Here is a 53,985-nt window from a genome sequence, read left to right on the forward strand (position 1 = left end):
CGATGACTACCCCTGTTCCCAACGACCGCGATAAGCGTGTCGGAGAGCGCGCCTCGCGCATGAATGATCGTGACACACGTATCAACGATCGTGACACACGTATCGACGTGCTGCGCGCGCTCGCGCTGCTCACCATTTTCGTGGACCATGTGCCTGGCACCGTCTTCGAGAACTGGACCTATAAGAATTTCGGCTTTTCCGACGCGGCGGAAGCCTTCGTGCTGATTTCCGGCATCTCGGTGGCGCTGGCCTACGGCACGAAGTTCAAGCCGGGCGGCCGGTTGCTCGCGACCTTGAAGATGTGGCGGCGCGCCGGGGTGCTCTACATCTCTCATATCGTCATCACCATGGCGGTGATCGCGCTGTTTTGCGCCGCCGCGCTGTTCGCGCACCGGCCGGAAATGCTGGCGATGATCAATATCGAACCCTTGATGCGCAACACGCCGCAGGCGCTGCTCGGCATCGTCACGCTCGGCCACCAACTCGGCTACAACAACATCTTGCCGGTCTATGCGGCGCTGCTTCTGGCGGCGCCTGCTTTCGTGCTGTTCGTCAGCTATCGGCCCGTGCCGGCGCTGATCGTGTCCGGCCTGCTGTGGCTCGTCGCCGGCATCTGGCAGATCGCGCCGCCGAACTATCCGGAGCCCGGCCTCTGGTTCCTCAACCCGCTGTCCTGGCAGTTCCTGTTCAACATCGGCCTTGCCGCCATGCTGCATGTGAAGCGCGGCGGGCGCATCCCGGTCAATCCATGGCTGCTGGGTGCCGCCGGCATCTATGTGGTCGGCGCGGCGATCTGGGTGCACACTCCGCTCTGGGGTCAGATCACCTGGTTCAACCTGCCGGTGGTGATCGGCGGCTTCGACAAGACCTTCCTGTCGCTGCCGCGGCTCCTGCACATTCTTGCGGTCAGCTATCTGGTCGTCGGGCTGCCGGCGGTCTCCAACCTCTTCCGCGTCCGGCCAGACAATCCGCTCGCGATCCTGGGCAAGCGCTCGCTGCCGGTGTTCATCGCCGGCACGCTGCTTGCCATGGCGGCGCAGGTGCTGAAGCTGATCAATCCGGGCGGCCCGGCCTACGACACGCTGCTGATCGCGGCAGGCATTGCCATGCAGCTCGCGCTTGCGCTCTATCTCGAATGGCTTGCGAGCCTCGGCCCATCCCGCGCCAAGCCGGTGCGCGAGGAGCCTGCGCATGCGACATTCGGCGTGCAGCCGCTGCCGGCGCGGGCGGGCGGCTACTAACCGCAGGGCAAGGAAATGCCTGCGATCTATCCAAATTGCCTGAGCCCGCTCAGGCTTTCGGTGCCGGCCCGGTCGAACCTCTGACGACGAACTCGACGCCCATCGTCTCGCGCCGGACCGCGCCGTCGTGGTCGAGAATCATGCGCGCGGCGCGGCGGCCGATCTCGGTGATCGGCTGGGCGATGGTGGTCAGTGGCGGCGTGCTCAGCGCGCCGTCCGGCACGCCGTCAAAGCCGACAATGGAGACATCGGCGGGAACGTTGAGGCCGCGTGCCCTCAGCCAGTCGATGGCGATCAGGGCCATGCGGTCCGACATCGCCAGGATGGCGGTCGGCGGTTCGCCGCTGGCGAAGATCGCCTCGAGGCCGGCCCTGGTGCTTTTTTCCTCGTTCTCGGTCTCATAGACCGGGATTTTCGCCGTATCGATGCCGAAGCGGGAAAGCTCCTCGAAATAGCCGACAAGGCGATCGCGCGTACCGGTGTAGACCGCGCTGCGCACCGCTTCCGGCGTCGCGAAGCCGGTGCGATTGTCGGCAAAGCCGAGCGACAGGACGGCAAAGCGGCGATGGCCAAGCTCGGCGAGATGGCGCGCGGCGAGTCTGGCGCCGGCGACATTGTCGACGCCGATGGCCGATACGGTCTCGTCCTGGAAGCCGAGTTCCAGCGCAACGAAGGGTAGCCTGCGCTCTCGCGTCAGATCGACAAGACGCGAGCCGCCTTCGATGCAGAACAGCACAAAGCCGTCGACAAGCGCGCTCTGAATGTTCCAGGCGAGCTTTTCCTGATTGGCGGCCGAGACCAGCGCGATGCCTGCGCCGGTGGCGTCGCAGGCTTCGGAAATGCCGGCCATCATCACGCGGGCGAACGGATCGTCGAAGAAGTAGGAGAGCGGCTCGGTGGTGGCGACACCGATGGCGTTGACCTTGCCGGCGCGCAGCAGGCGGCCTTTCGGGTCCGGACCGGCATAACCCATCTGCTCCGCCACCGCCTTGACCCGCTCGCGCACTTCGGCGCGAACGATCTCGGGGCGGCTGAAAACATTCGAGGCCGTGCCATGCGAGACGCCGGCGGCCTTGGCGATGTCGGCCAGCCTGATCGGTCTTGCCTGGCCTTCGAGGAGTGATGCCATGTCGTTCCTCCGAATCCGGTCACGCGGAGAACATGACCGCTGAATTGCTGCTGGTCATCTAACATTTTTGTTGGATCGATTCAAATTCCGCTTGACGTCGCATGATCGAGGCCTATGATTGAATCGATCCAAGTCATCCGCTTTTTGATGGAGCGGGTTCCAACAGGAGGGTGTCATGCATCCGGTGAGTTATTTGTTCGAAGACATCTACCGCAACGACTGGGGCATCGCCTCGGCCGCCATTAGCCAGAAGCGGCGCGGCAGAGCGGGTCCCTGGCGTCGCGAACTGCGCTTCTTCGTGGAGCGCAAGCGCAGCTGAACCGCAACCATTTTTCGCATCCACGCATTGGATCGATTCAATTTGAGGAGAAGCAGTCATGCATCCGATTGGTCATCTGTTTCAGGACATCTACCGCAACTATTGGGGCATCACGCGCGGAACCGAGCAGCCCGAGCGGCGCCGCGCCAACGACCTGCCTGCGCGCAAGCGTAAGCGGCGCGCCGGTTAAAAACGCTCGCCGGAAATACCTACGGTCGAGGACGCCACAGCGCCGAGACGGCGATCGCTACCCAGCCGGCAATCAAAAGTGTACCGCCGATCGGCGCCGACATCGGGAACAGCCGCGAGCCGAGAAAGTCGCGGGCCAGCAGATCGCCGCAAAAAAGAAGCAGGCCCGCGAGCAGAATGAGGCTGGCGATTCTGAGGCAGCGGTTGCCGCCGGCAAGACCGATGGCAAGGAATGCCGGCGCATGCATCAGCAGGAAATTGGCCGCCGTGCCGGTGAAGGCGCCGCCGCGATGCGCCGCCGTCGCCGACAGCGCCACTCCGGCCGCGCCGACGAGGCCGGCTGCCAGCACGAGGACGCGGCTCCCGCCGTCTGATGCTTGCCCAGTAAGGCTCATCCTGGATGCTCCATGCTGCGGTTGAGGTGGAGGCGCCGGTCAGGATTCGCCGGCTTCGAGCAGCATATGCCGCGCCCGGCGCGACTGGACAGTCCAGTTATAGACCGCGCCGAGCGCCATTAGCACCGCTGTGCCTAGAAACACCGAGCGCATGCCGAAATGCCCGCCGACGAAGCCGCCGGATAGCGGTCCCGCGACCTGGCCGACATATTGCGCCGAGATCGCCAGGCCAAGCACATTGCCGCCGATCCCGTCAGGGATGTTGTGGCGGATCACGCTGGTGATGCAGGGCAACAGTCCGCCCAGCGCCAGGCCCATCAGGAAGCGCAGGCCAATCAATTGCCAGCCATTGGTGACGAAGGCTTGCGGAATGAGCAGCAATGCCGAGACCGCCAGCGCGCCGACCACGACGTTCCAGTGGCCGACGCGGTCGGCGAGTTTTCCCAGCCAGGACGAGGATAGGATGGTCCCGAGCGCCGCCGCGGACATGACGACGCCCGCAACCATGGTCACCTTGCTCCGGTCCTCGACGAGCTGCTGCACATAGACGGTGATGATCGGCTCGATCGACATGGTGGCGAAGGCGAGCAGCATGCCGGTGGCCAGCATGGCGACGATCGGCCGTTTGTCGGGGATCTGCGACCAGCCGCTTTTCGGCGCCGCCCTCGAGGCGGGCTTGGGCGCCGGCGGGTTCTCCTTGATCAGGAAAGTCGTCGCCAGGAAGGCCAGGAAAATGACGGCGCCGGAGAGCAGGAAGGTCGCGCGGATGCCGATCAGCGGCGGCAGCAGACCGCCCAGCAGCGGCCCGACCAGCGAGCCCGCCGTGATGCCCGCCGCCAGCACGCCCAGCGCCCAGCCGGAGCGCTCCTTGGGCGTCTGCATCGCCACCAGGATCGTCGAACCCGATGAATAACCGCCGGCAAAACCGATCAGCAACCGAAGCAGCACCAGCTGCCAGACGCTCTCAACCATGCCGGTCAGCGACATGCAGATCGCCATGCCGAAGGATGCGCGCACCAGCATCAGCTTGCGGCCATAGCGGTCGCCCAGCCGTCCCCACAAAGGCGCGACCAGCGCGGCCGCGAAGAAGGTCGCGCCATAGGCGATGCCCGACCACTGCACGATCGCCGCGTGGCCTTCTGCGCCGAGCTGCTCGACGTAAAGCGGCAGGAACGGAAGAAGCAGCGTCATGGCGACAAGCGTGCTGAACGAGCCGGCGAAGCAGACGGCGAGATTGCGTCGCCAATGGATGTTGAAGCCGCTCTGTTCGGATTCCTCGGGCGTCATGTCATGCGTGCCAATGCTGGGGTTGTTACGGATACCAATTTGGGATACCAAGCTGGTATCCGTCATGGACCTGACACTCGCCGCTGTCAATGCGGGCGCCGTCAACGCGGCTTGGAAAACGGGACGACAAATGTCGCAGATGCAAAATGTCGAGAGGCAGCTTCGCGAGATGATCCTCGGTTTGGAGATCGGCCCGGGCGAGCGGCTGACCGAGCGCTGGATCGAGAGCCGCTTCGGCGCGTCGCGCACGCCGGTGAGGGCCGCATTGCTGCGCCTGGAGACGGAAGGGCTGATCGCCCGCGACGGCCGCGGCTGGACGGTGGCGCCGATCAACCTTGCCGAACTTGGGCAGATCGCCGTCTACCGCGAGGCGGTCGAAGTCGCGGCGGTTCGCCTCACGGCGGCGCTCGACGACCGCGGCGGCATCGACGTGATCGCGGCGATGCTCGATTCCTGCGATGCTGAGACGCCGCGCGAGGAGTGGCATCGCGTCGGCCTGGATTTCCACATCGAACTGGCAAGGCTTTCCGGCAACGAGTTTCTGCTCAGGGCCGTGCGCGACGCGATGACCAGGCTGTCGCGTGCGCGCTGGCTGGAGGTGCGCGATGAGAAGGCGCTCGGCCGTGCCTGGGCCGAACATCATGCCATCCTCGCCGCCGTCAGGAGCGCCGATGCCGAGGCAGCCGCGCGGCTGCTTTCCGCTCACATCGCCGGCAGCCGAGATCGGCTGGTCACCTCATTGCATGACGACCGGCGCGGTTTGCGCGCACGCGGATTTGCCGTGGTCGCGGCTTGAGGGAAAGCGTCGACACAATGCCGGTTGCATTAGCGGGCTTGCAACATGGCCGGGAGAATGCTGTAGGAGACGAGGGGGGACTTGCTGAACTCGCGGACGCATGGCCACACTCTCTCGAACCGCCGCAAAGCTGTTCTACTACGCGCGCAATTTCGCGCGCGACCGCGCACCGCAGTCCCTGTTTCGCGACCGCCTCGCCAGCCGGCTTGAACAGGCCATGCTTTCGGGCAAGACGGTTCGCGAGCGGCTGAACTACTACAACAAGCTGGAACACCCGTTCGTGCCCAGTCCCGATGCCATAGCCGTCGGCAAGCTGCCGTCCTCTTCCAGCATGTATTATTACGACCTCAAGGAATTCGCCCGCTATTTCGATCCCGGCCTGCTGATCGATTTCGAATTCGGCGACGTTGTCGGCGTTCCGGAGTTCCCGAGGATCGTCAAGGACCGGCCCATCGGCGACGACAATGCGAACGGCGTGCTGATGAAGCTGAACAAGTTCCGTCACTTCTACATGCCCCCCGACAACCTGTCTTTCGCCGCCAAGCGTCCGATGGTGGTCTGGCGCGGTCATCTCAACAATCCGATTCGCACCCGCTTCGTCGAAAAAGCCGCCGACCTGCCGATTTGCGATGCGGGTTCCCACAGGGCCGATGCGCCGGACGGATACCGCAAGCCCTTCCTGAACATCGAGCAGCAGCGACAGTATCGCTACATCGTCTCGCTCGAAGGCAATGATGTCGCGACGAACCTGAAATGGATCATGAGCTCCAATTCACTCTGCCTCATGCCGGAACCGACCTACGAAACCTGGTTCGCCGAAGCCCAGGTCGAGCCCAACGTCCATTACGTGCCGCTGCAGCCGGATTTCTCCGACCTGGTCGACAAGGTGGCCTATTTCGAAAAACATCCCGACGAGGCGGGACGCATAACCGCCGCCGCCAACGCTCATTGCCGCAAATTCGGCAATGAGCAGGACGAACAGGCGATTTCGCTGCTCGTCCTCTATAAATATTTCGTGCTGAGCGGACAGATAAAGCCCGACGCGGAAGTCTGGCGCTTTATCGCTGGCTGAATGCTTTAAGCTTGGGAGCGGTCAAGCACCCGATCGGCCGGCCCGAACCGGTCCCTGGCGGTGAACTGCTGATGCCAGTAAGGATAAAGCACCGGCGGCCGGCTGACGAGGTCGAGACGCTGCCGTTCGTCCTCGGTGAGCGACAGGCTTGCCGCGGCGAGGTTGTCCTTGAGCTGCGCCTCGTTGCGCGCGCCAATCACCAGCGAGCTTACGGCCGGTCGGCCGAGCAGCCAGGCAAGCGCCACCTGCGCGCCCGAAACGCCGCGTGCTTTGCCGATGAAGTTGAGCACGTCGACAATGCGCCACAGGCGATCCTCATCGCGGATCGGCGGTTCCGTCCAGCCGCCGATCTGGCGCGCGGTCGGGCTGTCGCGATGGTATTTGCCGGAGAGCAGTCCGCCGGCAAGCGGGCTCCAGACGAGCACGCCGAGGCCCTGGTCGACCGAGATCGGCAGCAATTCGTATTCGGCCTCCCGCGCTTCCAGCGTGTAGTGGATCTGCTGAGTGATGAAACGGGCTTGATGGCGGCTGTCGCTGACGGCAAGGGCCTTCATCACCTGCCAGCCCGACCAGTTGGAGCAGCCGATATAGCGGATCTTGCCCTGATTGACCAAGGTGTCGAGCGCCGCGATCGTCTCCTCGACCGGGGTGAGTCCGTCCCATTGGTGGACGAAATAGACGTCGATGACGTCGGTCCTGAGCCGCTTCAGGCTCTTTTCGCACTCGCGGATCAGATGATGGCGCGACAGGCCTTCGTCATTGGGGCCGGTGCCGATACGCATGCGCGCCTTCGAGGCGATCAGCACATCGTTCTTGCGCTTGCCGCCAAGCGCCTCGCCGATGATCTCTTCAGACAACCCGTTGGAATAGACGTTTGCGGTGTCGATGAGGTTGATGCCGGCATCGATGCAGGTGTCGATGATGCGTTTGGCTTCCGAAAGATCCGAATTGCCGACGGCGGCGAACGGACCGGTGCCGCCGAAGGTCATGGTGCCAAGCGTCAATGTCGAGACTTTCAAGCCGGATCGGCCGAGCGTGCGGTATTCCATGTCGGTCCTCGCAATTTTGTTTTGAAGAAGCGCCGTGGCGAGCGCCGGAAAGAGCGAGGGATTTGTAGGACAATTCCCGCCGCTTGTCGCCCCGCTATCGATACGGGGTCGATCACATATCTTCCATATCGATGCAGCTGCCGGGCGATTGCAATAAAACCGTCATTGCGCCTCTGTATCTCAGTCGGCTTACGGAGTGTCCGGCCGGGGCTTCCGAAGCGGTGATGGCTGACAGGCAGACGGAGCAGCGCGATGAATGAACTGAAACCGAATTCCGGGGCCAAGGACTGGCTGGAGGCCGAACTCGAGGATACGCTCGACGAGGACTATGAGCTGGAGCTGTCGGAGCCGGCGCTCTCGCTCGAGATCGCCAAGATCTACAAGAAGTCGCATCCGCCCTCCATCGAGCGCATGACCTATTTTCGCGAGCTGCTCAGGCTGCAGTCGGAGCTGATCAAGCTGCAGTCCTGGGTCGCCTACCACAAGAAGAAGCTGGTGGTGGTCTTCGAAGGCCGCGATTCCGCCGGCAAGGGCGGCGTCATCAAGCGCATCACGCAGCGGCTCAATCCGCGCATCGCCCGTGTCGTGGCGTTGCCGGCGCCGACCGAGCGCGAGAAGTCGCAATGGTATTTCCAGCGCTACGTGCCGCATCTGCCCGCGGGCGGCGAGATCGTGCTGTTCGACCGCTCCTGGTACAACCGCTCCGGCGTCGAGCGGGTGATGGGCTTTGCCAATGGGGACCAAGTCGAGGAGTTCTTCCGCGACGTGCCGGAATTCGAGCGCATGCTGGTCCGTTCCGGCATCACCCTGGTGAAATACTGGTTCTCGATCACCGACGAGGAGCAGCAGATGCGCTTCCTGATGCGCATCCACGATCCGATGAAGCAGTGGAAGCTCTCGCCCATGGACCTGCAGTCGCGCGTGCGCTGGGAGCAGTACACCAAGGCCAAGGAAGAGACCTTCGCCCGCACCAACATTCCGGAAGCGCCCTGGTTCATCGTCGAGGGCAACGACAAGAAGCGGGCGCGGCTGAACTGCATCGACCATCTGTTGCAGCAGATGCCCTATGAGGAGGTTCCGCACGAGGAAATCACGCTGCCGGAGCGCGTCTTCAACCCGCAATATGAACGCCAGGTGCTGCCGCGCGAACTCTACGTGCCGGAGAAGTATTGAGCGCCTTCCTTCTCCCCCTTGTGGGACCCCTTGTGGGAGAAGGTGGATCGGCGCGAAGCGCCGAGACGGATGAGGGGTGTTGGAAGAAATGAGGCGGTGACGATTTCCAGCTCGTTGCCAAGCTGGAGCACCCCTCATCCGACCTCGCTTCGCGAGGCCACCTTCTCCCACAAGGGGAGAAGGAGAAGCCTGGCCTACGCCCGCCCGATCATCACATGCGCGGCATCCGCCGTGGCAACCTGTTCCGTGCACTGATACCCCAGCTTCAGCATGTCGAGTCCGGCGAACAGATGCTCCCCTGAGCCAAGAAGGATAGGCGAGATGACCAGATGCATCTCGTCGATCAGCCTCTCCTGCAGATACTGCCGAACGGTCGAGACGCCGCCGCCGACCCGCACATCCTTGCCGCCGGCCGCTGCCTTCGCCTGTTCGAGCGCCGAATGGATGCCGTCAGTAACGAAGTAAAAAGTCGTGCCGCCTTCCATCTCGATCGGTGCGCGTTTGTGGTGCGTCAGCACGAAAGTCGGAACATGATAGGGTGGGTTGTCGCCCCACCAGCCTTTCCATTTGTCGTCCGGCCATTCGCCGCGGCTCGGCGCGAACATGTTGCGGCCGAGGATCCACGCGCCGACATTCTCGAAGCTGCGGACCGCAAAATCGTTGTCGGTATCCGTGGTCCCGCCATCCTTGCCGATCATCTGGTGGAAAGAGCGGGTCTTGATCATCCATTTGTGCAGATTTTCGCCGCCGACGCCCAGCGGTGTGTCGAGGCTTTGGTCGGGACCGGCGCCGTAACCGTCGAGCGACAAGGTGAAAGCGTTGACACGCAACTTGGACATGGCTGCCTCCTAAACCAATTGTAATTTGAAATCAGTTTTGGAGTAGCTTGACTGATTGCAAAATGCAAGCGGTATTTTCTGGCACGATCGAGTCGGGCATCGTCGGGATCGTCGCAGGAATGGTAGCTGCCCGGGAATATTGGTGCGAAAGGCGGCAAGGGATGCCGTCGCAATTTTCGTCGAGAAACGCGATTAGCTGGGCAACTCTCGGTCGGCCGCATCAAGGATGCGTTCAATGGCAACGCGTGGCGCCGGCAAGTTGTCTGTCACGACAGCCCAGAAAATGGCTTCGGAAGTCTTGTGATATTCATGACGCAGGATGTTGCCTATGCCACGAACCTGTTTCCAGGAAATTTCTGGGGCAAGAGCGATTAGATCGTCAGGAATGTGCCGGGTGGCTTCGGAAATAATCTCGATACCGCGCTCGATACCGTGGCGGAGCAGCCAATCACTACGGAAATCTTCCAGTGTCTTGCCGGTCGTCGCAGCATCGATACCATCCAGAGCCGCAACGATCTCGGCGAGGATCGGCTTGATCCGACGCGGAGCCATCAAAATATACGCACGGCCGATCGTTCGATGTCAGCTTTCAACATCGGATGAAGGCTATCCCGCGTAGTGATGTCGATTTCGGCCGACATTTTCTCTTCGAGAAATTGTTTGATGCCGACGAGGTCGATCAGGGAAAAGCGCCGCGCCGGATCGTAGTCTATGAAGAGATCAAGATCGCTGTCCGAACGTGCGTCGCCGCGCGCGGCCGACCCGAACAGATAAAGCGAAGTCGCGCCCATGCCTCTGATGGCATCTGCGTTCTTCTGCAACCGTTCGATCACTTCGTTCCGGCTCATGGGTCCATCCTAACGGATCTCGTTAGAATTCCAAAATCGCGAGGCGAGCCCTACCCCCTCAGCATCTCCGCCACCACCGGCGCGAAATAGGTGAGCACGCCGTCACAGCCCGCCCGCTTCAGCGCAAGTAGCGATTCCAGCATCGCCTTTTCGCCGTCGATCCAGCCATTGGCGCTTGCTGCCTTGATCATCGAATATTCGCCCGACACCTGATAGGCGAAGGTCGGCATCCGCAGCTCGTCCTTCAGCCGGCGGATGATGTCGAGATAGGGCAGGCCGGGCTTGACCATCAGCATGTCGGCGCCCTCGGCGAGGTCCTGCTCGGCCTCGCGCACGGCCTCGTCGGAATTGGCGTGGTCGATATAGTAGCTCTTCTTGTCGCCCTTGAGCAGGCCGGCGGTGCCGACCGCCTCGCGGTACGGTCCGTAGAAGGCCGAGGCGAACTTCGTCGCGTAGGACATGATCGCCACGTCCTGGAAACCGTTGGCGTCGAGCGCGTCGCGGATGGCGCCGATGCGGCCGTCCATCATGTCGGACGGCGCGATGATGTCGGCGCCCGCCGCCGCCTGGATGACGGCCGCCGCGGCGACCTGCTCCACCGTCTCGTCATTGACGATGATGCCGTCGCGCAGGATGCCGTCATGGCCGTGGCTGGTGAACGGATCGAGCGCGGCATCGGTGATGATGCCGATCTCCGGCACCGCGTCCTTGATAGCGCGCGTGGCGCGGTTGATGACATTGTCGGGGTCGAGGATGTGCGAGCCGGTCTGGTCGCGCAGCGCAAGCTCGACATTGGGGAAGGTGGCGATGGCCGGGATGCCCAGCTTGGCCGCGCGCTCGGCTTCCTTCACCGCGAGGTCGATGGAAAGGCGATAGACGTCGGGCATCGCGGCGATAGGCTCGCGCGTGTTCTTGCCGTCGATGACGAAGATCGGCCAGATCAGGTCGTTCACCGAAAGCTGGTTCTCCTGCACCAGCCGTCGCGACCAGTCGGCCTTGCGCATGCGCCGCAGCCGCCGGCTGCCGGTGATCTCGTCGACGCTGCGCGCGCCGGCGGGCTTTGCGGGAGTGAATTTGTTCATCGCCGAAACTCTCTATTTGCGCCGGCTTTTACCACGCGCCTCCGCCGCTGACCAATGCGACACGATTGTGCCAGGCACGCGCCTCACGGCGGCCCGTGTCCCGACAGGATCTGCGCCGCGCCCCTGACCGCGACCCGGAAGGCCTCGTCGAAGCTGACGCCGCGCGCCTGCCAGCGATAGGTCTTGCCGCGATCGGCCATCCGCCAGTCGGCGATCCAGCCGAGTTCCTTGTCGCTCCACACGATGCTGCCGGCGAGCGCTCGGGCCGCTTCCGCTTTTTTTGCGAGCTTGTCGAGTCTTGCCATATCGGCCCCGGAAAGCGCCTTTTCATCCAGGCCGCCAAGCTGTCCGGCCTTTGGAAAGGTGACGCGCATCAGCAGCGGACCGGCAGCATTGGCGAAGGATTCGCGCATCGCGTCGCCGCGCTGCTCGTCTTGCGTCAGCATAAAATGCCGCGAGCCCTGCTCGGCGGTCATGAAGACGGCGATAGGCGGCCGCTCGCCGAGCCAGGGCCTGCTGCCGAGTTGCGCCAGGAGCTTGTCGATGACAGCCGGCTTGTAGATGCAGGTGAGATCATGCGGCCTGTCATGCGTGCCTTGCTCGTCATGGATCGGGATACCTTCGAGCCGGTCGTGATAGCGGAAGGACTGCACGAAGTCGGCCGCCTTGTCGCGCAGAGCCAGCATCTCCGTCTTCTGCGTCAGGCGCTGGTCGCCCGAGACCTTGACCAGCACCTTGTCGAGGCAATCCTTGAAGCCGATCGCGCGATTTGCCTCGCCGGTGCCGGTGACGATCGCCTGCGCCTGGTAGAGCTCGGCGATTGGCGCGGCGCGGACCGGCAGTCCCAGACATACGAGACTGACCAATCCAACCGCGAAGCGGAAAATTCCAGGCATGTCGATCTGCTCGAAACCTGTCGGGCGCGGGCACAGTGCTTTGCCGGTTACCTAACATCTGGCACTGCCGCCCGCCAGCGCAAGGAGCGCTCCCCAGTAACCGCCGCCATTGACGCGTCTCCGTGCCGCCTTTAGCACTTCTCTCCCCCGGCGGGCGGAGAGAGGGATTCTCTGGTGATGGATTTTGGCGGAGGCGACGAGATCCGCTTCGAGCGGCTGGGCAAGGCGGGTGTGGTCACTTTGACCCGACCCAAGGCGCTCAACGCCATCACGCACGATATGGTCAAGGCGCTCGGCAGGGCGCTCGACGCCTGGGAGGAGGACACGGGCGTCGGTGTCGTCGTCGTCAAGGCCGAGGGCAGGGCGTTTTCCGCCGGCGGCGATATCCTGCACATCTACGAGGCCGGCCGCGCCGGCGAACCTCCGGTCGATTTCTTCGCCGATGAGTACCGGCTCAATGCCCGCATCGCCCGCTTCCAGAAACCTTATATCGCTTTGATCGACGGCATCGTCATGGGCGGCGGCGTCGGCATTTCCTTCCATGGCTCGCATCGGGTGCTGACCGAGAACGCGCAGTTCGCCATGCCGGAGGTCGGCATCGGCTTCTTCCCCGATGTCGGCGCCAGCCATTTGCTGCCGGATCTCGGCGGCTCCTTCGGCATGTATCTCGGATTGACGGGAAATCGCATCCGCTACGGCGATGCGCTGTGGTCGGGGCTTGCCACGCACGCCATCAAGGCGCAGGCCCAGGCGGGCTTGCTCGATGAGTTGGCGACCAGCAGCGATCCGAGTGCCGAGCTGCGCAATTTCTCCGTGCCGGCAAAACGCGAGACGGAGCAGCAGGACCTGGATTCGATCGCACGCCATTTTTCGCAAAGCTCGCTTGCCGATATCATCGCCAGCCTCGACGAGGCCGCCGCCGGCGACGCTTTCGCCGCCAGGACGCTTGCCACGATCAAGACCCGTTCGCCGACCAGCCTCCACGTCGCCTGGCGCGAGATCAGCGCCGGCTCGACACTCTCGATGGACGAATGCATGAAGATGGAGTTCCGCATCCTCAACCGCATGCTTGCCGGCCACGATTTCTACGAAGGCATCCGCGCCGCCATCATCGAAAAGGGGTCGAAGCCCGAGTGGCGGCCGGCAGGGCTGCATGAGGTCAGGACGGCCGACATCGACGCCTATTTCGCGCCGCTCGGGGACAAGGAGCTTGTCCTGTGAGCGAGGTCACCTCCAGGCGCGTGGTGCTGCAGCCCTCGACTACCGAGGTCATCTTCGCCTGGTTCCAGCGCGTCATCGCCGGCTACTGCCTGTTGTTCGGCATCCTCTATTGGATCCGTCTCATCGGCATCTATCCGGGCGAGCTGTGGCGCTTCGACCTGATGCCGGTGCACTGGCAGGTGGCGGCAGCGATGCTCGCGGTGTTCTTTCCCTTCGCCGCCGCCGGCCTCTGGATGCTGGCGTCGTGGGGTCCGGTGATCTGGTTCATCTGCGCCGCGACCGAGACGGTGATGTATGCCGGTTTCCCCGATCTCTTCGGCAATCGGCTGCTAATCGTCGTATCGCACGCCTGCGTGGCCTTGCTCTACATCGTCTTTCGGGTCACCATCTGGCTGCAGAAGCGCCGGCTCCGCCAGTGAGCGTGATGCCGAAAAGTGTGAAGCGGTTTTCGGACGACATCATGCTCCACCCATAAAGCCGGCCGAGGGCCGGCCTTCGGGGCCGATCTCGCGGCCCCGTTTCACTGCAAGATCCATTGGCTAAATCTTTAGGTTAATTGTTCTTGCTCGGGTGACCGATCGTTAAGCGTCTTCCGAAACCTCTTACCGGTAAGCTCTTGTTAGCCCTGGCGTTTAAGTCGAATTTTATGAGTATTCGATAGTGTCGCGATCAAGGTGAAAAACAAAAAATCACCAAGGCGACAAACGAGAGGCAAAGACAATGATCAATTCGCGTCCGGCGGCGAAGACCGCAAACGTATCCGACGATCGCCGCGAGGCTATCCGCTCGCTTTACATGGAATCGCTGCAGCTGGTGGAGCGTCTGCACCGCCGCCTGCTTGACGTGATCAAGGACGAGTTCGACCGCAACGGCCGTTCCGACATCAACGCCATCCAGGCGCTGCTGCTCTTCAACATCGGCAACTCCGAGCTGACCGCCGGCGAGCTGCGCTCGCGCGGCTACTATCTCGGCTCGAACGTCTCCTACAATCTGAAGAAGCTGGTCGACCTCGGCTTCATCAACCACCAGCGCTCGCGCATCGACCGCCGCTCGGTCCGCGTCTCGCTGACGCCGAAGGGCAACGAGGTGGCCGACGTCGTCGCCGGCCTCTACGAGCGCCATGTCGGCTCGATCGAGGCGGTCGGCGGCATCAACACCGACGAGTTCAAGCAGATGAACCGCGCGCTACAGCGCCTCGATCGCTTCTGGAACGATACGATCGCTTACCGGATGTAAGCGCTTCGAAATTGGGGACGGGAAAGCCGCGCCGAAGAAGCGCGACCGGGAGAAGAGTACGGGACCGGTGCTGAAGCGCACCGGTCCTATTCTTTTTGCGAAGGCAGGCATCTGCGGGAGTTCGCTCTGCACATTGAAGCTCCGCGCCTGAAGGGCAGGGTGCTTACTTCGCAAGGACGCGCCGGCGTTGCCGCCGATGCAAAAAAGCATCGCCGCCCTTCCTTTCACCGTGCCGCCGCATGCAAATCGCGGGCCAAGGCCACGTTGCCGCCATAATCGCGGTCAATGCGATTTGTGAGTGACGCTGCGGGCCTGCGCCTTGCGCTCCTTGGAACCTGCGTGGCGGCAGCGCGTTTCTGGCGGCCGACGATGTGGGTCATGGTTGGCGAATTGTTAAGTTCGCCACCCCTAGAGTGCGGACAAGCCGCCCGGCAAGCGAATTGAGCGAGAGCGAATAGCCAAGAATGTCTGCCATGAGAACCAGCCGCCGTTTCTTCCTCACTGGAGCCTCCGCGCTCGCCGCCGCTGTTGTCGCCGGCCATGCCAGCGCGCAGGATGTGGTCGGGGATATCCTCAAGTCCTCGACGCGCGGCAATTGGGACGACCAGTTCGACGCCCGCGCCAACAACACAAGCAAGGTCGCCTCAACGCTGCCGATCTTCAGCCAGCAGACGGTCGCCTTCACCGAGCAGGCGGTGGCGCAGTATCAGAACATCGTCTCCCAGGGCGGCTGGGAACAGGTTCCGGCGACCAAGAAATTGCAGCTCGGCGTCGACGATCCGGATGTCGTCCCGCTGCGCAAGCGCCTGATGGTCTCGGGCGACCTGCCGCAGAGCGCCGGCATTTCGACGGCCTTCGATTCCTATGTCGACTCGGCGGTAAAGCGCTTCCAGCTCCGGCACGGCCTGCCGGCCGACGGTGCCATGGGCAAATACACTTATACGGCAATGAACGTCTCGGCGCAGATCCGGCTCGGCCAGTTGCAGACCAATCTGGAGCGCCTGAAGGAAAAGGCCGGCACGCTGGGCGACCGCTACGTGCTGGTCGACATTCCGGGCGCCCAGATCGAAGCCGTCGAGAACGACCGTGTCGTGCTTCGCCATACCGCGATCGTCGGCAAGATCGACCGCCAGACGCCGATCGTGAACTCGAAGATCAACGAGATCATCGTCAATCCATACTGGAACGCGCCGGTCTCGATCGTGCGCAAGGACATCATTCCGCTGATGCGGAAGGACCCGAACTACCTCAAGGACAGCCACATCCGCCTGTTCGCGCCGGACGGCAGCGAGGTCGATCCGATGACCATCGACTGGTCGACGGACGACGCCGCGAAATACCGTTTCCGCCAGGACCCGGGCAACAACAACGCGATGGCCTCGGTCAAGATCAACTTCCCGAGCCCGGACGGCGTCTACATGCACGACACGCCGCAGCAGAGCCTGTTCGGCAAGCTGATGCGCTTCGATTCCTCGGGCTGCGTGCGCGTCCAGAACGTGCGCGACCTCGTCACCTGGATCCTGCGCGACACGCCCGGCTGGGACCGCCAGCATTTCGAGGCGGCGATCAAGACCGGCGAGAACACGCCGATCCAGGTCGTCAACCCGGTGCCGGTTCACTTCCTCTATCTGTCGGCATGGTCGACGGCTCCGGGCGTCGTGCAGTTCCGCGACGACATTTACGGCCTCGACGGCGCCGCCGAGCTGCAGATCAGCTCTGCGCTTTAAGTGCCTGATCTAAAAAGAAAAAGGCCGCTCTTGTAGCGGTCTTTTTGGTCGGATCAGCCGCAACTGCCAGCAAGCAGAACGACAGCCTCGGCGCTGGACGGCGCGCGTTCGATTGCGCATCGGATTGAATCAGCGATCGAACTGGGCTTAAGCCATGCCGGCATCGAGGCCGAGCGCGCCGAACCGCGGGGCGATGCTTCGCCGTGGCGACATCAACGACCATACGGCGCGCAAGCTGTTCACCGAAATCACCTTCTCAGAGGCGCTGCTGAAGCCGCGAACCGCGCGATTAGCACCCGCCAGGCTTGGCTTGACGCAAACCGGCCAGCAAATTTCGCGCCGCAAACGTGGCGGGCCGAAAACAACTGTGTTAATGCGCGGCGACCTCGCAGACCTCCGGCCCCAAGGGAAAGCAAGCCATGTCTAATGCCGCGGCAGCCTCCACCAAATTCGAATCCTTCTTCGAGACCACGCTTGCCGATGCCGATCCGGAAATCTTCGGCTCCATCCGCAACGAGCTCGGCCGCCAGCGCCATGAGATCGAGCTGATCGCTTCCGAAAACATCGTGTCGCGCGCCGTGCTCGAGGCGCAAGGCTCGATCATGACCAACAAATATGCCGAGGGCTACCCGGGCAAGCGCTACTATGGCGGCTGCCAGTTCGTCGACGTGGCCGAGGAACTGGCCATCGAGCGCGCCAAAAAGCTGTTCGGCTGCAACTTCGCCAACGTCCAGCCGAACTCGGGCAGCCAGATGAATCAGGCAGTGTTTCTGGCGCTGCTGCAGCCCGGCGACACCTTCATGGGCCTCGACCTGAATTCGGGCGGCCATCTCACTCACGGCTCGCCGGTCAACATGAGCGGCAAGTGGTTCAAGGTCGTCTCCTACGGCGTGCGCAAGGATGATCACCTGCTCGATATGGACGCGATCGAGAAGACCGCGCATGAGACGAAGCCGAAGCTGATCCTGGCCGGCGGCACCGCCTATTCGCGTATCTGGGATTGGAAGCGTTTCCGCGAGATCGCCGATTCGATCGGCGCCTATCTCATGGTCGACATGGCGCATATCGCCGGCCTCGTCGCCGGCGGCATGCATCCGTCGCCGCTGCCCCACGCGCATGTCGTGACCACGACGACCCACAAGTCGCTGCGCGGCCCGCGCGGCGGCATGATCCTGTGCAATGACGAGGAAATCGCCAAGAAGATGAACTCGGCGGTGTTCCCGGGCCTGCAGGGCGGGCCGCTGATGCATGTCATCGCCGCCAAGGCGGTGGCGCTCGGCGAAGCGCTGAAGCCGAGCTTCAAGGCCTATGCCGAAAGCATCGTCGCCAATGCCAAGGCGCTGGCCTCCAGCCTGCAGGAGACTGGCCTCGACATCGTCTCGGGCGGCACCGACAATCACCTGATGCTGGTCGACCTTCGTCCGAAGAACGCCACCGGCAAGCGCGCGGAAGCAGCCCTTGGCCGCGCCAACATCACCTGCAACAAGAACGGCATTCCGTTCGATCCGGAAAAGCCCTTCGTCACCTCTGGCGTGCGCCTCGGCACGCCGGCGGGTACCACGCGCGGCTTCGGCCAGGCCGAGTTCCGCGAGATCGGCAAGCTGATCGCGGAGGTGCTGGACGGGCTGAAAGCGGCGAATTCCGATGAGGGCAACGCAGCGGTCGAGGCCGCTGTGAAGGCCAAGGTCACGGCGCTGACCGATCGCTTCCCGCTCTATCCCTATCTCGGTTGACCGGGCGCCACGCGTCATCTTTTATCCTGCGCTTGCGCCGCTCCTCTGGGCGGCGCGGCTTACTGGAGATCCGATGATGCGTACTTCCCGTCTCGCCGCGGCCTTGCTTGGCCCGCTTGCCGCCTTCGCCACCTCCGCCGCGATGGCTCAGGACGAAACCAAGCCGGATGCTGATCTGCCCGCCACCAGCACCTTCGGCCGGTGGACCACCATCATCGACACGCTCGATACCGGCCAGGATGCGCACAAGACCTGCGCCGCCTCGACGGCCTTCCTCGACGGCGCCGGCAATGCCGGGTCCCTGACGCTGTCGATCTCGACCGGCGACGCGCTGCCGCCGGATGCCTACCCGGCCATCATGTTCATCGTCGACAACAAGACCTTGCCGACCGGCGACAAGATCGCCGCGACCTTCGGCGACCCCGGCGTGAAGGTCGCCGCAACGGTCACCTCCAACACCGCCGCCGGCGGCCGCCCGAGCTGGATGGTCGACAACCAGGCCAAGACCAGCCTGGCCTTGCTGCGCGCCATGCGCAAGGTCACCTCGCTCGATGTGGTCTTCGGCAAACAGGCCGTCGCCAGCATCCCGATGGATGGCTTCACCAAGGCCTATCGCAACCTCGGCACGTCCTGCGGGTTTTTGACCAAGGACGTCGCGCCCTGACGCTGCCGACCCCTGGGGCAGGGCGCTGGCAATTGTGCTTGCGCCTCGCTATCTCTGATAGGAAGGCTCCGCGCTTTGCCATAACGGCAAAACAAACTAAGCCTTCCCGCATCCTGAGAATCGCCAAACCGAAAGCTTCCCATGCGCTGTCCCTATTGCCAGTCCGAAGATACGCAGGTGAAGGATTCGCGTCCCGCGGAGGATGGCGCGGCCATCCGCAGGCGCCGCGTCTGCCCTGATTGCGGTGGTCGTTTCACCACCTTCGAGCGCGTGCAATTGCGTGACCTTGTGGTTGTCAAGAAGTCCGGCCGCAAGGTGCCGTTCGACCGCGACAAGCTGCTGCGCTCGGTCGAGATCGCGGTGCGCAAGCGCAATGTCGATCCCGAGCGTATCGACCGCGCCGTCACCGGCATCGTGCGCCAGCTCGAAAGCTCCGGCGAAACCGAGGTGGCCTCGGGTGAGGTCGGCCGGCTGGTGATGGAGGCGCTGAAGTCGCTCGATGACGTCGCCTATGTCCGCTTCGCCTCGGTCTATCGCAATTTCCGCGAGGCCAAGGATTTTCACGAGCTGCTGGGCGAATTGAAGGGCGACGAGGAGAAGACCGAAGAGGACGCCGGCTGATCATGGTGGGACAGCGACTGGATGAGGCCGCACAGTCGGTCCTTGATCGCCGTTTCATGGCCGCGGCCATCAGGCTGTCGCGCCGCAATGCCGGCCGCACCTCCACCAACCCTTCCGTCGGCACCATCATCGTGCGCGACGACGGCGCCGGCCCGATGATTGTCGGCACTGGCGTGACGGCCGTGGGCGGCCGCCCCCATGCCGAGACCGAAGCGCTTGCCGAGGCCGGCGAGCTTGCGCGGGGTGCCACGGCTTACGTCACCTTGGAGCCCTGCGCCCATCACGGCCGCACGCCGCCCTGCGCCAACGCGCTGGTCAATGCCGGCATCGCGCGCGTCGTCGGTGCGGCGAGCGATCCCGATCCGCGCGTCTCCGGCAAGGGCTACGCCATCCTGCGCGCCGCCGGCGTCCAGGTGGCGGAGAAGGTGCTGGCCACCGAGGCCGCCGAGCAGATGGCCGGCTATCTGACTCGTTCTCTGAAAAAACGCCCGGAAGTGACTCTGAAGCTTGCGCTTTCGAGCGACGGCAAGATCGGCCGCATAGGCGCCGGACAGGTCGCCATCACCGGCGAGATCGCCCGGCGCGATGTCTATCTGATGCGCGCCGAGGCGGACGCCATCCTGATCGGCATCGGCACCGCGCTCGAGGACGACCCGGCGCTGACCGTGCGCCTGCCCGGGCTGGAGAACCGTTCGCCGGCGCGTATCATCCTCGATCGGCAGATCCGGTTGCCGGAGACGTCCAGGCTGGTGTCCGGCGTCGACCGCGTGCCGCTCTATGTCGCCGCTTGCCTGGAGGCCGATCCGCATCGGCGGGCAGCGCTCGAACGCGCCGGCGTGCGCTTCATCGGCACCGAAACCTATGATGGCTTCGTCGCTCTGCCGGAATTGCTGGAAGACCTTGCCGCGCTCGGGATGGCAAGCGTTTTGGTCGAAGGCGGTGCCAGGGTGGCCAAGGCCTTCCTGGAGGAAGACCTAGTCGACCGCATCGTCCTGTTCCAGGGGCCGGAGGCAATCGGCGAGGATGGGATTGCATCGCCCATCGACGCCGACCATATCCCGGCAGGCTTTCGCAAATTGCGCGACATGCGGTTTGGCGAGGACAGCTATGCCGAATGGGTAAGACCATGATCGCGAAAAGTGGGAACCGGTTTTTGTGCGAGATCATGGTCAAAACGAAAGACGCTCTCTGATGTTTACAGGAATTGTCACGGATGTGGGCGCTATCGCTTCGGTGAAGCCGCTGGCGGAAGGCGTCGGCCTGCGCATCGACACCGCCTATGATCCCGAGACCATCGCGATCGGCGCCTCCATCTCCTGCGGCGGCGTTTGCCTGACGGTCACGGCGCTGCCCGAGCACGGCTCGAATGCGCGCTGGTTCGAGGTCGAGGCCTGGGAGGAAGCGCTGAGGCTGACCACTGCGTCGAGTTGGAAGCCCGGCACCAGGATAAATCTCGAACGCGCGCTGAAGATCGGCGACGAACTCGGCGGCCACATCGTCTCCGGACATGTCGACGGCACCGCCGAAATCGTCGAGCGCAAGGAGGAGGGCGATGCCGTGCGCTTCACGCTGGAAGCGCCGCGCAATCTGGCGAAGTTCATCGCGCCGAAAGGGTCGGTGGCCCTCGACGGCACCTCGCTTACCGTCAACAAGGTCGAAGCGACCCGCTTCGACGTGCTCCTCATCCATCACTCGCTGAGCGTCACCACCTGGGGCGAGCGCCGGGCCGGCGACCGCGTCAACATCGAGATCGACACCATGGCCCGCTATGCCGCGCGCCTGGCCGAGGCAGCGAAAGAGGGGCTTTGATGACAGGCCTTGAAGTTGCCGGCCATTGGCCGTACATTGTCTTCAGGAGAAACGATGATGACGGTACATGCACATCCACCTCGCAATCGCGCCCGTGGTGAACGCCTAGAAGCTCGCATCACTGCGGATCAGAAGAGCCTGATTGAGCGTGCTGCAGCGCTGCAAGGCCGCACCGTGACTGACTTCGTGCTGAGCAGCGTCCAGGAGGCTGCCCGCCGGGCCATCGAAGAGCACCAGCGCCTTGAACTATCTGTCAGCGACAGCAGGGCATTCGTGGATGCTCTAGTCAATCCGAAACCAGTGAACGATCGCCTGCGCGATACGGTGCGTCGGTATCGCCAAGCCACTGGCATCTGAGGGTGACGGGCTCGACCGAGGCCTCTTTGCGAGTTGAGGTGCTCGGTTCGCAGCACGACAGAAACTCGTTCGAATGCGGCGTAGAGCCACTTGATCGATATCTTCGAATGCAGGCCGGACAAGACGCTCGCAAGAACATTGCAGCACCGTTTGTGCTGGTCATGCCGGACGGAGCTATTGCAGGCTACTATACCCTCTCATCGACTGCGGTGAGTGTCGGTGAATGGCCTGTTGAGACGGTTCGCAAGCTGCCGCGTTATCCGCTGATTCCGGCGACGCTGCTCGGGCGCCTAGCGGTAGATCGACGGCAACAGGGCCGGGGTTATGGCCGATACCTCCTGGCCGATGCCCTGCTTCGATCTCTCCGCAGCGAGATTGCTGCGTTTGCGGTAATCGTCAATGCAAAGGACGAGAACGCGCGCCGGTTCTATCAGCGAGAAAGTTTTTTGCCATTTCCGGATCAGCCGATGAAACTATTTAGGCCGATGGCCGATATCGCGGAACTGTTCAGATGAGAAAGGGAACTCCAACGGAGGGTGAGAATTCCAAGCTCAAAGAACGGCTGACCCGCGAAGCAATGGCCGATGTGGATGCCAGCCGTGTGGTGGATCACGGAACCGTTCTTGTCTGGGCTGAAAGCCTGGGTACCGGCTGTCCGCTTCCACCGCCTCGGATAAAGATGCGATAGACCAAGCGGCACCCCGCCAATCTTCCGCTTGCGGTCAACACGGCTTCGGCCTAAGTCACCGGCAACCCCCCCGGAGACTTTTATGGCTGGCACATCCCAACATGGCAAAGCGTTCATTCGCCCGAAGGCGAAGGCGCATCTGCTCATTGTCGAAGCGCGCTTTCACGACGATCTCGCCGACGCCCTGCTCGAAGGCGCGACCGGCGCGCTCGAGGAGGCCGGCGCCACCTATGACGTGGTGACGGTTCCCGGCTCGCTCGAAATACCTGCTGTCATCACCTTCGCGCTCGATGGCGCGGCCGAAGGCGGCACGCATTACGACGGTTTTGTTGCGCTCGGCACCGTCGTGCGTGGCGACACCTATCATTTCGACATCGTCGCCAATGAATCGAGCCGCGCGCTGATGGACCTTTCGGTGCAGGAGGCGATCGCGATCGGCAACGGCATTCTGACCACCGAGAACGACGCGCAGGCATGGACGCGCGCGCGCAAGACGGAAGGCGACAAGGGCGGCTTCGCCGCACGCGCGGCGCTGACCATGATCGCCCTCAAAGAAAAATTCGGAGCCCAATCGTGAGCGATCCCGCCTCGACCGGAGCGGCGCGCCACGCCAACAAGCGTGGGGCTGCCCGTCTTGCCGCCGTCCAGGCGCTTTACCAAATGGACGTGGCCGGCAGCGGCGTCTTCGAGATCACGGCCGAATACGAGACCTTCCGCCTCGGCAAGGAAGTCGACGGCGCGCTCTACCGCGAGGCCGACGCGCAATGGTTCCGCGCCATCCTGACTGGCGTCGTCGAGAACCAGAAGACCATCGATCCCGTCATCCGCCAGGCGCTGACCGAGGACTGGCCGCTGTCGCGGCTGGATTCGACGCTACGCGCCATCCTGCGCGCCGGCGTCTACGAATTGATGAAGCGCGAGGATGTGCCGGTGGCCGTCATCGTTTCCGAATATGTCGACATCGCAAAAGCCTTTTACGAGGAAGACGAGCCGAAGCTGGTCAACGCCGTCCTCGATCGCGTCTCGCGCCGGGTTCGCGGCGAGGGGCGAGGCAAGGACGCTTCGTGACGACCGCAATGGCCGCGATCGCCGAGACCGGCAGGGAAGGGCGCCGCACGGCGGTGCTGCTTGCCGCTGCGCAGGCGATTGTCGGTTCGGCAGCTCCGATCGCCATTTCGCTCGGCGCGCTTGCCGGCCAATATCTGCTCGGCCCGGACAAGTCGCTGGCGACGGCGCCGGTCACCGGCTTCAATCTTGGCGTGGCGCTCGGGTCCTTGCCGGCCGCCGCCATCATCCGCAGCCTTGGCCATCGCGGCGGCTTCATGACCGGCACCATCGTTACCGCGCTCGGCGGCCTGATCGCGACGCTTGCGCTCTATCAGGCAAGCTTCTGGCTGTTCGCCTTCGGCCTCTGCGTCATCGGCGCCGGCGGCGCTTTCGTCCAGCAATTCCGCTTCGCCGCCGCCGACAACGCGCCGCCCGAGTTCAAGGCGCGCGCCATCTCCTTCGTGCTGGCGGGCGGCATCATCACCGCCGTCCTCGGGCCGCAGATCGTCATTTACACGCGTGAATTGCTGGCTCCGGTGATGTTTGCCGGGTCCTTCGTCTCGATCCTGCCCCTGGCGGCGGTTGGCGCGCTCATCCTGTCGTTCCTGCGGGTTTCCTCCCGGACCGGCGCCGTCGCTGAAGCTGCTGCAAGCGATGCCCGCCCGCTGATTGAAATCGTCGCCCAGCCGCGTTTCATCGCCGCATTGTTCTGCACCGTCGGCAGCTACGCGCTGATGAGCTTCGTCATGACCGGCGCGCCGCTCGCCATGGTCGGCTGCGGCCTGTCGGAAGACAATGCCACGCTTGGCATTTCGTGGCACGTCATGGCCATGTTCGGGCCGAGCTTCTTCACCGGCTCGCTGATCCATCGCTTCGGCGCCGAGCGCATCGTCGCCACAGGACTTGTCCTGCTGATCGGCTGTGCTGCCGTGGCGCTTTCCGGCTTGGCGCTCTGGCAGTTCTGGACGGCGCTGATCCTGCTCGGGCTCGGCTGGAATTTCGGTTTCATCGGCGCCACCGCAATGGTCGCGGCCAGCTACCGACCCTCCGAGAAGAGCAAGGTCCAGGGTTTCCATGACTTCGTCCTGTTCGGCTCCGTCGCATTCGCTTCGCTGATGTCCGGCGCGATCTACAATGCGTGGGGTTGGACCATGCTGAACTGGATCGTCTTCCCGGTCGTCGCGCTCTGCTTCCTGGCGCTCGGGACCCTGAAGCTGACGGGCTTGCGCGCCGCCAGCTGACATCACGCTGTCGGGACTGCCTGCCGCGCTTCCCTGGCGCCGGGAACAAAGATATTGCGCTGATCCCCTCAATTATGAAACCGTGTACCCCGACTGGCCGTTATAGCCGTGCTCACATGCGGCCACCGATTAATCGGTCCACAGCAAGGGATTTTCACAATGTTTTCAATCCGAAAGCTCGCCGTAGCAGCCGTCGCTCTCGGCATTGCGACGGCCTCGGCCAGCGCCCAGGTGGTCGTCTCCTCGAAGATCGATACCGAAGGCGGGGTGCTGGGCAACATCATCCAGCTCGTGCTCAACGCCAACAACATCAAGACGACCGACCGCATCCAGCTCGGCGCGACGCCCGTGGTGCGCAAGGCGATCACCGCCGGCGAGATCGACATCTATCCCGAATATACCGGCAATGCCGCCTTCTTCTTTCAGAAGGCCGACGATCCGGTCTGGAAGGACGCCGCCAAGGCCTACGAAACCGCCAAGAAGCTCGACTATGACGCCAACAAGATTGTCTGGCTGTCGCCGTCGCCGGCCAACAACACCTGGGCGATCGCGCTGCGCAAGGAAGTGGCCGACGAGAACAAGCTCGTCACCTTGACCGACTTCGGCAAATACGTCGCGGGGGGCGGCAAGGTTGTGCTGGCGGCCTCCGCCGAGTTCGTCAATTCGGCGGCGGCGCTCCCGGCCTTCCAGACGACATACGGCTTCACGCTGAAGCCGGACCAGCTGATCACGCTCTCCGGTGGCGATACCGCCGCGACCATCGCAGCCGCCGCCAACCAGACCAACGGCGCCAATGCCGCCATGGTCTACGGTACCGATGGCGGCATCCAGCCTTCCGGCCTCGTCGTGCTCGAGGACGACAAGGCTGTGCAGCCCGTCTATCAGCCCGCACCGATCATCCGCGAACAGGTCCTGAAGCAGCATCCCGAAATCGAGGCGCTGCTGAAGCCGGTCTTCGCCAAGCTCGATCTCGTCACGTTGCAGGAGCTCAACGGCCGCGTTCAGCTGGGCGGCGAGCCGGCGAAGGGCGTGGCGGAAGACTTTTTGAAGAAAAACGGGTTTTTGAAGTAGATAAGCCTTGTCTTGAAAAGCGAGAGGCCGGTGCAAGGCGCCCCCCTCTGTCCTGCCGGACATCTCCCCCTCAAGGGGGGAGATTGGCAGTTGCTGCGCCTCGCTCCCTTCTCCGGCCTTGGTGATTGGCGAAGGCCCACGCGACATCTGATCTCCCCCCTAGAGGGGGAGATGGCCGGTAGGCCAGAGGGGGGCGCCTCGCGCAAACGCGCGTCATGACCATCCGCCTCGACAAGCTCGGCGTCGTCATTGCCGCGATCGTGGCCTATGCCGCGTTCCTTGCCCCGTTCGCCACGTTCCGTGCCAACCGTATCGTGCCCGGGCAGGCGCGCTCGATCCTCGAAGCGCTGCCGTCCACGCTTGGCATGCTATTGCTGGCGATAGTGATAGCGGCCGCGATCGTCGCCCTGCTCAGGACGCCGCTTGTGCTCAGGCTGATCGCCGGCGTCGTGGCGCTGGTCGCGCTATCGGTCCTTATCGGCGTTGCCGGCGGTTTTCTGACGCCCGCCGGCAACACCTTCGCTCGCGTCTCGCCAGCCTCCGGTTTCTGGCTGCTGATCTTTGCCTTCACCTTGCTTCTCGCCGATGTGCTGACCAGGCTGAACCTGTCGCCCGGGGCGCGCGTCGGCGTGCTCGTGCTGGCCGCTTTAGCCATTGCCGCGTTGCTCGTTTCGGGACGTTGGGACAGTCTTTCCATCCTCAAGGAATACGCCAGCCGCGCCGACAGTTTCTGGGCCGAAGCTTCCAAGCACGTCACGCTGGCGCTTGGCTCGCTGGCCGGCGCGGTGATCGTCGGCATTCCGCTCGGCATCTTGTGCCATCGCGTCGAGAAGTTGCGGGCAGGGGTGCTCAATGTGCTCAACATCATCCAGACCATTCCGTCGATCGCGCTCTTCGGTTTGCTGATCGCGCCGCTCGGCTGGGTCGCCGTGCATGTGCCGGGTGCCGCCGCGGTCGGCATCAGGGGTATCGGCACCGCGCCGGCTTTTGTTGCCCTCTTCCTATATTCCCTCCTGCCGGTGGTGGCCAACACCGTGGTCGGACTCGCCGGCGTGCCACGCGCCGCCAACGACGCCGCGCGCGGTATGGGCATGACCGATCGCCAGCGCCTCTTCGACGTCGAGTTCCCGCTCGCCTTTCCGGTGATCCTGACCGGCATCCGCATCGTGCTTGTGCAGAATATCGGGCTTGCCACTATCGCCGCGCTGATCGGCGGCGGCGGCTTCGGGGTGTTCGTTTTCCAGGGTGTCGGCCAGACGGCGATGGATCTGGTGCTGCTCGGCGCGCTGCCGACCGTGGCGCTGGCCTTTGCTGCGGCGATCATCCTCGACGCCGTCATCGAGATGACCGCCACCAAGCGCAGGGTTGAAACGGCATGATCGAGATCGAAGGCATCACCAAGCGCTATGACGAGACGACAGTAGTCGATAATGTTTCGATGGTTATCGAGCCTCGAACCATCGCGACCATTGTCGGCACGTCGGGATCCGGCAAGACGACGCTGCTCAGGATGATCAACCGGCTGGTCGAGCCGAGCGCCGGCGTCGTCAAGCTCGACGGCGCCGACAACCGCTCGGTGCCCGGCTATCAGCTGCGCCGCAGCATCGGCTACGCCATCCAGGGCCACGGCCTGTTTCCGCATCGCACGGTGGCGCAGAATATCGCCACCGTGCCGTTGCTGCTCGGCTGGGACAGGGATCGCATCAAGGCCCGTGTCGACGAGTTGATGACGCTCTACCAGCTAGACCCCCAAGCCTATGGCCCGCGTTACCCGCACGAGCTTTCCGGCGGCCAGCAGCAGCGCGTCGGCGTCGCCCGCGCTTTAGCCGCCGAGCCCAACGTGCTTTTGATGGATGAACCCTTCGGCGCGCTGGACCCGATCATCCGCACCAAGGCGCAGGAGGATCTGCTGGCGATCCAGAAGCGCTTCGGCACCACCATCATCCTCGTCACCCACGACATGGAAGAAGCCGTGCATCTGGGCGACAAGATCGCCGTGATGGATGCGGGCAAGCTGGTGCAATACGCAAGACCGGCGGAGATTCTGGCCAGACCGGCAAACGGCTTTGTCGAGACACTGGTCGGCGCCAGCGAAAGGCCGTTCCGGCTGCTGTCGCTCGGGCCTGTGCGCGATGCGGTGGAGCCGGGCGGTGCCGAAGGCGAGGCGATCCCCGGCGAAGCCACGCAGCGCGACGCCCTGGCCGAGCTCTTGTGGTCGGGCCGCCCGGCGCTGCCGGTGAAAGGAGCCGACGGCAAGTTGCTCGGCCGCGTCACCGTCGAAGGCCTGGTCAAACGCGCGGCGAGGCCGCAATGAAAGCCTGGCTGCCCGCGCTGCTGAGGATGGCTGTTCTCTTGCTGCTGGCGGTCTTCATCATCAGCCCGAACTGGTTCGAGCCGCTGCTGAAACCGCTGACCGAGAATGGCGCGCCGGCGATCTACAACCAGGGCAGCCTGCTGACGCTGACGTTGCAGCATCTGCGGATCGTGCTGATGGCGACGGTGGCGGCGACGATCGTGGCCGTGGCTTTAGCCATCCTGGTCACCAGGCCGGCAGGCGCCGAGTTCCTGCCCTTGTCGCGCAGCCTGGTCAATATCGGCCAGACTTTCCCGCCGGTTGCGGTGCTGGCGCTTGCCGTGCCGGCCGTCGGCTTCGGCGAGAAGCCGACGCTGATCGCGCTCTTCCTCTACGGCTTGCTGCCGATCTTCGAGAATGCGCTGACGGCGCTCACCACGCTGCCCGGCAACGTGATGGAAGCGGCGCGCGGCGCAGGCATGACCGGCTGGCAAAGGCTGATGAAGGTCGAGCTGCCGCTGAGCGCCCCGGTGATCCTCGGCGGCATCCGGCTCTCGGTGGTCATCAGCCTCGCCACGGCAACCATCGGCTCGACGGTTGCCGCCAAGACGCTCGGCGAGGTGATAATCGCCGGCCTAATCTCGAACAACCTTGCCTTCGTGCTGCAGGGCGGCCTGATTGTCGCGGCGCTTGCAGTGCTGATCTATGACGGCCTGTCGGCGATCGAACGCTACGCCGCGCGGCGTATGGGGCAGGGGGCGGAGTAGCGCCCTCAAACGTCGTTTTCGTCGATTTGCGCCATCTTCACAAGATGGCGCAGGAGGCCGGTTTTGAGAGGCTTGTTGCCATGGATCGGAATGGAGAGACGTACGATACTTTCCTCCTTCCATAGATGTGATGGATCCCGGCAATGCGCAGAAGCAGCCGGCCTTGCCGCTCGACAATACGGGCAAGGTCCTTGCCGGAAATGGACTTCAAACGGCGATTTCCACTATCCTGCCTGGCTCAGAAGTGAATGACGATGGCAGGTCGACAGAAAGGCAGCCCTCGATGGCCTCACGCAGGTTTGCCAGAAGCTCGTCCAAGGTTTCTCCCTGAGTCGCGCATCCGGGGATGGCCGGGACCTCAGCCCAGAATCCACCCTCCTCGGCTTCGTGGACGATAGCCTTGAATTTCATCGATTAACTCCTGTCTTGCCTGGAAGATATGCTCACAATGAGTATTTGCAAAGCGAACGCTCCAGCCCCCTCGAGGCATATGAGCGTTAGATCGCGGCGCCCGGCATCACCGGTGAGCTGGTCCGGTTTGCCGCGCTCGTTCTATTTCAATCGATCTAATTCCATGGCTGCGACAGGGCGAACGCCGGCATCATCGTCTTTTGGGCGAAAGCCGGGCAAAAACCGAACAATATCTTGACGTTCCAAGCCCTGTTTCGCATACACCCCAGCCAAGGGGTGGAATCCGCGCGCGGCATCCGTTCCCGTTCCAACGGCCCAGGGAGGGGTTCTTTTGGGCCAACAATCGAGGAAAATCCGGCAATGACCATCATTACCGCCGTCATCGCCTGCGGCCTGCTGTCAGTTCTGTACGCCATCTGGGCGACACGTTCGGTCCTTGCGTCCGATCAGGGCAATCAGCGCATGCAGGAAATCTCAGCCGCCATCCGCGAAGGCGCCCAGGCTTACCTGGCGCGCCAGTACACGACCATCGCGATCGTCGGCATCGTCGTTCTCCTGCTTGCCTGGTGGCTGCTTTCGATCACCGCCGCCATCGGCTTCCTGATCGGCGCGGTGCTCTCGGGCGCCGCCGGTTTCATCGGCATGCATGTCTCGGTGCGCGCCAATGTGCGAACCGCGCAAGCCGCTTCGAACAGCCTTGCCGCCGGCCTCGACATCGCCTTCAAGTCGGGCGCCATCACCGGCATGCTGGTCGCGGGCCTGGCGCTGCTTGGCGTCTCGATCTACTACTTCATCCTGACCGGTCCGATGGGCCTGCAGCCGAACGACCGCGTCGTCATCGACTCGCTCGTCGCGCTCGGCTTCGGCGCCTCGCTGATCTCGATCTTCGCCCGTCTCGGCGGCGGCATCTTCACCAAGGGTGCGGATGTCGGCGGCGATCTCGTCGGCAAGGTCGAGGCCGGTATCCCCGAAGACGATCCGCGCAACCCGGCCACCATCGCCGACAACGTCGGCGACAATGTCGGCGACTGCGCCGGCATGGCCGCCGATCTGTTCGAGACCTATGCGGTGACCGTCGTCGCCACCATGGTGCTCGCCGCCATCTTCTTCGGCGGTACCGCGGTGCTGGGGGCCGCGATGCTCTATCCGCTGGCCATCTGCGGCGCCTGCATCCTGACCTCGATCGTCGGCACATTCTTCGTCAAACTGGGTTCCAACGGCTCGATCATGGGCGCGCTCTACAAGGGCCTGATCGTCACCGGTCTGCTGTCGATCGTCGGCCTCGCCGTCGCTACCTCGGCCACGCTCGGCTGGGGCGAGGTCGGCACCGTCGCCGGCATCGTCATCACCGGCAAGAACCTGTTCACCTGCGGCCTGATCGGCTTGGCTGTGACCGGCTTGATCGTCGTGATCACGGAATACTACACCGGCACCAACAAGCGTCCGGTGAACTCGATCGCTCAGGCGTCGGTGACCGGCCACGGCACCAACGTCATCCAGGGCCTCGCGGTCTCGCTGGAATCGACGGCGCTGCCGGCCATCGTCATCGTCGGCGGCATCATCGCCACCTACCAGCTCGCCGGACTTTTCGGCACAGCGATCGCCGTCACCACCATGCTCGGGCTAGCCGGCATGATCGTGGCGCTCGACGCCTTCGGCCCGGTCACCGACAATGCCGGCGGCATTGCCGAAATGGCCGGCCTGCCCAAGGAAGTCCGCCACTCGACCGACGCGCTCGACGCGGTCGGCAACACCACCAAGGCGGTGACCAAGGGTTATGCCATCGGCTCGGCCGGCCTCGGCGCGCTGGTGCTGTTCGCCGCCTACTCGAACGACCTCAGGTTCTTCGCCGCCAATGGCGACAAGTACCCCTACTTCCAGGGCATGGGCGAGATCTCGTTCGATCTCTCCAACCCATATGTCGTCGCCGGCCTCATCTTCGGCGGCCTGATTCCCTATCTGTTCGGCGGTATCGCGATGACCGCCGTCGGTCGCGCCGCCGGCTCGATCGTCGAGGAAGTGCGCAAGCAGTTCCGCGAGGACAAGGGCATCATGGCCGGCACCTCGAAGCCGAACTATGCGCGCGCCGTCGACATCCTGACCAGGGCGGCGATCCGGGAAATGATCATTCCGTCGCTGCTCCCGGTGCTCGCGCCGCTCGTCGTCTATTTCGGCGTGCTTCTGATCTCGGGCTCGAAGGCCTCGGCCTTCGCGGCGCTCGGCGCCTCGCTGCTCGGCGTCATCGTCAACGGCCTCTTCGTCGCCATCTCGATGACCTCCGGCGGCGGCGCCTGGGACAACGCCAAGAAGTCGTTCGAGGACGGCTTTACCGACAAGGACGGCGTCAAGCACCTGAAGGGTTCGGAAGCGCACAAGGCCTCGGTCACCGGCGACACCGTCGGCGATCCCTACAAGGACACCGCCGGCCCGGCCGTCAATCCGGCGATCAAGATCACCAACATCGTCGCGCTGCTTCTGCTCGCCGTGCTCGCGCACGGCTGATTGCGGCGACTATTCCAGGACAAAGCCCGCGGGAGCGATCCCGTGGGCTTTGTGTTCTCGGCATGACATCATGCATTCCGGGTACTCAACTGGCTTCCGGCCTTTCGGCGCCACGGCGATAGCGGGCCAGCAACGCGTTGGCGTCTGGTTCTCGTTCGGGCATCGGCGGCAAGCCGCGCGTCCGGCGCAACATGGCAATGAACGCGCCGCGGCGATATTGGCGACGGAAGAACCGCGCCCGCGGATGTATGCCAAGCACAGCCAGAAGCCTGCGTTTGAGATACCGGGAGCGCTTGAGGGGTGCAGGTTCCTCGGCGTTGCCGAGAATCCTGACCCGCAACGCGTCTGGCGCATCCATCGCGTCCATCAGTTCTTCCTGCTCCCGCGCCGTATCTCGCGCATAGCTGCCTTCGCGCTTGCCCGAATGCAGCATGAGCACGGTTAGATGAGGCATTGTCGCAATCACAGCACCCTTGCGCCAGGCACGGAACAGCCAGTCCTGGGAACTCTCGCAAACGCACTGGCTGGCCGGGCGCCATGGCCCAAGCCTCGGCAGCGACGTCCGCCGGATCATTTGCGCGGAACCGAATCCGACAGTGGTGACTGGGTCATAGAAGCCGTCCCGGCCCATCCCGAGGATCATATGCCTGGAGCCTTTGCTCGCGGACGACTCGATAACTGCACCTCGGGCGATCACCACATCGGCACCGGTGGCGTCAATCCAGCCGCACATGGACGCCAGATGGTCGGGAAACCACAGATCGTCATGGTTCAAGATGGCGATGAAGCGGCCGCGGGCCCGGGCAAAGCCGATATTGTTGGGACCCGACTGCTCGCCGAAGTTCACCGGAAGATCGATATAGCAGATGCGGGCGTCTTCGAATGCAGCGACCGTGGCCGCGGTGTCAGGGCGGCACGCGTCGCCGATGACTATGGCTTCCCAGTCCTGCAGGGTCTGACCAATGAGGCTCTTCAGCGCCTGATGCAGCACCGCCGGACGATTGTGCGTCGCTATCACGATCGAGACCAGCGGTTCGATCGGTCCGATTGGCGCGCCTTGACCGGCCTGTTCCACACTACACCAGCTTGTAGGGGATTTGTTCCGTATCGGGCGGCAGGCGCCAATGGTCGGGCGCGTCATAGGCGTAAGCCTTGTCGACGAGGTTGAGCAGCAACACTGTCTCCGGTCCGAGGGCGACGACACCGTGCCAGACGCCCGGCGGAATGGTGACGATTGCCGGTCGCGAGGCGCCGACGATCTTGTGCCAGACCGTGCCGAAACTGGGCGAGGCCTTGCGCCCGTCGAAAAGCGATATCCGCACGCTGCCGGCGCAGCAGAACAGGCGGTCGAGAGTCGCCGCATGTGCGTGCCAGCCCGTCACCGCGCCCGGATACATGGTGCGCTGAAACACTTGCCCGACCGGCGATTGATCGAGAGCCCATTCCTCGCGAAAGATCTCGGTCAGGTAGCCGTTGGAAGTCGCGACGGGTCTGATTTCCTTGAATGCGACGCCCTCGATCGGCGGCGCATCGACGGCAAGCCAGTCCGGCGTCACCGTCTGTTGGTCAGGCGTGCCGGTCGCCATCCAGCCCTGCGGTACCGCACGATCGTCGTTGCTCATATCCAGCCCCCCGGAAATCGCCAAAGCGTCATACGTGGCTATGCGAGCATAGGCAAGCGCAGTCGGACGGTCGCCGGCAGGCGACGAAAGACCGTCAATCGAAGTCTTTCGTTCAGTCAGGTAGCCGGGCGAGCGAACTCAGGGCGTACCGCCGCTACCGCCGCCGGGAATGCCGGGCGCCAGCTTGCTGGCGCCGCTGATGACCTGGCTCAGGAAGTTCTGGTCCTTGCCGCCGGTCGGCGTCGTCCGCGATATGAAGTCGAAGACCTTGCCGTCCTTGAGACCGTAATTGGCGATCTGGGTAACGCGACCGTCAGCGCCGAAATAGACCGCCAGCACGTGCTGGTCGACGATGCGCGGGTTATCGAAGGCGACGTAGCGCTTGCGCGTTTGCGAGATGTAGTAGAAAGCCTCGTTGTCGAAGGTCGCCGTCGTCGACGGCGTGCCCAGCGCCAGAAGCACCTGCTCGCGGCTCGATCCGACCGGCACCGAATCGATCGCCTGCTGGTCGATGACGTAGCCTTTCGTCAGCGTCTCGCTCGGATGGAGATCTCCGAACATCTTGGACGAATTGCAGGCGGAAAGCGCTGACACCATTACCAGCAGCGAAGCCGCGCCCACTGGGGCGGGCGCAAAGAACGACTTGAATTTCAGCGCACCCAACAACAATTCTCCATCACATCCCCGCAACTTGCGCTGGGCCGCAAAACCGGTAAACCAGCTTGCATGCCGATGCAACAAGGCCAAATCAAACAACAGGTCCCCGGGAGACCGCCCTCAATGTTCCAGCGCCTTTTTGGCCGCGAACGCAATGCCAACCGCGCTATCACCGACGCGCTCTACGCACAAATCGTGGCGGCGGCGCGGCAAACGGTGTTTTATTCCGACTGGAATGTGCCGGATACGCCGCTCGGCCGCTTCGAGATGCTGTCGCTGCATATGTATCTCGTCCAGCACCGGCTGCATGGCGGGCAAGGCGTGGCCGCCGAGGTCGCGCAAGTGCTGATCGACGAGTTCTTCCTCGATGTCGAGCATTCGCTGCGCGAACTTGGCATCGGCGATGTCGGCGTGCCCAAACGCATGAAGAAGCTGGCAAAGATGTTTTATGGCCGTACGGCTGCCTATGACGAAGCGCTCAAGGAAGACGATCGGGTGGCGCTTGCGGCGGCGCTCGCCCGCAACGTCAGGCCGGACTCCGGCCCCTGGCCGCAGGCGCCGCTGCTGGCGGACTATGTCTGCGAGGCCTCGCACAAACTTGCCGCCCAGCCGACCGAATCGATCGCCGCCGGCATCGCCGCGTTTCCGGCGGCCGGGGCAGCGTGAAGGAGGCCGGCATGAAAGACGCCGAATTGCGCAGCCCGGTATCCTTCGTCGCCAATGTCGCGCGCCTGCCGCAAAAGGGCCTGCCTGTCCTTGTCGAGGCCGATGAGCGCCAGCGCGAGGCGCTTGCCGCCGCATATGACCTGCTTTCGGTCGAGAGCTATCGCGCCGAACTGCTTGTGGCCCCCTGGAAGCGCAATGGCGTCAAGGTCACCGGTCGCGTCGCGGCCGACATCACGCAAGCCTGCATCGTCACCCTGGATCCGGTCGCCGCGCATATCGACGAGCCCGTCGAGGCGCTGTTTCTGCCCGAGCAGTCGAAGCTTGGGCGCGAAGGTTTCGAAGGCGGCGGCGAGATCGTCCTCGACGCCGACGGACCGGACAGTCCGGAGACATTTTCCGGCGACACCATCGACGTCGGCGGGCTGGCCGAACAGTTTTTCGGTCTGGCTATCGACCCTTATCCGCGCAAGTCGGGAGCCTCGCTCGACGTCGCCGGCGACGATCAGACCGAGGAAAGCGAATTCCAGAAAAAGCTGCGTTCGCTGCTTGGAAAATCCTGAGGTGGTCCGGATTTTGGAAAAGTTGGTTGTGCGCAGGCGCAAAACCGTTATTTTCGCCGAACCTTCGCGAGGCCCCTTACCTCGGCAGGCGTCCGCCGCAAGCCAGGCAAACCGTGAGAAAAGCATTACGTGATAAGGATTTCCATCGATGCCATGGGCGGCGATCACGGACCGAGCGTGGTCATCCCGGCGCTGATGACCGTCGCCATCCGCCGCCCTGACATCCGCTTCGTCGTCTATGGCCGCGAGGACGTGGTGCGTCCTGAACTCGCCAAGTTCCCGAAACTCGCCGAGATAAGCGAGTTCGTCCATTGCGAGATCGCCGTGCGCATGGATGACAAGCCGAGCCAGGCGCTTCGCCACGGCCGCTGGAAGTCGTCGATGTGGAAGGCCGTCGAAGCGGTCAAGAACGGCGGCGCGCAGGCCTGCGTTTCGGCCGGCAACACCGGCGCGCTGATGGCGATGTCGAAATTCTGCCTGCGCACGATGGCCACCATCGACCGCCCGGCGATCGCGGCGCTCTGGCCGACGACGCGCGGCGAAAGCGTGGTGCTCGATGTCGGCGCCACCATCGGTGCGGATGCGCATCAGCTTATCGATTTCGCCATTCTGGGTACTGGCATGGCTCGCTCGGTGTTTGGCGTCGAGCGGCCGAGCGTCGGCCTGCTCAATGTCGGCGTCGAGGAGATCAAGGGCCAGGAAGAGGTCAAGGAAGCCGGCCGCATGTTGCGCGAGGCCAACATGGCCTCGATGAATTATCGCGGCTTCGTCGAGGGCGACGATATCGGCAAGGGCACGGTCGACGTGGTGGTCACCGAGGGCTTCGCCGGCAACATCGCGCTCAAGACCGCCGAGGGCACCGCAAGGCAGATCGCCGGCTATCTGCGCGCCGCTATGAGCCGCACGCTCATGGCCAAGATCGGCTACGTCTTCGCCAAGGGCGCCTTCGACAGGCTGCGCGAGAAGATGGATGTCGGTCGCTCCAATGGTGGCGTCTTCCTGGGATTGAACGGCATCGTCGTGAAGAGCCATGGCGGCGCCGATTCGGACGGATTCGCGGCCGCCATCGAGCTCGGCTACGATATGGTACGCAACAATCTGCTTGACCGGATCGAGGCCGACCTCGATCTGTTCCATGCGCGCAACCCGACCGCGCAGGCAAACAGGAAGTCCGGCGTCGCCGACGCCGAGGAATAGGAAAGAGCCTTGATCAGATCAGTCGTGCGCGGCAACGGTGCCGCGCTGCCCCGCCGCATCATGAAGAATGCCGATTTCGAAGGCATGGTCGAGACCTCCGACGAGTGGATCGTCCAACGCACCGGCATTCGCCAGCGCCACGTCGCCGCCGACGACGAGACGACTGCCTCGCTTGGCGAGGATGCGGCGCGCGCTGCGCTCGACAGCGCCGGCATGACGCCCGCCGATATCGATCTCATCATCCTGGCGACCTCGACGCCCAACAACACGTTCCCGGCGACGGCTGTCGAAATCCAGAACCGGCTCGGCATGCATCACGGCTTTGCCTTCGACATGCAGGCCGTGTGCTCGGGCTTCGTTTACGCTGTCGCCACTGCCGATCTCTATATCCGCGGCGGCCTGGCCAAACGCGTCCTGGTGATCGGCTCGGAAACATTCTCGCGCATCCTCGACTGGAGCGATCGCTCGACCTGTGTGCTGTTCGGCGACGGCGCCGGCGCGCTGGTCCTCGAAGCGGAAGACGGAGCCGGCGCGATCACCGATCGCGGCGTGCTGGCCGCAAGCCTGCGCTCCGACGGCGTGCATAAGGACAAGCTCTTCGTCGACGGAGGTCCTTCGACCACGGGAACCGTCGGCCATCTGAGGATGGAAGGCCGTGAAGTGTTCAAGCATGCCGTCGGCATGATCACCGACGTCATCGAGGCGACCTTCAGCGAGGCCGGCATAACAGCCGAGGACCTCGACTGGTTCGTGCCGCATCAGGCCAATAAACGGATTATTGACGCTTCCGCCAAGAAGCTCGGGATTGCCGAAGAGAAAGTGGTGGTCACCGTCGATTTACACGGTAACACCTCGGCTGCTTCGGTGCCGCTCGCTTTGTCGGTGGCCGTCGCCGATGGTCGCATCAAGAAGGGCGACCTGGTTCTTCTCGAGGCGATGGGTGGAGGCTTCACCTGGGGCGCGGTGTTGCTCCGCTGGTAAGTGCCGAACTCGCCGGTTCGGTCCTTGACCTTGCCGGATCAATTACTTAGGCTCAGCCTTTGCCTGTATCGATTTACGTTTTTGCGAGCAGATGGGACGGTCGCATGGGGGGAAAGACACTTACGCGTGCCGACCTTGCTGAAGCCGTTTACCGGAAGGTTGGTTTGTCGCGAACGGAATCGGCGGAACTCGTCGAGGCTGTGCTGGACGAAATCTGCGAAGCCATCGTTCGCGGTGAGACGGTCAAGCTGTCGTCCTTCGCCACCTTCCATGTCCGCTCCAAGAACGAGCGCATCGGCCGCAATCCCAAGACGGGCGAGGAAGTGCCGATCTTGCCGCGCCGGGTGATGACGTTCAAGTCCTCGAACGTGCTCAAGAGCCGGATCCTGCGTTCGCATCAGAACAGCAAGGGCAAGGGCGGCAAGTAGTTTGCTGGCGAATGCGGTTGAAAACCGCCGGCGGTTTTGAAGCTGGGCTTGAATATCGTTTCATAAATCGCTGAAATAAGGGGCGATTCGGCACCATGCCCGGATCGTAGTCCAGTGTGGAGGATTGGCCCATGGACAAGAGCCCCGATGCTTTCCGCACCATCAGCGAAGTCGCGGAAGATCTTGACCTGCCGCAGCACGTGCTGCGTTTCTGGGAGACGCGCTTCACCCAGATCAAGCCGATGAAGCGTGGCGGCGGCCGGCGCTACTACCGGCCGCAAGACGTCGAGCTCATCAAGGGCATCCGGCATATGCTCTACGATCAGGGCTATACGATCAAAGGCGTGCAGAAGCTGTTGCGCGAGAACGGCAACCATTTCCTGGTCGCCATCGGCAATGGCGACATGGCCGCGGTGGAGGCCATCGCCCAGCGCCGCCAGGCCGAGCAGGTGCCGCTGACGGCGGCCGCGCAGCCGCGCGGGGACGAGGACGCGCTGGTCGGCCAACCGAAGGTGAAGCCCAGCCGCCGTTTCTTCGGCCTCGGCAAGAGCGACGACGAAGGTCCGGTTCAACCTGACTCGTCGAAATTGTCGCGTGACAATCGCGCCTTGCTGCAGGAGGCGCTGTTCGACTTGCTGGAATGCAAGCGCCTGCTCGACCAGGTTCGTTGAACGGTCATATTTCGACTTGACCGCGCTCGGTCGGTCGGCCGGAACGGGCTCTTCGTCCGTGCGTTAGGCCTTCTCGAAGAGAAGGACAACAAGCATGGCATCGTTCTCGACCCTCTCCGACGTTGATATCGACAAGCAGGTCGCGGCGCTTTCGCGACAACTGCACGACCTGAAGAAGGTTTTGGCCAGGCGCGGCGACGCCTATTACGAGGATGGCCGCGAGGCGGCGTCCGACTATTATTCGCAACTTGCCGATCTCCTCCACGAGGCGCTGCCGACAATAAAGCGCAGGGGCAGGGCGATCGAGCGCACGGCGCGCGATCATCCGGCGACGGCCGCCGCCATCGGGCTGGTCGTGGTCGGACTGCTTGCCGGCCTCCTTATCAGCCGGCGCTGATCCTTTCGGCACCGCTATGGAAACGGCGGCGGCGTTGCGGCCGGCGATATCGGCGGATTGGGAAAGCCGGCGCGGCTCTCCTCGGCGCGCCATGCATCCGGCGCACGGACCTCGGCATGGAAGCGGCTCACTTCGCGATGCCGCCGCCTCAGATAGGCCGAGTCTTCAAGTCGCCAAAGCTGTTCGAGCCGCTCGCTGCCCTCCTCACATCGGCGGCGCGATGCCGTGATTCCTGACAACGACGCGGTTCGCGATCAGCTTGCCGTCGCCGCCGCGCTCGGCATTGACGAACACTGCGATGCCCGGCGTGAGATCTGCCGACGTGGCGGTGGCGAATGTCACGATTGGTGTCGTCTGCGGGATAGCGATCTGCTTCTTCTGGCCGTTGTCATAGGTAAGCGTGACGGTGCGGCCTTCGATCTCGGCGACGTCGGCGACGGTGCCGTTGGTCATGCGGCTGTTGGGCTGCAGATCCCAGTCGCGATCGCCTTCTCCGGTACCCTTCAGCGCGGCTGGAAAGATCACGACTTCCAGCGCGCCGCTGCCGCCGTCGGCCTTGGATGTCGAGGCGATGCCAAGAAAATCGCCCCGTTTGATATCGGCTGCCGACGCCTTGGCGACGCCAGAAATCTTCCATCCGTTGGCGAGCGTGATCGCATCGGTTTTGCCATCGCGATCCTTCACCGTCAGCGTCGATCCGGCAACGCTGACGACAGTGCCTCGAACACGTATGGCATCCGCGGCCCACGCTTGCGTCGCGCCGATGGCGCTTGAGACTGTGCCAAGCACAATTGCGAACGATTTCAAATTCATGGCATCTGATCCTTCCGAGAAACGCCCGGCGCCGGTCTGTCGGCCACCACCGGTGACGGCAAGCTAACGAACCGAGACGCCGAAAATGCCGGAGGATCCGGCCGCGGACCTTCAAAAGAACTTGATTGAGCGCCGCGCGGTCTTACATATACGCAGCCCGAGACATCAGCCGAAACGCAGCTTCACGATGGCGTGACGCCGTATGGGGTGCTCTTGGCAAATCATTTGTTAACAAGCATTCTCCCGTCCGTCTCAGGCAACACCACATTTCATCCGACCCTGTTTCATCTCAAGGAGTTGCCATGCCCAACACCGTACGAAACGCTGTTTCCAACGACATTATTGCCGCGTCCGGCCTCAACCCGTTCAAAGCCGCGCGCGAAACCAGGGGATACACGATCGAGGAGCTCTCTTTGACCTGCGGCCTGGCCGTGGGCGAGATCGTCGACATTGAGGACGGCAAAGACGCCGACCCCGCCAAGCTTCGGCGCATCGCTTCCGCCCTGCAGGTGCCGGAAGAGGAATTGATCAGAGTGCCGGCCGCCGAGAACCGGCCCACGCAGCAATAGGGACGCAAGCAAGCGTCCATGTAAAAGCCCGCCAAGGCATGCCTGGCGGGCTTTTTGATGCATGTCGCCCAACAGTGCGCTGCGGTTTTGGGGAACGACATACATCAAGACAAGGTGCGCAACGCGCGGCCGTGGCTCTTGTCAATGACCGCGCCGCCATGCGATTCGCGAGCCGGTGTTCGACAGGTCTGACGAGGGGTCCTATGAGTTTGGAATCGGTTCGCGCCTTTTTTGCCGAGCATGCACCCGACATCGAAGTCATCGTCACCGAGGCAAGTTCCGCAACAGTGGCGCTGGCGGCGGAGGCGCACGGCGTCATGCCGGCGCAGATCGCCAAGACGATCTGCCTGCGCGTGGGCGACGAGGCCATGCTGGTCGTGACCAGCGGCATCGCCAGGCTCGACAACCGCAAATTCAAGGACAGCATGGGCGGCAAGCCGCGCATGCTGGGCGGCGAGGAGGTGCTGGCAATCACCAGCCATCCGCCTGGCGGCGTCTGCCCGTTCGGCCTGCCGTCGCCGCTGCCCGTCTATTGCGATCTGTCGCTCAAGGCCTTCGACGAGGTCGTTCCCGCAGCCGGCGCCACCAATGCCGCGGTGCGCATCACGCCGGCGCGCATGGCCGATCTGGTCGGCGCCGTATGGGTCGACGTTTGCCAGTAGCAATTGCCGCCTAGATATCTCGTCATGGTTCGTCGCAGGCCGTGGTCCGGCTTTGACCGACATTCGGCGCCGCCCGCTCGCTTCCATTTGGTTTGATATAGGCATCCGCGCCTTTCGCCGTTGCGCGTCAACCAACTCGAAAAGCGTCGAGGATGGCCAAAGATTTGGACATTAGTCTTGACAGAAATACAGATGTTCAATACGCGTCAAGCAGTCAAACAGCATGCGATGTGGGAGGAATAAGCGGCATGGCTTCCAATATTTCGTTGACGGGCCTTGCCCGTGACCTCGAGGAGCGCGCCAAGTCCGGCAAGCCCATCCGCATCGGCCTGATCGGCTCGGGCGAAATGGGAACCGACATCGTTACCCGCGTCGCCCACATGTCCGGCATCGAGATCGGCGCCGTTTCCGAACTCAACCTGCCGGCGGCCAGCAAGGCCGTCGATATCGCCTTCCAGGAAACCGGTCATGCGCGCGAGGTTTCGAGCGCCTCGGCGATGACGTCGGCCATGGAGGCCGGCAGGATCGCCGTCACCAATGATTCCAGCCTTGTCATCGGCAACGACCTCATCGACGTCGTCATCGACGCGACCGGCGTTCCGGCCGTCGGCGCCGAGATCGGCCTGCGCGCCATGGAGCATGGCAAGCATCTGGTGATGATGAATGTCGAGGCCGACGTCACCATTGGCGCCTATCTCAAGAGCGAAGCCGACCGCCTCGGCGTGACCTACTCGCTGGGCGCCGGCGACGAGCCGTCTTCCTGTATGGAGCTGATCGAGTTCGTCTCCGCCATGGGCCACCCGATCGTTGCCGCCGGCAAGGGCAAGAACAACCCGCTCAACATCGACGCCACGCCTCCTGACTATGAGGAGGAGGCCAAGCGCCGGCATATGAATGTGCGCATGCTGGTCGAATTCGTCGATGGCTCGAAGACCATGGTCGAGATGGCGGCGATCGCCAATGCGACCGGGCTGGTTCCCGACAAGCCCGGCATGCACGGCCCGTCCGCGACGCTCGGCGAATTATCGAAGGTGCTGGTGCCGCAGAAGGACGGCGGCGTGCTGTCGAAGGTCGGCGTCGTCGACTATTCGATCGGCAAAGGTGTGGCGCCCGGCGTCTTCGTCGTCGCCGACATGTCGCATCCGCGCATCTCGGAGCGCATGGAAGACCTGAAGATGGGCAAAGGCCCTTATTTCACCTTCCATCGTCCCTATCACCTCACCTCGCTGGAAGTGCCGCTCACCTGCGCCCGTGTCGTGCTCTACGGCAAGGCGGACATGGTGCCGCTGGCCAAGCCCATGGCCGAAGTCTGCGCCGTTGCCAAGAAGGATCTGAAGCCCGGCGACAAGCTCGACGCCATCGGCGAATATTGCTACCGCGCCTGGATCATGACGGCGCCGGAAGCCCATGCGGCGCGCGCCGTTCCCTGCGGCCTGCTGCAGGGCGGCTCCGTGACTACGCCCATCAAGAAGGGCGAGCTTATCACCTATGCCAACGCGGCGCCCGCGCCGGGCTCGAAGATCGCCGAGCTGCGTGCCCGCCAGGACAAGCTCGTTTACGGCGCCGTGGAGGCGTGATCATGGCTGGAGCCAGCAAAGCCGCAGTCGTGGATAGCCGGGCCAACCTGCCTTTCGTCTATCGCCAGTACAGCCCGGAGCAGCTGAGGGAGGTGCTTCACAAGATGTACCTCATCCGCCGCTTCGAAGAGGGCGCGGAAGAGTGCTACACGCGCGGCCTCATCCACGGCACCATGCACCTGTCGATCGGCCAGGAAGCCAGCGCCATGGGCATCTGCATGCCGCTCGCCGAGGACGACCAGATCACCTCGACGCATCGCGGCCACGGCCATTGCATCGCCAAGGGCGCCGAAGTCAGCCGGATGTTCGCGGAGTTCTTCGGCAAGACCACGGGCTACTGCAAGGGTCGCGGCGGCTCCATGCATATTGCCGATGTCGCCAAGGGCAATCTCGGCGCCAACGGCATCGTTGCCGGCGGCATCCCGATTGCGGTGGGTGCCGCGCTCTCGTCCAAGATGATGAAGACCGGCAAGGTCGTGGTTTCCTTCTTCGGCGACGGCGCCAACAACGAAGGCGCCTTCCACGAGGCGCTGAACATGGCGGCGGTCTGGAAGCTGCCGGTGATCTTCGTGTGCGAGAACAACGGCTACGGCATGTCGACCTCGACGGCGCGCTCGACCGCGGTGAAGAACATCGCCGAACGGGCGGCCGCCTATTCGATGCCCGGCGTCATCGTCAACGGCAACATCTTCTCCGAGGTGGCCGAGGCGTCCTTCAAGGCGGTCGAGCGGGCGCGCGCGGGCGAGGGGCCGACGCTGATCGAATCCAAGACCTACCGTCATCGCGGCCATTCCAAGAGCGACCGCAACCGTTACCGCACCAAGGAGGAGATCGAGGATTGGATGGCGAACCGCGATCCGATCACGTTGTTCGAGACCGAGCTGCGCGATTTCGGCTTCATCGACGACCAGGGTATCCAGGCAATCCGCGACGCGGTCGCCAAGGAGATCGCCGACGGCATCGAGTTCGCCAAGGCGAGCCCGGCGCCCGAGATCGCCACCCTGCAGAACTACGTTTACACGGAGCCTGCGTGATGGACGCCGCGCTGCGTGAACTGAGCTACGCCCAGGCGATCCAGGAAGCCATGGCGATCGCCATGGACATGGACGAACGCGTCTTCCTGATGGGCGAGGATATCGGCGTCTATGGCGGCGCCTTCCAGGTGACCGGCGACCTCGTCGAGCGCTACGGCGCCGAGCGGGTCATCGACACGCCGATCTCCGAGCTGGGTGGCGCCGGCGTCGCGGTGGGCGCGGCCGTCACCGGCATGCGGCCGATCTTCGAATTCCAGTTCTCGGATTTCGCCACGCTCGGCATGGAACAGATCGTCAACCAGGCGGCCAAGATGCGCTTCATGCTCGGCGGCGAGGTCTCGGTACCCGTGGTGATGCGTTTCCCGGCGGGCTCGGGCACGGGTGCTGCCGCGCAGCACAGCCAGAGCTTAGAGGCTTGGCTCGGCCATGTGCCTGGCCTCAAGGTCATCCAGCCTGCGACGCCGCACGATGCCAAGGGCATGCTGCTTGCCGCGGTCGCCGATCCGGACCCGGTCATGATCTTCGAGCACAAGCTTCTCTATAAGATGAAGGGCCATGTGCCGGAAGGCCATTACACCGTGCCGATCGGCAAGGCCGAGATCCGCCGCGAAGGCCGCGACCTCACCATCGTCGCCACATCGATCATGGTGCAGAAGGCGCTCGACGCCGCGGCTGTGCTTGAAGGCGAGGGCATCGACATCGAGGTGGTCGATTTGCGCACGATCCGCCCGATCGACAGGCAGACCGTCATCGACAGCGTGAAGAAGACATCGAGATTGCTCTGCGTCTACGAAGCGGTGAAAACGCTCGGCATCGGTGCGGAAGTGAGCGCGCTCGTCGCCGAAAGCGAGGCGTTCGACTATCTCGATGCGCCGATCGTGCGCCTTGGCGGCGCCGAGACGCCGATCCCCTACAATCCGGATCTGGAAAAGGCGACGGTGCCGCAGGTTCCCGACATCATCGCCGCTGCGCGCGACCTCGTGAAAGGGGTCCGCTGAGCGATGCCGACCGAGGTCATTCTTCCCAAGGTCGACATGGATATGGCGACCGGACAGATCTCGCGCTGGTTCGCCGAGGAGGGCGCGCACGTCAAGAAAGGCGACGTGCTTTTCGAGATCGAGACCGACAAGGCGGCGATGGAGATCGATGCGCCGGCCAGCGGCACGCTGCGCGACGTCACCGGCAAGGAGCGCGTCGACATTCCGGTCGGTGAGCCCGTCGCCTGGATCTATGCCGACGACGAAGTGTATTCCGCTGAGACGACGCAGAACAAGGCTCCAATCTCCCCCCAAGTGGGGGAGATGTCGGCGAAGCCGACAGAGGGGGGCGCTGTCCTACCAACGTCTCATTCTGTCGCGCCCCCCTCTGCCCTGCCGGGCATCTCCCCCACAGGGGGGGAGATCAGCCAATCGCCGACCATTGGGCGCGCGACGCCGCTTGCGCGCCGCTTGGCCCGTGAGGCGGGTCTTGCGATTGCGGACGTGAAAGGCAGCGGTCCGCGTGGTCGCGTCGTGCGTGCCGACGTTGAGGCCGCAGTCGCCGCAAAAGGCGCTGCCGTCCCTGCTCGACCGGCCGCCGAGGTCTCGGCCGCCGCCCCGTCCGCTCCGGCGGCCGCGCCGAAACCGATGTCGGACGACCAGGTGCTGAAGCTGTTCGCCGAAGGCTCCTACGAGCTGGTGCCGCACGACAACATGCGCAAGACCATCGCGCGTCGCCTCGTCGAGGCGAAGTCCACCATCCCGCATTTCTATTTGACGCTGGATTGCGAGCTCGACGCGCTGCTTGCGCTGCGCACGCAGCTCAATGCCGCAGCCCCGATGCGGAAGACCGACAAGGGCGAGGCGCCGGCCTACAAGCTCTCGGTCAACGACATGGTGATCAAGACCATGGCGATGGCGCTGATGGCGGTGCCGGATGCCAATGCCTCGTGGACCGAGAACGCCATGGTCAAGCACAAGCACGCCGATGTCGGCGTCGCCGTGTCGATCCCCGGCGGCCTGATCACGCCGATCATCCGGCATGCCGACGAAAAGACGCTGTCGGTCATCTCCAACGAGATGAAGGACCTGGCCGGCCGCGCCAGGAGCCGCAAGCTGAAGCCGGAAGAATATCAGGGCGGCACGACGGCGGTATCCAATCTCGGCATGTTCGGTGTCAAGGACTTTGCCGCCGTCATCAACCCGCCGCATGCGACGATCCTGGCGGTCGGCGCCGGCGAGGAACGGGCGGTGGTCAAGAAGGGCGAGATCGGAATAGCCACCGTGATGTCGGTGACCTTGTCGACCGATCACCGCGCCGTCGACGGCGCGCTTGGCGCCGAACTCCTCGGCGCCTTCAAGCGCTTGATCGAAAACCCGATGGGCATGCTGGTGTAAGCCAGTCCCTGCAGGGCCTTGATCCGGCTTGCTTACGCCACAGGCCCTCCGATCACCGACTTGTCAGGCCGGCAGCTAGCGCAAATCCCGGCCCGGTGCTTGAAGCCGCCGTCATTTCGTTCCACATCGGGGCGCGATGAACGGCAAGATGCGGGAATGGTTTCGGAATTGGCGGTGGGCCTTGGCCGCATCGCTATTCCTGCATACCCTGATCGCAGCGTTCTTGTTCTTTGGCCTGCCGAGACCCGAGCAACAGCCGGACCAGCAGGAACAGCCGGTCAACGTCGCGATCGTGCCGCCGCCCGAGCAGCCCAAGCCGAAGCCCGCTCCAAAGCCGCCGGAGCCGAAGCCTGAAAAGAAGGCTGAAAAGCCGCCCGAGCAGGCCGTGCAAAAGCCACCGCCTCCGCAACCGCCGAAACCCCAGGACGTTCCGGTTCTGAAGCGCGTTTTTCAGTATGGCGAGAAGGATACCGGCCCGGAGAAATCTCTCAACGGCAGCAGCGCGCCGGCCAACGCTCCGTCGCCGGCCAAGGATGAACCCGCGAAGCCGCCCGTTTCATCGCAGCCCGCGCCCAACCAGCCGGCCCCGCCTGCAACGCCCGAGCAGCAGGCGGACACCAACAAGGCTCAAGAGAAGCCGGTAACCACTGCGCCGGACGAAAAACCCGCGCAAAGCGAGGAGAAGCAGGCAACTGAGGACACTGACAAACAGCAGCAGGACAAGCAGGAGCCGCAAACCGCCGAAAAGCAAGCTGCCGAAACGCCAAAGCCGTTGACGGCCGAGGCCGGCGACAAGCCTGCGCCGGCCGAAAAAGCAAAGCCCAAGCCTTCCAAGGCGATGAAGTTCAAATCCGCAAGAGCTCTGAGAGCGCCGAGCGGGAACCCGGGAAGGTCAAGCCCCGCCGACAGCGAGGTTGCGGGATCGCCGATCTATTCCGGCCTGCCGGGCGTCAGAAAGCTTTACTCGCCGGGTGCGACCGGCAACGCGTTGGCCACAAGCTCGATGGAGAACGTGCCGCGCGATCAGCGCGTAGCCAACCTGTGCGCCAACGTTCTGAACCAGGAATTGCAGAGTGCCGATTACTCGCCCAAATGGCTGCCGACCATTCCCTTGAAACAAGGCAATGTTCTTAACCCTCCGCAGGCTGCCTTCAGCACGACAACCCAGTGGTATGATCTCAGCTTCCGCTGCGAGGTCGACGCCGATGCAACGAGGGTCCTGTCCTTCAACTTCCGCGTGGGGGGATTGGTCCCGCCTGGGGAGTGGACCCGGCGTCGCTTCCCAAGTCTCCGCTAGTTCCCCGACGCAGGGATTTTGAAAGGTTGCCGTTTGTCTGGTGCAAGATTTTCCGTTCATGTCCGTGCAATCAGCGCAAACGCCGGGGATTGGTTGAAGCCGCCCCAACGTCGTCATTCTATGGCGGAGCAAGGAGCGAAGCGACGCGGCGCAGACCATAGAATCCATGCCGTGACTTGGAAGCGCCGCCACGGTGCAAGATTTTGCTCCGTTGCACGCCTTGGCGAAGGTAGCGGCATGGATTCCAGGGTCTTCGCGACGGAGCTTCGCTCCTTGCTCCGCCCTGGAATGACGATCGCGATGGGTGTTTCGGCCAATCTCCACCTGCCAACGCAAACAGAGCGGACCGGTCAAAATCCCTGTGCAGTGCCACTAGTTCAGGCCGGCACACCAAGCCCGGCCAATTGCCGGCTGACGTCGTGCCAGTCGGCGCAGACGAAATCCGCGCCTGCGGCCTTCAGCCTGGCGCCGTGCTCGGGATAGGTATGCCCGCCGCCGGTATAGCCGATCGCGATCATGCCGGCCGCAACCGCGCCCTGGACGCCAAAAGGCGAATCCTCGACCACGATGCAGTCGGCGGGGTTCGCGCCCATTTTCTCGGCGGCGTACAGGAAGATGTCCGGCGCCGGCTTGCCGTTCTTCACCATCGAGGAGGAAAAGATCGCCTCGCCGAAGAAGCGCGACAGTCCGGTTACCGACAGGCTGTGGTTGATGCGTTCGACTGAAGATGACGAGGCGACACAGCGGTCACCGGCAAGCGCGCTCAGGAACGGCAGGACCCCCGGTGTCGGCTTCAGCTCCTCCGAAAAGAGCAGCTTGGTCTCGGCCCAGATGTCGCCGTCGGCGGTGGGCGGGAACTGATGTCCCGTCAGTTCCTTGATTTTGACGATAATGTCGGCCTGCTTCATGCCGATGCATTGCGCGATGATGCCGCCATGGACGCCAGGCATGCCATGCTTCTCATAGACGCGCTCATAGGCCTTGGCGGCCAGCGGTTCGCTGTCGACGAGAACGCCGTCGCAGTCGAAAATCAGTCTAGGTTGCGCCACGCGCTTCTCCCGGCTCTGTGCCAATACGCACATCGCTATCGATAAAAAGTCAGATGTTCAATAGTTATGCGGATGCATCTCCTGCGCATCAAAGCTGGCGCAGCGCCTCGCTGACCGGCGTGGATCCAAGCGCGCGCTGCATGGCCTGGCGCGACTGCGCGCGGTCGGGTGTGATCCAGTTGGGCTCGGCCCCGAGGAAGCGGTCGAGGAAGGCCACGGCATAGGCGGGCATTTCCGTAGCGTTCTCGCGGTAGGACCACCAGGTGCGCAGGTCGTCGGCGCATTTGTCGATGCTGGGCGCCGTGCCGAACTCCTGCTCGTGCACTGCCAGGATCGCCGACACGCAGTAGTTGGTATAGAGAAAACCCTCCGGCCAGAAGCGCACGATTTCCGCCGTGCCGGCATTGGCTTCGGTCTCGATCATTTCGGTAAGACCGGAGACCTCTCGCGCCGGCGCCTGCCGGATCAACTCGCGCAGCACCAGCCCGGCGGCGAACACGATAAAGTCCGCGCGGTCGACAGCTGCGAATCGCTTCTGCGCTTCCATGACGTCGATCCAGTCGAGAAAGGCGCGCGTCAGCTTGGCCTCGTCGATCTCGAAACGAACGCCAAAGGTTTCCGACACCACCTTCGCGCTGCTGCGGAAAGTGGCGCGAAACCAGCGCAGCTGCCGCAGCCGGTGACGAAGGTCCGGCATAAGCGCCAGTTCGTGCCTGAAAGGCAGATCCATGTCTCATATCCCGTTTGACGACAGGCTAGCACAGCGCTGCCGTTGCCGAAATCGGTCAGCCGCCTGTGGAGCGTTACGGCGGCTAATATAATACATGTTGACATTCTAGGAAACAAATGTTCTCACTTTCGGGTCATCTCGCCTCCGTTCAATATGTGCCGGAGGAAGAGAATCGGGAGGAAACCGAAATGGCGATCTGGCAGTGGGCGCTGCTTCTGCTGTTTGTCGTCTGGGCGCTGCAATCGCTCGGCGTCTGGCTGCAGATGCGGCATTATGCGGACGTCTTCAAAGGCGTCACCGGAGAGTTCAAGGACGGCTTCGTCGGCGCCGGCAATTTCCGCGGCCGGCTCGCCAAGGGTACCATCGCGCTCGTCGTCGTGACGCCCGATCTCATCGTGCGCCGCATGATGGTCATGAGCGGCCGTTCGGTGCTCACCAAGTTCAAGCGACATGAAGAATTCGAGGGTATCCCCCTCGATCGACTCCGGTCCAACCCTGCGATCATGGGGGAGGGGGAACCCGGTGTGGCCGAGGCCGTGAAACGGGCGATCGAGCAGATCGACCGCGCGCGGTCGGAGCCGGGGAAGAAGCCGGGCCTGTCCGGTTTGAACGTAGCAAGGGCTTAAGCGACGCCGGCAGCCGGCTGGGAATGACCGGCGGGGGTCATAAGGAGGAGAAATGTCTGTAATTTCGTTATTGGCGCAGCATGCCGACCTAGCGGTGCACAACCTGCATGTCGCAGGCACCATGGTCTCGGATGCTGCCTGGCACGGCAAGCTCGGCGTCGAGCATGCCACCGATCACCTCGTGGTCCTGGCGCAGGCGACGACCGACAATGCGCCGGTCACAGCCGATCAGCTCAAGGAACAGCTGAAGAATGTGCAGCAGGAAGAGCAGCTCGGCTGGCTGACGGCGATCGGCAAGTATTTCATCGGCATCTTCCAGAAGGGCGGCGAAGTATTCGCCGGCTTCGTCACCGGCATCATCCCGACCCTGGTCGTGCTGATGACCGCCTTCTACGCCGTCACCGAGCTGGTCGGCGAGGAGCGCGTCCACGGCCTCGCGCGCGGCGCCGGCCGCATCGCCCTGACCCGCTACACGGTGCTGCCGGTCCTGTCGGTGTTCTTCCTCACCAACCCGATGGCCTACACCTTCGGCTCCTTCCTGGAAGAAAAGCACAAGCCTGCCTTCTACGACGCGGCGGTGTCCTATGTGCATCCGCCGCTCGGCCTCTTCCCGCATATCAACCCCGGTGAATATTTCGTCTGGGGCGGCATGCTGGTCGCGCTGCTCGATCTCGAGAAGCGGGGCGTCATCGCCAACGGCTATCACGTCAAGGTAGCCATCTGGTACGCCCTCGTCGGCCTCGTCGTCATCCTGCTGAAGGGCATGCTGACCGAGCGCATCACGGCCATCATGGCACGCCGCCAAGGCGTCGAGCTCTAAGGGCGGGAGGACATCATGGCCAAGACATACAAGGCAGTAAAGATATCGAGGGGCTCCACCGGTTGGGGCGGCCCGCTCGTCATCGAACCGACCGAGCAGCGCAGCAAGGTCGTGTCGGTAACCGGTGGCGGCATTCATCCGGTGGCGCAGCTTATCGCCGACATGACCGGCGCCGAGGCGGTCGACGGCTTCAAGGCGCCGCCGATCGAAAGCGAGATGGCGGTCGTCGTCGTCGACTGCGGCGGCACCGCGCGCTGCGGCGTCTATCCGCGCAAGCGTATCCCGACCGTCAATCTGACACCGGTCGGCCAGGCGGGTCCGCTCGCCCAGTTCATCACGGAAGACATCTACGTCTCGGGCGTGAAGCCGGCCAACGTCACGATGGCGGACGGATCCGAAGCGGTCACCACTGCGGGGGGAGCAGCATCAATGAGTACAAGCAACAACACCACTGCCAGGGCGGCCGAGCCGCTGCCGAACGAGGGCGGGCTTATCGGCCTGATCAGCTCGATCGGCCGTGTCATGGGCCGTGTCGTCGGCATCTTCTTCAACTCCGGCCGCCGCACCATCGATCAGGTTATCCGCAACGTGCTGCCCTTCATGGCCTTCGTGACCATGCTGATTGGCCTGATCCTCTACACCGGCATCGGCGACGTGCTGGCACAGCCGATGGGACCCTTGGCCAACAACATCGTCGGCCTGCTGGTCATCTCGGCCATCTGCGGCCTGCCGTTCCTGTCGCCCATCCTTGGCCCAGGCGCGGTCATCGCCCAGGTCATCGGCGTCGCCATCATCGGCCCGCAGATCGCCAACGGCACCATCTCGCCCGCAATGGCGCTGCCGGCGTTGTTTGCCTACAACACCCAAGTGGGCTGCGACTTCGTTCCCGTCGGTCTGGCGCTCGGTGAGGCCAAGCCGAAGACGATCGAGATCGGCGTGCCGGCGGTGCTCATCAGCCGCCAGATCATGGGCCCGGTCTCCGTGCTGATCGCATGGGTCGTCTCCCTGATCGTGTTCTAAAAACGCGTAACAACGAGGTTCGCCATATGTCGGTTCTTCTCAAGACACGGGTCACAGCTATCGGGCCTGAAGTGGCGGACCTCGCCGAGGGCGGCGTGGTCATCCTGTTCGCGGATGGCTCGCCTCCTGAACTCGCCGAAGTCTCGGTGCTGCACTTGGCAGAGCAGGGGCCCAGTGACGACGCGCCGCAAAAGGGCGCGTCGATCACGCTCGGACCGGTTTCGGCGACGATAACGGCGGTCGGCTCCACGGCCTGGAACAAGGTGCGCGAGATGGGCCATGTCGTGATCTCCTTCAACGGAGCATCCGAGGCCGAAAGGCCCGGCGAAGTCTGCGCATCCGAGGTCGACACCGGAGCGCTCGTGGCCGCCCTGACACCGGGCGCTGTCATCACCATCGCCGCCTGATAATATCCGCGCTGTCTGTCGACGGCGCCCAAGCCTAGAGTAATTGCCATGGAACGCTCGACTATCGTCAGAGTGCACGAAGGTTTGCACGCCCGTCCCGCCACGCGGTTCGTGAAGCTTGCGAAGGGTTTCGAATCCGACGTAGAGCTGGTCAAGGACGGCAAGGCGGTGAGCGCCAAGAGCTCGGTCAAGCTGATGCTCCTGGCGGTCAAGGAAAACCAGGAAGTCACCGTGCGCGCCAACGGCGCCGACGCGATCGAGGCGATCGAGGCGCTGATCGGCTATCTGGAGAACCCGCGCGCCGGCCTCGACGACGAGGGCGAGGCGGGTGATGAGGGCTCGCAAACCGCAGCCGCAGCGCCCGCTCGTGAGGCCGCGCAGCCTGCTGCCGCGGCGGTGGATGGAACCCCGAAACTTCAAGGCGTCGCCGCAAGCGAGGGCGTGGCGATCGGGCCGGCCTTCGCCCATTTCCCGCCGGAGATCGCGGGACCGGGCAGGCGCCTGCAGGCCGACGAGATCGAAGGCGAGCTCGAGCGCTTTCGCGGCGCCGTCGCCAGCGTCCAGTCCCGCATGGACCGCACGCTTGCCGAGAACAATCTCTCCGCCGGCGACCGCGGCATCGTCGCCGCGTTGCGCGACATCGCCGCCGACGACAGCCTGACCGGCGGGGCCGAAAAGCTCATCAGGGAAGGCGATGACGCCGTGTCCGCCGTCATCGGCGCGGCCGCCACCATCGCCGCCGATTTCAGCGCGGTCGACGACCACTATCTCAACGCCCGGGCCGACGACGTCCATGCCGTCGGCCGGCAGATCTGCCTGGCGCTGCTCGGCCAGGACGAAGTCAGCCTGGAAACCATCCCGCAGGGCGCGATCCTGATTGCCGACGACATCGGCGCCTGGGATCTGGCGCGCGCGCCGCTGAAGCGCATCGGCGGCGTGGTCTGCGGCCATGGCGGCGCCACCTCGCACATCGCCATCATCGCCCGCTCGCACGGCATTCCGGCGGTGCTCGGTCTCGGCGACAAGATCAACGAGTTGCGCACCGCCAAAGAGGTGGCGATCGACGGCAATGCCGGGCACGTGGTCGTCGATCCGGACGAGGCCGCGCGGGCTGACTTCACCCGGCGCGTCGAGGCTGCCGCGCAGGAGCGCGCTGGGCTGAAAGTGTTCAAAGGCCTAACGCCGACGCGCGCGGACGGCACGGTGATCGAGGTCGCGGCCAATATCGGCTCGCTGGAGGAGATCGAGGCGGCGCAGGACGCCGGCGCCATGGGCGTCGGGCTGTTTCGCACCGAGCTGCTCTTCATGCGCCACATGCATCTGCCGTCGGAGGACATGCAGGCCGAAACCTACAGCGCCCTGGCCAAGGCGTTTGCGCCGCATCCGGTCATCGTGCGCACGCTCGACATCGGCGGCGACAAGCCGATCGCCGGCATCGAGTTTCCGGACGAGGAAAATCCCTTTCTCGGCTGGCGCGGCATCCGCATGTGCCTGGACCGCCCCGACATTTTCAAGAAGCAGCTGCGGGCGCTGTTGCGCGCCGCCGTCCACGGTAACATCAAGGTGATGCTGCCGATGGTCTCGGAGATCGCCGAAGTGACGCGCACGCGCGCGCTGGTCGAGGAATGTGCGGCCGAATTGAAGGCCGAAGGCGTGCCGCATGCCGATTTCGACCTCGGCGTGATGATCGAGACGCCAGCCGCCGTGCTGATCGCGCCGGCACTGGCAAAGGAAGTGGCGTTCTTTTCGATCGGCACCAACGACCTCACCCAGTACATCATGGCCGCCGACCGTCTCAATCCGACGGTCGCCAAGCTCAACGACGTCACCAATCCGGCGGTGATGTCGGCGATCGAGCTGACGGCCAAGGCCGGTGTCGCCGCCGGCATCATGGTGGGAATGTGCGGCGAGGCCGCCGGCCGTCCGGACCTGATCCCCACCTTCATCGGGATGGGCTTGACCGAGCTCAGCATGAGCCCGGCCTCGATCCAGCGCGCCAAGAAGACGATCGCGGCCATGGCGGCCGAACGGTAGCGGATAATTCGCGGCGGTTACGCTAGATGCGCGAGCAGGGTGGCGAGAACCGGTGTCAGTTCCTGGACGGCATTGGGCTGGGCACAGGCC

62 protein-coding genes (1 of these 62 only partly in view) are annotated in these 53,985 nt (G+C 63.7%); 45 read left to right on the top strand and 17 right to left on the bottom strand.

Annotated features, from left to right (window positions below; translation table 11 throughout):
- Window positions 1-59 precede the first annotated feature (59 nt).
- The gene (gene opgC, locus FJ425_RS13550; protein WP_246677931.1) at window positions 60-1,241 is read left to right on the top strand and encodes an OpgC domain-containing protein; all 1,182 of its coding nucleotides are present in this window, start codon (window positions 60-62) and stop codon (window positions 1,239-1,241) included.
- Window positions 1,242-1,290: 49 nt separating this feature from the next.
- Here opgC and FJ425_RS13555 read toward each other — a convergent pair whose 3' ends face one another.
- Window positions 1,291-2,370, bottom strand: coding sequence for a LacI family DNA-binding transcriptional regulator (locus FJ425_RS13555; protein ID WP_140724104.1), 1,080 nt, complete (start codon window positions 2,368-2,370; stop codon window positions 1,291-1,293).
- Between the two features lie 175 nt (window positions 2,371-2,545).
- Here FJ425_RS13555 and FJ425_RS31540 point away from each other — a divergent pair, with 175 nt between their 5' ends.
- Both FJ425_RS31540 and FJ425_RS32320 read left to right on the top strand, forming a co-directional pair.
- The gene (locus FJ425_RS31540; protein WP_181175908.1) at window positions 2,546-2,689 is read left to right on the top strand and encodes a hypothetical protein; all 144 of its coding nucleotides are present in this window, start codon (window positions 2,546-2,548) and stop codon (window positions 2,687-2,689) included.
- Window positions 2,690-2,747: 58 nt separating this feature from the next.
- Entirely contained in the window at window positions 2,748-2,879 is a 132-nt protein-coding gene (locus tag FJ425_RS32320; RefSeq protein ID WP_281407504.1) for a hypothetical protein, read from the top strand.
- A gap of 19 nt (window positions 2,880-2,898) precedes the next feature.
- Here FJ425_RS32320 and FJ425_RS13560 read toward each other — a convergent pair whose 3' ends face one another.
- Together FJ425_RS13560 and FJ425_RS13565 are read right to left on the bottom strand one after the other, a co-directional pair.
- Entirely contained in the window at window positions 2,899-3,273 is a 375-nt protein-coding gene (locus FJ425_RS13560) for a DUF423 domain-containing protein (protein WP_140724107.1), read from the bottom strand.
- Between the two features lie 39 nt (window positions 3,274-3,312).
- On the bottom strand, window positions 3,313-4,560 hold the full coding sequence (locus FJ425_RS13565) for an MFS transporter (protein ID WP_140724267.1): 1,248 nt from the start codon (window positions 4,558-4,560) through the stop codon (window positions 3,313-3,315).
- A gap of 130 nt (window positions 4,561-4,690) precedes the next feature.
- Between FJ425_RS13565 and FJ425_RS13570 the strand changes: the two genes are divergently transcribed.
- Both FJ425_RS13570 and FJ425_RS13575 read left to right on the top strand, forming a co-directional pair.
- Window positions 4,691-5,356: a GntR family transcriptional regulator gene (locus FJ425_RS13570; RefSeq protein ID WP_140724110.1), complete on the top strand. Its 666-nt coding sequence runs from the start codon at window positions 4,691-4,693 to the stop codon at window positions 5,354-5,356.
- A 100-nt stretch (window positions 5,357-5,456) separates the two neighbouring features.
- Entirely contained in the window at window positions 5,457-6,428 is a 972-nt protein-coding gene (locus FJ425_RS13575) for a glycosyl transferase family 90 (RefSeq protein WP_140724113.1), read from the top strand.
- Between the two features lie 5 nt (window positions 6,429-6,433).
- On the opposite strand, the gene FJ425_RS13580 is transcribed toward FJ425_RS13575, so the two are convergent.
- On the bottom strand, window positions 6,434-7,477 hold the full coding sequence (locus FJ425_RS13580; protein WP_140724115.1) for an aldo/keto reductase: 1,044 nt from the start codon (window positions 7,475-7,477) through the stop codon (window positions 6,434-6,436).
- A gap of 252 nt (window positions 7,478-7,729) precedes the next feature.
- Between FJ425_RS13580 and ppk2 the strand changes: the two genes are divergently transcribed.
- Window positions 7,730-8,650, top strand: a complete 921-nt coding sequence (gene ppk2 / locus FJ425_RS13585; RefSeq protein ID WP_140541271.1) for a polyphosphate kinase 2 — start codon at window positions 7,730-7,732, stop codon at window positions 8,648-8,650.
- Window positions 8,651-8,844: 194 nt separating this feature from the next.
- Here ppk2 and FJ425_RS13590 read toward each other — a convergent pair whose 3' ends face one another.
- The 5 genes from FJ425_RS13590 to FJ425_RS13610 all read right to left on the bottom strand — a co-directional run bounded on the left by FJ425_RS13590 (window position 8,845) and on the right by FJ425_RS13610 (window position 12,315).
- Complete coding sequence (locus FJ425_RS13590; RefSeq protein WP_140724118.1) at window positions 8,845-9,489, bottom strand: dihydrofolate reductase family protein; 645 nt, start codon at window positions 9,487-9,489, stop codon at window positions 8,845-8,847.
- 192 nt (window positions 9,490-9,681) lie between these two features.
- Window positions 9,682-10,041 (bottom strand): HepT-like ribonuclease domain-containing protein, encoded by a 360-nt coding sequence (locus tag FJ425_RS13595; RefSeq protein WP_140724121.1) that lies wholly within the window; start codon window positions 10,039-10,041, stop codon window positions 9,682-9,684.
- On the bottom strand, window positions 10,041-10,337 hold the full coding sequence (locus tag FJ425_RS13600; protein WP_140633949.1) for a nucleotidyltransferase domain-containing protein: 297 nt from the start codon (window positions 10,335-10,337) through the stop codon (window positions 10,041-10,043). The genes FJ425_RS13595 and FJ425_RS13600 overlap by 1 nt, the downstream gene beginning before the upstream one ends.
- Window positions 10,338-10,387: 50 nt before the next feature.
- Window positions 10,388-11,419, bottom strand: coding sequence for a porphobilinogen synthase (gene hemB, locus FJ425_RS13605; RefSeq protein WP_140724124.1), 1,032 nt, complete (start codon window positions 11,417-11,419; stop codon window positions 10,388-10,390).
- Window positions 11,420-11,502: 83 nt separating this feature from the next.
- Window positions 11,503-12,315 carry a DUF2066 domain-containing protein gene (locus tag FJ425_RS13610; protein WP_140724127.1) on the bottom strand — a complete coding sequence of 271 codons (813 nt, stop codon included), beginning with the start codon at window positions 12,313-12,315 and terminating at the stop codon, window positions 11,503-11,505.
- 177 nt (window positions 12,316-12,492) lie between these two features.
- Between FJ425_RS13610 and FJ425_RS13615 the strand changes: the two genes are divergently transcribed.
- From FJ425_RS13615 to FJ425_RS13715, 19 genes are all read left to right on the top strand, one after another.
- The gene (locus tag FJ425_RS13615; protein ID WP_140724130.1) at window positions 12,493-13,536 is read left to right on the top strand and encodes an enoyl-CoA hydratase/isomerase family protein; all 1,044 of its coding nucleotides are present in this window, start codon (window positions 12,493-12,495) and stop codon (window positions 13,534-13,536) included.
- Entirely contained in the window at window positions 13,533-13,955 is a 423-nt protein-coding gene (locus FJ425_RS13620; RefSeq protein WP_140541278.1) for a DUF6163 family protein, read from the top strand. Before FJ425_RS13615 ends, FJ425_RS13620 begins: the two co-directional genes overlap by 4 nt.
- A 301-nt stretch (window positions 13,956-14,256) precedes the next feature.
- Window positions 14,257-14,772 carry a MarR family winged helix-turn-helix transcriptional regulator gene (locus FJ425_RS13625; protein WP_040983294.1) on the top strand — a complete coding sequence of 172 codons (516 nt, stop codon included), beginning with the start codon at window positions 14,257-14,259 and terminating at the stop codon, window positions 14,770-14,772.
- 473 nt (window positions 14,773-15,245) lie between these two features.
- Window positions 15,246-16,499, top strand: a complete 1,254-nt coding sequence (locus FJ425_RS13630) for a L,D-transpeptidase family protein (RefSeq protein ID WP_140633877.1) — start codon at window positions 15,246-15,248, stop codon at window positions 16,497-16,499.
- Window positions 16,500-16,653: 154 nt separating this feature from the next.
- A complete protein-coding gene (locus FJ425_RS13635) occupies window positions 16,654-16,926 on the top strand; it encodes a hypothetical protein (RefSeq protein ID WP_181164969.1) in 273 nt (90 codons plus the stop codon).
- Window positions 16,919-18,232 carry a serine hydroxymethyltransferase gene (gene glyA, locus FJ425_RS13640; protein WP_140633871.1) on the top strand — a complete coding sequence of 438 codons (1,314 nt, stop codon included), beginning with the start codon at window positions 16,919-16,921 and terminating at the stop codon, window positions 18,230-18,232. The genes FJ425_RS13635 and glyA overlap by 8 nt, the downstream gene beginning before the upstream one ends.
- 73 nt (window positions 18,233-18,305) lie before the next feature.
- The gene (locus FJ425_RS13645; protein ID WP_246673472.1) at window positions 18,306-18,896 is read left to right on the top strand and encodes a hypothetical protein; all 591 of its coding nucleotides are present in this window, start codon (window positions 18,306-18,308) and stop codon (window positions 18,894-18,896) included.
- A gap of 141 nt (window positions 18,897-19,037) precedes the next feature.
- A complete protein-coding gene (gene nrdR / locus FJ425_RS13650; RefSeq protein ID WP_140541281.1) occupies window positions 19,038-19,517 on the top strand; it encodes a transcriptional regulator NrdR in 480 nt (159 codons plus the stop codon).
- Window positions 19,518-19,519: 2 nt separating this feature from the next.
- Window positions 19,520-20,647, top strand: coding sequence for a bifunctional diaminohydroxyphosphoribosylaminopyrimidine deaminase/5-amino-6-(5-phosphoribosylamino)uracil reductase RibD (gene ribD, locus FJ425_RS13655; RefSeq protein ID WP_181164968.1), 1,128 nt, complete (start codon window positions 19,520-19,522; stop codon window positions 20,645-20,647).
- 61 nt (window positions 20,648-20,708) lie between these two features.
- Entirely contained in the window at window positions 20,709-21,326 is a 618-nt protein-coding gene (locus tag FJ425_RS13660; protein ID WP_140633868.1) for a riboflavin synthase, read from the top strand.
- 57 nt (window positions 21,327-21,383) lie between these two features.
- A complete protein-coding gene (locus tag FJ425_RS13665; RefSeq protein WP_140541372.1) occupies window positions 21,384-21,683 on the top strand; it encodes a DUF1778 domain-containing protein in 300 nt (99 codons plus the stop codon).
- Window positions 21,684-21,685: 2 nt separating this feature from the next.
- On the top strand, window positions 21,686-22,198 hold the full coding sequence (locus tag FJ425_RS13670; protein WP_140633865.1) for a GNAT family N-acetyltransferase: 513 nt from the start codon (window positions 21,686-21,688) through the stop codon (window positions 22,196-22,198).
- Window positions 22,199-22,453: 255 nt separating this feature from the next.
- The gene (locus FJ425_RS13680; protein WP_140541284.1) at window positions 22,454-22,948 is read left to right on the top strand and encodes a 6,7-dimethyl-8-ribityllumazine synthase; all 495 of its coding nucleotides are present in this window, start codon (window positions 22,454-22,456) and stop codon (window positions 22,946-22,948) included.
- The gene (gene nusB, locus FJ425_RS13685; RefSeq protein WP_140541285.1) at window positions 22,945-23,439 is read left to right on the top strand and encodes a transcription antitermination factor NusB; all 495 of its coding nucleotides are present in this window, start codon (window positions 22,945-22,947) and stop codon (window positions 23,437-23,439) included. The genes FJ425_RS13680 and nusB overlap by 4 nt, the downstream gene beginning before the upstream one ends.
- A gap of 8 nt (window positions 23,440-23,447) precedes the next feature.
- Window positions 23,448-24,659 (top strand): MFS transporter, encoded by a 1,212-nt coding sequence (locus FJ425_RS13690; RefSeq protein WP_140634173.1) that lies wholly within the window; start codon window positions 23,448-23,450, stop codon window positions 24,657-24,659.
- A gap of 159 nt (window positions 24,660-24,818) precedes the next feature.
- The gene (locus FJ425_RS13695; RefSeq protein ID WP_140541286.1) at window positions 24,819-25,730 is read left to right on the top strand and encodes an ABC transporter substrate-binding protein; all 912 of its coding nucleotides are present in this window, start codon (window positions 24,819-24,821) and stop codon (window positions 25,728-25,730) included.
- Between the two features lie 215 nt (window positions 25,731-25,945).
- Window positions 25,946-27,109 (top strand): ABC transporter permease, encoded by a 1,164-nt coding sequence (locus tag FJ425_RS13705; RefSeq protein WP_140633862.1) that lies wholly within the window; start codon window positions 25,946-25,948, stop codon window positions 27,107-27,109.
- Complete coding sequence (locus tag FJ425_RS13710; protein WP_140541289.1) at window positions 27,106-28,044, top strand: ABC transporter ATP-binding protein; 939 nt, start codon at window positions 27,106-27,108, stop codon at window positions 28,042-28,044. Before FJ425_RS13705 ends, FJ425_RS13710 begins: the two co-directional genes overlap by 4 nt.
- Window positions 28,041-28,790 carry an ABC transporter permease gene (locus FJ425_RS13715; protein ID WP_140633859.1) on the top strand — a complete coding sequence of 250 codons (750 nt, stop codon included), beginning with the start codon at window positions 28,041-28,043 and terminating at the stop codon, window positions 28,788-28,790. The genes FJ425_RS13710 and FJ425_RS13715 overlap by 4 nt, the downstream gene beginning before the upstream one ends.
- A gap of 207 nt (window positions 28,791-28,997) precedes the next feature.
- On the opposite strand, the gene FJ425_RS13725 is transcribed toward FJ425_RS13715, so the two are convergent.
- The gene (locus tag FJ425_RS13725; protein WP_140541292.1) at window positions 28,998-29,201 is read right to left on the bottom strand and encodes a type II toxin-antitoxin system HicB family antitoxin; all 204 of its coding nucleotides are present in this window, start codon (window positions 29,199-29,201) and stop codon (window positions 28,998-29,000) included.
- Between the two features lie 360 nt (window positions 29,202-29,561).
- On the opposite strand from FJ425_RS13725, the gene FJ425_RS13730 reads away from it, so the two are divergent.
- Window positions 29,562-31,703: a sodium-translocating pyrophosphatase gene (locus FJ425_RS13730; RefSeq protein ID WP_140541293.1), complete on the top strand. Its 2,142-nt coding sequence runs from the start codon at window positions 29,562-29,564 to the stop codon at window positions 31,701-31,703.
- 85 nt (window positions 31,704-31,788) lie between these two features.
- Here FJ425_RS13730 and FJ425_RS13735 read toward each other — a convergent pair whose 3' ends face one another.
- The 3 genes from FJ425_RS13735 to FJ425_RS13745 form a co-directional block, all read right to left on the bottom strand.
- A complete protein-coding gene (locus FJ425_RS13735; protein ID WP_246677932.1) occupies window positions 31,789-32,778 on the bottom strand; it encodes a glycosyltransferase family 2 protein in 990 nt (329 codons plus the stop codon).
- Window position 32,779: 1 nt separating this feature from the next.
- Entirely contained in the window at window positions 32,780-33,325 is a 546-nt protein-coding gene (locus tag FJ425_RS13740; protein ID WP_140724136.1) for a dTDP-4-dehydrorhamnose 3,5-epimerase family protein, read from the bottom strand.
- A gap of 138 nt (window positions 33,326-33,463) precedes the next feature.
- Entirely contained in the window at window positions 33,464-33,988 is a 525-nt protein-coding gene (locus FJ425_RS13745) for an outer membrane protein assembly factor BamE (protein WP_140541295.1), read from the bottom strand.
- Window positions 33,989-34,105: 117 nt separating this feature from the next.
- On the opposite strand from FJ425_RS13745, the gene FJ425_RS13750 reads away from it, so the two are divergent.
- From FJ425_RS13750 to FJ425_RS13780, 7 genes are all read left to right on the top strand, one after another.
- Window positions 34,106-34,648 (top strand): ubiquinol-cytochrome C chaperone family protein, encoded by a 543-nt coding sequence (locus FJ425_RS13750; protein WP_140724139.1) that lies wholly within the window; start codon window positions 34,106-34,108, stop codon window positions 34,646-34,648.
- 11 nt (window positions 34,649-34,659) lie between these two features.
- Complete coding sequence (locus tag FJ425_RS13755) at window positions 34,660-35,208, top strand: YceD family protein (protein ID WP_140724142.1); 549 nt, start codon at window positions 34,660-34,662, stop codon at window positions 35,206-35,208.
- A gap of 129 nt (window positions 35,209-35,337) precedes the next feature.
- Window positions 35,338-36,405, top strand: a complete 1,068-nt coding sequence (gene plsX, locus FJ425_RS13760) for a phosphate acyltransferase PlsX (protein WP_140541298.1) — start codon at window positions 35,338-35,340, stop codon at window positions 36,403-36,405.
- A 9-nt stretch (window positions 36,406-36,414) separates the two neighbouring features.
- Entirely contained in the window at window positions 36,415-37,386 is a 972-nt protein-coding gene (locus tag FJ425_RS13765) for a beta-ketoacyl-ACP synthase III (RefSeq protein WP_140724144.1), read from the top strand.
- 104 nt (window positions 37,387-37,490) lie between these two features.
- The gene (locus tag FJ425_RS13770) at window positions 37,491-37,814 is read left to right on the top strand and encodes an integration host factor subunit alpha (protein WP_023815657.1); all 324 of its coding nucleotides are present in this window, start codon (window positions 37,491-37,493) and stop codon (window positions 37,812-37,814) included.
- Window positions 37,815-37,945: 131 nt separating this feature from the next.
- The gene (locus tag FJ425_RS13775; protein ID WP_040983239.1) at window positions 37,946-38,485 is read left to right on the top strand and encodes a MerR family transcriptional regulator; all 540 of its coding nucleotides are present in this window, start codon (window positions 37,946-37,948) and stop codon (window positions 38,483-38,485) included.
- 94 nt (window positions 38,486-38,579) lie between these two features.
- The gene (locus FJ425_RS13780; protein ID WP_140724147.1) at window positions 38,580-38,882 is read left to right on the top strand and encodes a DUF883 family protein; all 303 of its coding nucleotides are present in this window, start codon (window positions 38,580-38,582) and stop codon (window positions 38,880-38,882) included.
- A 204-nt stretch (window positions 38,883-39,086) separates the two neighbouring features.
- Here FJ425_RS13780 and FJ425_RS13785 read toward each other — a convergent pair whose 3' ends face one another.
- Window positions 39,087-39,695, bottom strand: coding sequence for a hypothetical protein (locus tag FJ425_RS13785; protein ID WP_140724150.1), 609 nt, complete (start codon window positions 39,693-39,695; stop codon window positions 39,087-39,089).
- A 302-nt stretch (window positions 39,696-39,997) separates the two neighbouring features.
- On the opposite strand from FJ425_RS13785, the gene FJ425_RS13790 reads away from it, so the two are divergent.
- The 7 genes from FJ425_RS13790 (at window position 39,998) to FJ425_RS13820 (ending at window position 47,209) form a co-directional block, all read left to right on the top strand.
- Complete coding sequence (locus tag FJ425_RS13790; RefSeq protein ID WP_095767666.1) at window positions 39,998-40,264, top strand: helix-turn-helix transcriptional regulator; 267 nt, start codon at window positions 39,998-40,000, stop codon at window positions 40,262-40,264.
- Between the two features lie 203 nt (window positions 40,265-40,467).
- Entirely contained in the window at window positions 40,468-40,926 is a 459-nt protein-coding gene (locus FJ425_RS13795) for a YbaK/EbsC family protein (RefSeq protein WP_140633830.1), read from the top strand.
- Window positions 40,927-41,174: 248 nt separating this feature from the next.
- On the top strand, window positions 41,175-42,503 hold the full coding sequence (locus FJ425_RS13800) for an NAD(P)H-dependent oxidoreductase (protein WP_140724153.1): 1,329 nt from the start codon (window positions 41,175-41,177) through the stop codon (window positions 42,501-42,503).
- Window positions 42,504-42,505: 2 nt separating this feature from the next.
- On the top strand, window positions 42,506-43,537 hold the full coding sequence (locus FJ425_RS13805; protein ID WP_140541304.1) for a thiamine pyrophosphate-dependent dehydrogenase E1 component subunit alpha: 1,032 nt from the start codon (window positions 42,506-42,508) through the stop codon (window positions 43,535-43,537).
- Window positions 43,537-44,535: an alpha-ketoacid dehydrogenase subunit beta gene (locus FJ425_RS13810; RefSeq protein ID WP_140724156.1), complete on the top strand. Its 999-nt coding sequence runs from the start codon at window positions 43,537-43,539 to the stop codon at window positions 44,533-44,535. Before FJ425_RS13805 ends, FJ425_RS13810 begins: the two co-directional genes overlap by 1 nt.
- A gap of 3 nt (window positions 44,536-44,538) precedes the next feature.
- Complete coding sequence (locus FJ425_RS13815; RefSeq protein WP_140724159.1) at window positions 44,539-45,912, top strand: pyruvate dehydrogenase complex dihydrolipoamide acetyltransferase; 1,374 nt, start codon at window positions 44,539-44,541, stop codon at window positions 45,910-45,912.
- Window positions 45,913-46,048: 136 nt separating this feature from the next.
- Window positions 46,049-47,209: a DUF930 domain-containing protein gene (locus tag FJ425_RS13820; protein WP_140724162.1), complete on the top strand. Its 1,161-nt coding sequence runs from the start codon at window positions 46,049-46,051 to the stop codon at window positions 47,207-47,209.
- A gap of 377 nt (window positions 47,210-47,586) precedes the next feature.
- On the opposite strand, the gene FJ425_RS13825 is transcribed toward FJ425_RS13820, so the two are convergent.
- Together FJ425_RS13825 and FJ425_RS13830 are read right to left on the bottom strand one after the other, a co-directional pair.
- Window positions 47,587-48,258: an HAD family phosphatase gene (locus tag FJ425_RS13825; RefSeq protein ID WP_140724165.1), complete on the bottom strand. Its 672-nt coding sequence runs from the start codon at window positions 48,256-48,258 to the stop codon at window positions 47,587-47,589.
- Between the two features lie 88 nt (window positions 48,259-48,346).
- Complete coding sequence (locus FJ425_RS13830) at window positions 48,347-48,988, bottom strand: hypothetical protein (RefSeq protein WP_140541309.1); 642 nt, start codon at window positions 48,986-48,988, stop codon at window positions 48,347-48,349.
- A gap of 188 nt (window positions 48,989-49,176) precedes the next feature.
- Here FJ425_RS13830 and FJ425_RS13835 point away from each other — a divergent pair, with 188 nt between their 5' ends.
- Genes FJ425_RS13835 through ptsP form a run of 5 tightly spaced genes read left to right on the top strand, consistent with a single transcriptional unit; the run spans window position 49,177 to window position 53,895 of the window.
- A complete protein-coding gene (locus FJ425_RS13835) occupies window positions 49,177-49,614 on the top strand; it encodes a transcriptional regulator GutM (RefSeq protein ID WP_095767894.1) in 438 nt (145 codons plus the stop codon).
- A 52-nt stretch (window positions 49,615-49,666) separates the two neighbouring features.
- Window positions 49,667-50,434 carry a PTS glucitol/sorbitol transporter subunit IIC gene (locus FJ425_RS13840; RefSeq protein WP_140541310.1) on the top strand — a complete coding sequence of 256 codons (768 nt, stop codon included), beginning with the start codon at window positions 49,667-49,669 and terminating at the stop codon, window positions 50,432-50,434.
- Window positions 50,435-50,449: 15 nt separating this feature from the next.
- Complete coding sequence (locus tag FJ425_RS13845; protein WP_140541311.1) at window positions 50,450-51,454, top strand: PTS glucitol/sorbitol transporter subunit IIB; 1,005 nt, start codon at window positions 50,450-50,452, stop codon at window positions 51,452-51,454.
- Window positions 51,455-51,480: 26 nt separating this feature from the next.
- The gene (locus FJ425_RS13850) at window positions 51,481-51,861 is read left to right on the top strand and encodes a PTS glucitol/sorbitol transporter subunit IIA (RefSeq protein ID WP_140724167.1); all 381 of its coding nucleotides are present in this window, start codon (window positions 51,481-51,483) and stop codon (window positions 51,859-51,861) included.
- 48 nt (window positions 51,862-51,909) lie between these two features.
- Complete coding sequence (gene ptsP / locus FJ425_RS13855) at window positions 51,910-53,895, top strand: phosphoenolpyruvate--protein phosphotransferase (protein WP_140724172.1); 1,986 nt, start codon at window positions 51,910-51,912, stop codon at window positions 53,893-53,895.
- Between the two features lie 17 nt (window positions 53,896-53,912).
- On the opposite strand, the gene FJ425_RS13860 is transcribed toward ptsP, so the two are convergent.
- Window positions 53,913-53,985: the 3' portion of a hypothetical protein gene (locus FJ425_RS13860; RefSeq protein ID WP_140636886.1), read on the bottom strand. It continues 710 nt past the right edge of the window; only the last 73 of its 783 coding nucleotides appear in the window; its start codon lies beyond the right edge, outside the window — the gene reads right to left on this strand; its stop codon occupies window positions 53,913-53,915.

This window comes from Mesorhizobium sp. B2-7-2 (assembly GCF_006440775.1).
In the GTDB taxonomy this organism is placed as follows: domain Bacteria; phylum Pseudomonadota; class Alphaproteobacteria; order Rhizobiales; family Rhizobiaceae; genus Mesorhizobium.

What these genes read in the sequence shown, in the direction of transcription:
- opgC (WP_246677931.1), top strand. Translation starts at nt 60, where the DNA reads ATGAATGATCGTGACACACGTATCAACGATCGTGACACACGTATCGAC.
- FJ425_RS13555 (WP_140724104.1), bottom strand. Translation starts at nt 2,370, where the DNA reads ATGGCATCACTCCTCGAAGGCCAGGCAAGACCGATCAGGCTGGCCGAC.
- FJ425_RS31540 (WP_181175908.1), top strand. Translation starts at nt 2,546, where the DNA reads ATGCATCCGGTGAGTTATTTGTTCGAAGACATCTACCGCAACGACTGG.
- FJ425_RS32320 (WP_281407504.1), top strand. Translation starts at nt 2,748, where the DNA reads ATGCATCCGATTGGTCATCTGTTTCAGGACATCTACCGCAACTATTGG.
- FJ425_RS13560 (WP_140724107.1), bottom strand. Translation starts at nt 3,273, where the DNA reads ATGAGCCTTACTGGGCAAGCATCAGACGGCGGGAGCCGCGTCCTCGTG.
- FJ425_RS13565 (WP_140724267.1), bottom strand. Translation starts at nt 4,560, where the DNA reads ATGACGCCCGAGGAATCCGAACAGAGCGGCTTCAACATCCATTGGCGA.
- FJ425_RS13570 (WP_140724110.1), top strand. Translation starts at nt 4,691, where the DNA reads ATGTCGCAGATGCAAAATGTCGAGAGGCAGCTTCGCGAGATGATCCTC.
- FJ425_RS13575 (WP_140724113.1), top strand. Translation starts at nt 5,457, where the DNA reads ATGGCCACACTCTCTCGAACCGCCGCAAAGCTGTTCTACTACGCGCGC.
- FJ425_RS13580 (WP_140724115.1), bottom strand. Translation starts at nt 7,477, where the DNA reads ATGGAATACCGCACGCTCGGCCGATCCGGCTTGAAAGTCTCGACATTG.
- ppk2 (WP_140541271.1), top strand. Translation starts at nt 7,730, where the DNA reads ATGAATGAACTGAAACCGAATTCCGGGGCCAAGGACTGGCTGGAGGCC.
- FJ425_RS13590 (WP_140724118.1), bottom strand. Translation starts at nt 9,489, where the DNA reads ATGTCCAAGTTGCGTGTCAACGCTTTCACCTTGTCGCTCGACGGTTAC.
- FJ425_RS13595 (WP_140724121.1), bottom strand. Translation starts at nt 10,041, where the DNA reads ATGGCTCCGCGTCGGATCAAGCCGATCCTCGCCGAGATCGTTGCGGCT.
- FJ425_RS13600 (WP_140633949.1), bottom strand. Translation starts at nt 10,337, where the DNA reads ATGAGCCGGAACGAAGTGATCGAACGGTTGCAGAAGAACGCAGATGCC.
- hemB (WP_140724124.1), bottom strand. Translation starts at nt 11,419, where the DNA reads ATGAACAAATTCACTCCCGCAAAGCCCGCCGGCGCGCGCAGCGTCGAC.
- FJ425_RS13610 (WP_140724127.1), bottom strand. Translation starts at nt 12,315, where the DNA reads ATGCCTGGAATTTTCCGCTTCGCGGTTGGATTGGTCAGTCTCGTATGT.
- FJ425_RS13615 (WP_140724130.1), top strand. Translation starts at nt 12,493, where the DNA reads ATGGATTTTGGCGGAGGCGACGAGATCCGCTTCGAGCGGCTGGGCAAG.
- FJ425_RS13625 (WP_040983294.1), top strand. Translation starts at nt 14,257, where the DNA reads ATGATCAATTCGCGTCCGGCGGCGAAGACCGCAAACGTATCCGACGAT.
- FJ425_RS13630 (WP_140633877.1), top strand. Translation starts at nt 15,246, where the DNA reads ATGAGAACCAGCCGCCGTTTCTTCCTCACTGGAGCCTCCGCGCTCGCC.
- FJ425_RS13635 (WP_181164969.1), top strand. Translation starts at nt 16,654, where the DNA reads ATGCCGGCATCGAGGCCGAGCGCGCCGAACCGCGGGGCGATGCTTCGC.
- glyA (WP_140633871.1), top strand. Translation starts at nt 16,919, where the DNA reads ATGTCTAATGCCGCGGCAGCCTCCACCAAATTCGAATCCTTCTTCGAG.
- FJ425_RS13645 (WP_246673472.1), top strand. Translation starts at nt 18,306, where the DNA reads ATGATGCGTACTTCCCGTCTCGCCGCGGCCTTGCTTGGCCCGCTTGCC.
- nrdR (WP_140541281.1), top strand. Translation starts at nt 19,038, where the DNA reads ATGCGCTGTCCCTATTGCCAGTCCGAAGATACGCAGGTGAAGGATTCG.
- ribD (WP_181164968.1), top strand. Translation starts at nt 19,520, where the DNA reads ATGGTGGGACAGCGACTGGATGAGGCCGCACAGTCGGTCCTTGATCGC.
- FJ425_RS13660 (WP_140633868.1), top strand. Translation starts at nt 20,709, where the DNA reads ATGTTTACAGGAATTGTCACGGATGTGGGCGCTATCGCTTCGGTGAAG.
- FJ425_RS13665 (WP_140541372.1), top strand. Translation starts at nt 21,384, where the DNA reads ATGACGGTACATGCACATCCACCTCGCAATCGCGCCCGTGGTGAACGC.
- FJ425_RS13680 (WP_140541284.1), top strand. Translation starts at nt 22,454, where the DNA reads ATGGCTGGCACATCCCAACATGGCAAAGCGTTCATTCGCCCGAAGGCG.
- FJ425_RS13690 (WP_140634173.1), top strand. Translation starts at nt 23,448, where the DNA reads ATGGCCGCGATCGCCGAGACCGGCAGGGAAGGGCGCCGCACGGCGGTG.
- FJ425_RS13695 (WP_140541286.1), top strand. Translation starts at nt 24,819, where the DNA reads ATGTTTTCAATCCGAAAGCTCGCCGTAGCAGCCGTCGCTCTCGGCATT.
- FJ425_RS13705 (WP_140633862.1), top strand. Translation starts at nt 25,946, where the DNA reads ATGACCATCCGCCTCGACAAGCTCGGCGTCGTCATTGCCGCGATCGTG.
- FJ425_RS13710 (WP_140541289.1), top strand. Translation starts at nt 27,106, where the DNA reads ATGATCGAGATCGAAGGCATCACCAAGCGCTATGACGAGACGACAGTA.
- FJ425_RS13715 (WP_140633859.1), top strand. Translation starts at nt 28,041, where the DNA reads ATGAAAGCCTGGCTGCCCGCGCTGCTGAGGATGGCTGTTCTCTTGCTG.
- FJ425_RS13725 (WP_140541292.1), bottom strand. Translation starts at nt 29,201, where the DNA reads ATGAAATTCAAGGCTATCGTCCACGAAGCCGAGGAGGGTGGATTCTGG.
- FJ425_RS13730 (WP_140541293.1), top strand. Translation starts at nt 29,562, where the DNA reads ATGACCATCATTACCGCCGTCATCGCCTGCGGCCTGCTGTCAGTTCTG.
- FJ425_RS13740 (WP_140724136.1), bottom strand. Translation starts at nt 33,325, where the DNA reads ATGAGCAACGACGATCGTGCGGTACCGCAGGGCTGGATGGCGACCGGC.
- FJ425_RS13750 (WP_140724139.1), top strand. Translation starts at nt 34,106, where the DNA reads ATGTTCCAGCGCCTTTTTGGCCGCGAACGCAATGCCAACCGCGCTATC.
- FJ425_RS13755 (WP_140724142.1), top strand. Translation starts at nt 34,660, where the DNA reads ATGAAAGACGCCGAATTGCGCAGCCCGGTATCCTTCGTCGCCAATGTC.
- FJ425_RS13770 (WP_023815657.1), top strand. Translation starts at nt 37,491, where the DNA reads ATGGGGGGAAAGACACTTACGCGTGCCGACCTTGCTGAAGCCGTTTAC.
- FJ425_RS13775 (WP_040983239.1), top strand. Translation starts at nt 37,946, where the DNA reads ATGGACAAGAGCCCCGATGCTTTCCGCACCATCAGCGAAGTCGCGGAA.
- FJ425_RS13780 (WP_140724147.1), top strand. Translation starts at nt 38,580, where the DNA reads ATGGCATCGTTCTCGACCCTCTCCGACGTTGATATCGACAAGCAGGTC.
- FJ425_RS13785 (WP_140724150.1), bottom strand. Translation starts at nt 39,695, where the DNA reads ATGAATTTGAAATCGTTCGCAATTGTGCTTGGCACAGTCTCAAGCGCC.
- FJ425_RS13790 (WP_095767666.1), top strand. Translation starts at nt 39,998, where the DNA reads ATGCCCAACACCGTACGAAACGCTGTTTCCAACGACATTATTGCCGCG.
- FJ425_RS13795 (WP_140633830.1), top strand. Translation starts at nt 40,468, where the DNA reads ATGAGTTTGGAATCGGTTCGCGCCTTTTTTGCCGAGCATGCACCCGAC.
- FJ425_RS13800 (WP_140724153.1), top strand. Translation starts at nt 41,175, where the DNA reads ATGGCTTCCAATATTTCGTTGACGGGCCTTGCCCGTGACCTCGAGGAG.
- FJ425_RS13805 (WP_140541304.1), top strand. Translation starts at nt 42,506, where the DNA reads ATGGCTGGAGCCAGCAAAGCCGCAGTCGTGGATAGCCGGGCCAACCTG.
- FJ425_RS13810 (WP_140724156.1), top strand. Translation starts at nt 43,537, where the DNA reads ATGGACGCCGCGCTGCGTGAACTGAGCTACGCCCAGGCGATCCAGGAA.
- FJ425_RS13815 (WP_140724159.1), top strand. Translation starts at nt 44,539, where the DNA reads ATGCCGACCGAGGTCATTCTTCCCAAGGTCGACATGGATATGGCGACC.
- FJ425_RS13820 (WP_140724162.1), top strand. Translation starts at nt 46,049, where the DNA reads ATGAACGGCAAGATGCGGGAATGGTTTCGGAATTGGCGGTGGGCCTTG.
- FJ425_RS13830 (WP_140541309.1), bottom strand. Translation starts at nt 48,988, where the DNA reads ATGGATCTGCCTTTCAGGCACGAACTGGCGCTTATGCCGGACCTTCGT.
- FJ425_RS13835 (WP_095767894.1), top strand. Translation starts at nt 49,177, where the DNA reads ATGGCGATCTGGCAGTGGGCGCTGCTTCTGCTGTTTGTCGTCTGGGCG.
- FJ425_RS13840 (WP_140541310.1), top strand. Translation starts at nt 49,667, where the DNA reads ATGTCTGTAATTTCGTTATTGGCGCAGCATGCCGACCTAGCGGTGCAC.
- FJ425_RS13845 (WP_140541311.1), top strand. Translation starts at nt 50,450, where the DNA reads ATGGCCAAGACATACAAGGCAGTAAAGATATCGAGGGGCTCCACCGGT.
- FJ425_RS13850 (WP_140724167.1), top strand. Translation starts at nt 51,481, where the DNA reads ATGTCGGTTCTTCTCAAGACACGGGTCACAGCTATCGGGCCTGAAGTG.
- ptsP (WP_140724172.1), top strand. Translation starts at nt 51,910, where the DNA reads ATGGAACGCTCGACTATCGTCAGAGTGCACGAAGGTTTGCACGCCCGT.